Origin of the sequence: Brevibacterium sp. HMSC08F02 (genome assembly GCF_001807555.1) — a bacterium.
Taxonomy (GTDB): Bacteria; Actinomycetota; Actinomycetes; order Actinomycetales; family Brevibacteriaceae; genus Brevibacterium; species Brevibacterium ravenspurgense.
The window spans coordinates 72,594-130,264 of the sequence record NZ_KV789351.1 but is presented as its reverse complement, the minus strand read 5'-3'; the positions used below and the strand labels follow the sequence as shown (position 1 = coordinate 130,264).

Genomic DNA, 57,671 nt, shown 5'->3' with positions numbered 1-57,671 from the left:
TCTAGAAAGATGAGTGCGGACCCTTCACCGGCTGATAAGGCGTTCGGCTCAGCGGCCGCGCAAGATCTCGATCCGGTTTCTGTTTACGTCGATGAGGCGATGCGCCGTGTCTATAAATCCAAGAATCCGTTGCTGAAGCGGGCCAGCCGTAAACTGCAGCGAACTCTAGGACGCAAATGACTTGGCCGAATGGGCTATTGACCTCTGCGGTTGATCTGACCGGAAGGTGACTCTCGCCTGGTTTGGTGGGGGTAGGCAGCGATAGCTCGTGTATTTTTCGATCAGGGGTTGCCGTCTTTGGCTTCGGCCGCTGACACCATGTAGTTGCGGTTGATGTGCTTCGCTTCGCGTTCGGCAATAAGGCGTTCAACGGTTGATATGAACGCCTGCTTGGACTCGCCGACCTCGTGGTTTCCGAAGTACAGAGCTCGCGCTTCGGTGCGGGCTTCTGTATTGCCGCCGCTTGTCAGCTCTGCTTCGATCATCGTCTGGATGTCATTGACCGTTGAGTCGTCGATGATCGGCACGCTGGAAGCGATTGGGGATTCGTCGACAAGCTTGGCGCGGTTTGTACGGCGGTCCGTCAGCAGCAGCGGACTGTCTGCTTTGAGGTAGAGGAAGTCCAAACCGACACTGGAAATATCGGTGATCATGAGGTCAACATCGTCGAACATGGCCAGGATGTTGCCCTCGGTCAGAACAAGGTGCTCGCCACCCTCAGCGTTAGCTTTCTCGATCAGCTCAAGAATCATGGCGTGACCGGCCCGCATTCCCTCGTCCTGTGAATCAGCCACACGAGGGTGCGGTTTATAGATGAGACGTGTGTTCGGCGTTGCGAGAGCAGCGGCAGCGATAGCGGGGCCGAAGCAGTCGATCGATGTGTAGTTGTTGTTGTCGTTCTCGCCTTCCCACGTTGGCGCATACATGACAGTGCGTTTGTCGCTTGTGGGAAGTTCAGGTTCGTAGTCGAGGTCAAGCTGGGGCCTGCCAACTTCGATCAGTTTGGATTCGTCGAAATCGACAAGTGCCCGCTGGTGTCTGCGCAGTGCGGCGGGGCCTGCTGTGAACACGGCGTCATAGGCCTTTGCTTGGTTTGAGACCATGGACAGCTTGTCGGATTCACCGTGGTTGATGTGAACGTGTACCGCGGGCGCGTAACTCAGGAGCTGAAAGTTTGATTGACCGTTGTTGACATAGAGGATCAGCTTCGGCTGGTGTTCTTCCACATACGTCATCATGTCGTCAAAGCTCTGACGGAACACGATTGGCAGGGTAGTGGCCTCCGCTGTTTCGGTAATTGCAGAAGGGCGGCGGAGGAGTACCGCGGTGGGAACTGTTTTGTTGAGCTCCTCCAGAACCGGCAGCCACTGGTCGAGCTGGTAGAGCTTCGAGTGAGTGTCGCCAAAGTAGACAAGCGCCTTGGCGCCAGGAGCCGCGCTGTTTTCGTACTCCCGGGCTGTCAGTGTGAAGTCTCGAGTACCGCGGATCCGCTGGCTCGTGGCTTTCCACGCGCGGGATCGCAGGACTGTGAGAATGGTGTCGCGAACAAACTGGCGCACTAGCCCTCCTGGGATACAACAAGTCGAAGACATTGTAATGGCCGCGAGGAAGACTGGCGGCTGTGCGTTCTTTATCCAGGTCGCAGAAACTACAACTCGCCAAGCTGGACGCCGGTTCTGGGAGAGGGTGACGGGATAGGATAGAGGGTCAGTTCGATTGAACACAGCGTGAATATTCAATGGACAGAAGGGTTCAATGAAACAGGCAGTTCGAAAAATGCTGGGCCGCGCAGTGAAGCGCATGCCAGCAGAAACGCGGCGCAGAGTCCGTGACGGCGTTCACCCAGCTCTGCGGCAGCGGGTCGTGACACTTCTGACCGGTTCTCAGTCTGGCAAACCCAAGTTGTCGGTCATTGTGCCGGTCTACAACGTTGAGCCTTATATCGCAAAATGCCTGAACAGCCTGATTCAGCAGACTTACCGGAACTTGGAAATCATCGTTGTTGATGATGGAAGTCCTGATAACTCGGCAGCCATTGCCCGGCGATATGCGCGTTGGGACAACCGCGTCAAAGTGATCAGCAAGGTCAATGGTGGACTCGGTGCTGCGCGAAACACGGGTCTCGAATATGTGACCGGCGACTACCTGACGTTTGTCGATTCCGATGATCACATTCCCCGTGATGCCTACCAAGTCATGATGCGCACGATTCTTCGTACTGGCTCCGACATGGTCAGCGGTGGAGTCTACCGGCAGAAAGGGACAAAGGTCTGGCTCTCTGCGTGGACCAAGAAGTTCCATTCGGAAGATCGGCTCGGCATCACCATCGACGACTTTCCAGAGGTCTTTGAAGACGCTATGGCTTGCAACAAGATCTTTTCCATGGATTTCTTCCGGAGGGCTGTCGGAGAATTTCCTGTCGGCATTCGCTACGAAGACCAGGAGCCTATGGCGAAAGCGTACTTGCGGGCACGATCGTTCGACGTCCTTCGACACCCGGTCTATTACTGGCTGCTTCGTGATGACGGATCGTCCATTACCCAAGGTAAAGAGAACCTTGACGACCTTACAGACCGGCTTGCAGTACTGGAGGCCGGCACTCAACACGTATTCAACGAAGGCTCAGAAGCTGCGAGGCACGGTTGGTTCAAAAAGGTCTTGACCGGTGACCTGATCCAGTACCTGGATGTTGCGCAAAGAACCAGCCAAGAGTACTGGGACGTTTTCAGCGGCGGTTTGAAGAAAATTGTCACTCTGAGCGGAGAAGACCTATGGAATGACCTTCCGTTTTGGGTTAGGTTGCCCATGTGGCTTGCTGTCCATAAAGGGCGCAGTGAGTCATTTGCGGCGATGCTCTGGCGCAGTGAACATGGGACCGGACTCAAACTCAAGTCAAATGGCGCTGGTTTTGTGGTTGACGGGGCAGACTTCGAAAACCGCTTCGGCCCACTTCCGCAAGACATACTTGAGGTAGCGCCAGATTCAGTGTCACTCAACTGCGCCGTTGATCGGGTCGAATGGCTCACAGGGTCGCTTGTTGAGATCGCCGGACACGCATATTGCGACCACTTGATTGACGGCCGTGAAGCTACGCCCAGAATGTTGTTGATCAACAGAAACGGCGACCAGGAAATCGAACTCGATGCGGAACGTTTTGAACCGCGCTTGTTGAATCGATTCAAGTCGCAGCTCGTTTCAGCACAAAATGCTGCCTACACAGTCCGGATCAACACAGAAGACCTTGACGTCACAGAGGGCTGGCGGCTTATTGCGAGAGTCTCGGTCAACGGCATTGACATCGACCATCGTGCCGGTGCTCTCAACCAAACAGCAGCGGCTGCGGACCCTGGATTCTCGAAAGTGGAAGATGGCCGACGTTGGGTTCTTGAGCCCTCATCTGACGGTAACCTCTGGTTCAACGCCAAGAGGGCTAAGGTGCCGGCTGATATCGAGAAACTTGCCGAACGTCGATTTGCTGTCACAATACGCGGCGCGAACGTTTCCGGCTTCGACAAATTGCGGATCCATAATCGGCGATCGTCGCAGGACTTTATGGTCTCTGGTCAGAGCTCGACTGATGGCAGCCGCAGGTTTGAGTTTGTCCTACCTGCCCTCGGTGGATCTTTGGCTGAAAAGAACGCCGACAGCACCTGGACTCTGCGAGCTGTCAATGGTAAAAAACAAACCCCCCTGAAGCCTCATTGTGGTTTCAACGAGCTCCAGAATCTTCGCGATGAGGGCTCTCTCTTTGTTGGAGTCACAGTGGCCGGCAACCTCAAGATCCACGAAAATCCGTGGTTTGTTACGGCTGATTCTTATGCCATTGTTTCTGAGGGCGGTCATACGCGAATGACTTTCAACGGCCGGTTTGAACTGCCTGCCGAGTGGAAGCCCACCAGCTTGGCTTTGCGGCGCGATGGCAAGACGGTTGCAGATACCGATGTTGAATGGACTGACGGTGGATTTGCTGCGAGGGTTGACTTGACCACGGAAGACTGGTTCGGCAACACAGTGCCTTTGCCTGCCGGCGGCTACAACTTCGTAATCGAAGGCGTGAACAGTCATACGGGTGCCACAGCAAGAAAATGGGTTCGCCTTTCTGAGGAGGCGGCAAAATCGTTGCCTGAGGTGTTTGATGAAGCTGTCCCCGCTGCTATTGCCACCCGTACTGCGAAGACTCGTTCCCTTTGGCTGCGGCTCGTGCCGCCGGTGAAGTTTGCTGAGAAGGGGACATACAATCGGGCTCGAGTGATCGAGGGCGCTGTTCGCGCTCATGTTGACAAGCCACTGGACAAGGCCATTCTGTTTGAGTCCTTTTTCGGAAAACGCGCGGGGGATATTCCGGAGCCTCTTTACTTCGAACTTCGCAAGCGTCTGCCAGATTGGAAGTTCTATTGGTCGAACGCGCAAGACAGCTTCGCAAGCCCTGAAGGTACCGAAACGGTAATCACTCACTCCGCAAAGTACATCGAGGCTCTGTTCACCAGCCAAATTATCGTCAATAACTGCGAGTTCCCAAGCTATTTCCGTAAGCAGCCTGGACAGCTGTACGTGCAGACGTGGCACGGTACCCCGCTGAAAATGATCGGGGCTGACGTGCACAGCGCCGGCCTTTCGCCGGAGTACCGCGCTAAAGTGCAGCGCGAAACCCAGTATTGGGACATTCTGCTGGCACAGTCTGACTTTGCCGCTGAGAAGTTCGACTCCGCATTCTCGTCAGCGGCGCGCACTATTGTTGACGGCTATCCACGAGTGGATGTGCTTGCTAACCCCGAACAGCACCGCGAAGCACGTGCAAAAACCCGAGCCAACCTCGGGCTACGCAATGACGAGATTTTCGTCCTCTACGCGCCGACATTCCGTGATGCGTCGCAGAAAGCCGGTGTCGGCTATCACCTGGACATCGGCATTGACTTTGAGCGTTTAAAGCAGGCTCTTCCGAGCAATGTTCGCCTGGGAATTCGGGCACATTCAAACGTCAAGGCCATGGAGCTGGTCGGAGACGAGTTCGTCATCGATGTAACCGAGTTCCCCGACGCGCAAACACTGCTTGCGGCTACCGACGTGCTGATCGCTGACTATTCGTCCATCATGTTCGACTTTGCCGCCACTCGCCGGCCAATGGTCTTCTTCGCTCCTGACCTCGAGGACTACCTTGAGAACAGCCGTGGAATGTACCTGGACTACGAATCAACCGTGCCTGGCCCGATTGTGCGCACTACTGCAGAACTAGGCGACGCATTGAATATGGCTATCACGGAGGGGCTGGACGAATACAAAGACAAGTACGACGAGTTTGTCGCAAACTATCTGCCCCACGAAGACGGTCATTCCGCAGAACGAATTGCTGATGAGATCGTCCGGTTGGTTCAGCAACAAGACCACTGAGTCTTAGCTGCTCGTACAGCTGTTAAAGGGAGGCATTGACATGGCGTCAGTGCCTCCCTTCTTGGGATTCGACAAGCTAAACGGCCGCCTTCAGTGAGACACTGGTCTCATGACTGTTGACCAGGAGATCGCACGCAAAGTTCAGATTGAGCGCATCGACTCGATTGCCCAGTCGGTGGGACTCGGCGCTGACGACATCATTCCGTTCGGCCATTACAAAGCGAAAGTGCCCGCACCTGATGTTGTTCGGCGCGGTAACGGCGCCGAACAGGGCAAGCTCATCCTCGTCACCGCCATGAGCCCAACACCTGCGGGCGAAGGCAAAACCACCACGAGCATCGGCCTAGCCGACGGCATCAACCAACTGGCACAGCAGGAAAACTGGGACATCCCAGCCGGCAAACACCCAGCCGTGCTTGCCCTGCGCGAACCATCCCTGGGCCCTGTCTTCGGCATGAAAGGCGGTGCCGCCGGCGGCGGATACGCACAAGTGCTGCCCATGGAAGACATCAACCTGCACTTCACCGGCGACTTCAACGCCATCGCACTTGCCAACAACCTCGCTGCAGCCGTACTCGACAACCACCTGCAGCACGGCAACGAACTCGGCATCGACCCGCGACGCGTCGAGATCCGTCGCGTTGTCGACCTCAACGACCGCGCCCTGCGCCAAATCGCCATCGGCCTGGGCGGCTTCACCGGCGGCATGCCCCGCGAAGACGCCTTCGACATCGTTGTAGCCAGCGAAGTCATGGCCGTCTTCTGCCTGGCGACCTCCATTAAAGACCTCAAAGACCGCTTGGGCCGCATCGTCGTAGCCCGCACTTTCGACAAAGAACCCGTCACAGTCGCCGACCTCGGCGTGCAGGGCTCCATGGCGGCCCTCCTGGCCGAAGCACTCTCACCCAACCTGGTGCACTCCATCGAACACACCCCGGCGTTCGTCCACGGCGGCCCCTTCGCCAACATCGCCCACGGGTGCAACAGCGTGCTCGCCACCACCGCAGCCCTGACCCACGGCAAGTACGCCATCACAGAAGCAGGCTTCGGCGCAGACCTCGGGGCCGAAAAGTTCCTCGACATCAAATGCCGAACCGCAGGAATCTTCCCCAGCGCGGCAGTCGTCGTCGCCACCGTTCGTGCACTCAAATACCACGGGGGAGTGGCCAAAAACGACCTCGAAACCGAAAACATCGACGCTCTCACAGCGGGACTTCCCAACCTGCGCAAACACCTGGACAACCTGCGCGAGGTCTACGGCATCCCCACCGTCGTCGCCGTCAACCGCTTCCCAAGCGACACCGACGCTGAACTCGAAACGCTGAAAACAGAACTCGACGGTGCCACCACGGTCGCCATTGCCGACCACTGGGCCAAAGGTGGAGCCGGTGCGATCGATCTCGCCCAAGCTGTCATCGAAGCTGCTGAGAGCACCCAGCCGCAGCCGAAGTTCGCCTACGAACTCGACCAGCCGCTGGAGAACAAAATCGAAGCAATCGCCACACGGATCTACGGTGCCGACGGCATTGACGTGCCCGCGAAGGTCAAACGCAAACTCGACATGTTCACCGCCGACGGCTACGGAAACCTGCCGGTGTGCATCGCAAAAACCCAATACTCATTCAGCACCGACGCCGCCCAGCTGGGCGCACCAACCGGCCACACCGTCACGGTCCGCGACGTGCGCCTGTCCGCAGGAGCGGGCTTCATCGTCGCCATCTGCGGCGACATCATGACCATGCCGGGCCTGCCGAAGAAACCCGCCGCACTGTCCATCGACGTGGACGACGACGGGGTCATCTCCGGCTTGTTCTGACCCCACACACGAACGAGGCGGAGGTCCAGAACCGCGGGTCACCGCGGGACTGGACCTCCGCCTCGTCAGTTGCCAGAAAGCTCAGATCAGCGGTGGTCGACCCGGCGAGCCAGCCAGTCACCCAGACGCTGAATGATGACGACAATCGCCACCAGCAGCACAATGCAGGCGATCATGACATCGCCCTGGTAGCGCTGGTAGCCATAGGAAATCGCCAAAGCGCCCAGACCGCCACCGCCAACAGCACCGGCCATAGCCGTGTACGACACCAGGTTGACCGCCGTGACGGTGACAGCTGAAATCAAACCCGGCAGAGCTTCGGGAATCAGCACCTGACGGATGATCTGAAAGTTCGTAGCACCCATCATCTGCACAGCCTCGATCTTGCCGCCGGCAACTTCGCGCAGCGCAACCTCAACCAGGCGGGCAAAAAACGGAATAGCGCCAATGGCCAGCGGAACAACAGTCGCCTGCCACCCCAAAGCCGTGCCCACAACAAAGCGGGTGAACGGGATGATCGCAATCATCAGAATGATGAACGGAATCGAACGGCCGAAGTCGACAATCGCACTGACAACCCTCTGCACCGTCAGCTGCGGCGCCAGCGACCCCTTCGCCGTCACCCACAGCCAAATGCCCAACGGCAAGCCCAGCAGAACCGCAAACAGGGTAGAGAACACCGTCATCTGCAGCGTTTCAATCGTCGCCGGCAGGAGGTCCTTCGTGATTGCCGGGTTGTTCAGCCACCTGGGCTTGTCGGCAGCAGCAAGCACAACATCAGAAGCAAACATCAGCGTGCCTCCTTGCAGTAGATTCCGGCATCCGCCAGGGCCTTGCCCAGGCGCCCAGTGGCAGCGTCATCGGCACCGCGCACACGCAGCCTGCCGACCTCCAGACCGTCGATCGTCTCAAGAGTTCCCGCCTGCACCTCGGCAACAGGGGCGCCCGCAGATTCAGCCAGCGCAAACAGCTCCGCAGCCGACGTCCCCGCCAAGCTGACTTCCAGAGTCCTGCGCTCCTGGCCTTCCTGCGTCAAAGGCACCGATGGCAGGGGAATGAGGTCTTTCGCCAGCGGCGACGATGGGTCAGCCAGGATGTCGCGCAGACGGCCCGTCTTCATGTTCTTGCCCTCAGCCAGCAGAGTCACCGAATCACAGATCTCACGCACCACCGACATTTCGTGGGTGATGATGAGCACCGTAATGCCCAGTTCGTCACGCAGCTGGCGGATAAGGCCCAGAATCTGGGCCGTCGTGGTGGAGTCAAGTGCCGAGGTGGGCTCATCACACAGCAGGATCTGCGGGTCCGCTGCCAGGGCACGCGCAATGCCCACACGCTGACGCTGACCACCCGACAGCTGCGCGGGGTAGCTGTCCCCGCGGCCCTCCAGGCCAACGCGCTCCAGCAGCGATTCCGCTTTCGCAAAAGCTTCCTTCTTCGGCACACCGGCAACCAACAGCGGGTGGGCAATGTTCTGCAGCGCGGTCTTTGCCGACAGCAGCTCAGCGTGCTGGAACACCATGCCGATATTGCGGCGGGCCCTCCTCAGAGCGGCTCCGCGCAGCTCAGTAACATCGACCCCATCGATCTCCACCGTGCCGGACGTCGGGCGTTCCAGCCCCGTCAGGCAGCGGATGAGGGTCGACTTGCCGGCGCCTGAACGGCCGACAATGCCGTGAATGAGTCCGGCATCAACCTGTAAGTCGATGCCGCGTAAAGCCGTGGTGCCCGCGAATTCCTTCGTCAGGCCAGTCAGAGTGATCACCCGGCAGTTTCCTTTCCATGGGGATAAGCCGCTGTGCCAAGCAGGCGGGGAGTACCAGCACAGGCAGCAAAGAAAATTGTGACACCATATGACGGCCTATACCGCTCTGCTCGTCATAAAGCGTCGTGAAATCGCGCACAGAAGAAGTTCACTAAGATAAGCCCGATGGTGAGGAAGTATCGCGGCGAAATTCAAGCCCTGCGCACAATCGCAGTGCTCGCAGTCGTCGTCTACCACATCAACCCCGACTGGCTGCCCGGCGGATTCATCGGTGTGGATGTCTTCTTCGTCATCTCCGGCTACCTCATCACCGCAGGCCTTCTGCGCCGTGTAGCCGAACACGGCAGAATCTCCGCCGCCGACTTCTGGGCTAACCGAGCCCGTCGAATCCTGCCGGCGGCCACACTGACCATCATCACGGTGACAATCGCGTCGCTTTTCATACTGCCGCGCTCACAGTTTGCCACCCTGAGCCTGCAGGCTGTCGCTTCCGGCTTCTACGTGCAGAACTACGCACTGGCCCGACAATCCGTCGACTATCTAGCAGCCGACAGCGCCCCGACGCCCTTCCAGCACTTCTGGTCGCTGTCGATCGAAGAGCAGTTCTACATCTTCTGGCCCATGCTGGTGGTCGCCGCATGGCACATAGCCCAGCGCATCCGCTGGGCCAGCCCCACTGACGACATCCGGCACCGCCGCCGCGTCAGGGTGATCGCCACCGTACTGTTCTTCGCAGTGGTCGGAGGGTCGTTCGCCTACAGCGTCTATATCACCGCACAGGACCCCACCAGCGCCTACTTCTACACGCTGTCACGCGTGTGGGAACTGGGAGTCGGCGGCCTCCTTGCGGTCTACCTGGGCGACCCCGTGCGCTTTCCCCGCACCCGCAAGTGGCTGGCACTGATCGGCACCCTCACCATCATCATCTGCGCCTTCGTGTACTCCGGTGACATCCCGTTCCCCGGCCTGACCGCACTCGTCCCGGTGGCGGCAACCGCCGCCGTCATCACCGCCGGCCACACCACCGGGTGGGGCTCCCCGCAGAGGATGTTCGAGTTGTGGCCCGTACAGAGAATCGGCGACTGGTCGTACTCCATGTACCTGTGGCACTTCCCGATCATCGTGTTCTTCGAAGCGCTCGCCGGCCGCAAAGCCACCGTGCTCGAAGCCGTCATCATCGTGCTGGCCTCCATCCTCATTGCCGGATTCAGCTTCTACCTGTTCGAAAAGCCGATCCTGCACTCACCGACCATGCGCCGATCATCCCCGCTGACACTGGCCGGGGCGCTCATCGCTGTCACCGCCGCAGTCGGTATCGGCACCGTGCCGCACACGCTGGTCAAAATGGACGAGGCGAAGGTCGCCGCCGCTGAAGCTCAAGTATTTGCCCCACCAGAACTCAACACGGCTGGGGAATTCGGGCCCGGCTTCCGATCCCTGCGGACCACCATGTACGAACCGCGCTACCAAAACCAGCCCCTCAAACCGGGCCTGGGTTCGATCGGCGAAAACTATCCCACGTTCGCAGGGTGCGGAGATGTGCCCGCCCTTGGCACCTCGTCAGATACCCGGCCGTGTGTCACCGGGGACAAGAACGGAACCAAAACCCTCGTCGTGGCAGGGGATTCCCACGCTGTGCAGTGGGTGCCGGCATTCGAAGAAGCGCTGAGCCGCGACGGCTGGAAGATTGTCGTCATCGCACGCGAAAACTGTCCGCTCAACCCCGAACCGCGTGCTTTCGAAGAGCGGCGGAACGGCTTCGTGTGCTCGCAGGCTGTGCCTGAGATGCTGGGCAGCATTGAACAGCAGAAACCCGATGCGGTCGTCATCACCAACCGCCGCTACGACGACTTCGCCGGCGGGCAGTCAGCCGCCAAGCGCGGCTACGATGCGGTGTTCAAGCAGCTGACAGACAGGTTGAATGGTGCGAAGATCATCGCACTCGGCGATTCTCCCGAAGTCCCAGACGGGGAGAACATGGCCGACTGCGTGGCTGCCGCAGGTGACGACACCAGCACGTGCGACTTCCCAAGGCCCGGGGTGGCAGAAGAGAAATCCAATAAGCCGCTGCGGGCTGCAGCAGAGGCCGCAGGGGACGGGGTTGACTATGCCGACACCCTCGATGCTTTCTGCACCGAACGTACCTGTCCGGCCGTTATCGGATCACGCGCCGTCTACCGCGATTCCAACCACATCACCGTCGAATACTCGAAAACACTCGGCAGCTACATCACCCGCGATATCGTCCCGTTGATCACACCTGCCGAATAATCGCGTTTTTGGACAGCTGCCCTCACCGTGGGCAGATACCATTGCTGTGCGTACAGTCCCGTCCAATCTGTGAAGCTGAGAGTGCAAGAGAACACCCCCTTCGGTTCGCGCCGCATTGCCGCCATCGCCCCGTGCCACAACGAAGAGCTGACCGTCGGCAAAGTCGTCGCTGACCTGCGTGCTGCTCTGCCCGGTGCTGATATCTACGTCTATGCCAACAACTGCTCTGACAACACCGCCGAAGTCGCACGGGAAGCAGGCGCAATCGTGCGCTTCGAGGACCGTCCCGGCAAAGGCAATGTCATTCGTCGGGCATTCGCGGATGTTGACGCAGACATCTACCTGATCATCGACGGTGATGACACCTACGAAGCCGCAGACGCACCCGGCATGGTGCAGACCATGATCGACGGCAACTACGACCACGTGCTCGGCGTGCGCACGCCCGCCGACTCATCGGCCTACCGACCGGGACACGAACGCGGCAACCGCGCATTCAACGTGCTGACCAGCTGGATGTTCCGCGACAACGTCACCGACATGCTGTCCGGATTCCGCGTGTTCTCGCGCAGATTCGTCAAATCCTTCCCCGCGGTCAGCCGCCACTTTGAAATCGAAACCGAACTCACGGTGCACACCATGTCGCTGCGGCTGCCCAACGCCGAATACCCCGTCGGCTTCCGTGACCGCCCCGAAGGCAGCTTCTCAAAGCTGTCCACGTTCAAAGACGGCTTCAGGATCCTGTGGCTCATCACTCAGCTGACAGCCCACGAAAGGCCGCGTCTGTTCTACGGCGGACTGACAGCGCTGTTCGCACTCATTTCACTGGCCCTGGGCGTTCCCGTGGTGTGGGAGTTCTTCCAAACCGGCTACGTGCCGCGCCTGCCCACCGCGCTGCTGTCAGCCGGCTGCATGATCCTTGCGTTCCTCATGGGATCGGTGGGAATCATCATGGACGGCGTGCGTCGCGCTCGCCGCGAAACCTCACGCCTGCACTACCTGGAACTGCCGGCACCCGGAAATGAATGAGAGCCGGCGCAGCTCGCTGATAAAAGAAGCGCTGCAGTTCCTGACCGTCGGCGGTGTCAGCTACATCGTCGACGTCGGGCTGTCCAACCTTCTGGTGTACGGCCTGTGGGCAATGCCCGCACTGCTGCACGACGGTCCGATCAAAGCGAAGATCATTTCGACCATCGCATCAGTCATTGTCGCCTGGATGGGCAACAAACTGTGGACTTACGGTGATCGGGAAACAGGTTCGAACCTGCGCGGCTTTGTGCTGTTCGTCCTGGTCAACGGGGCCGGCATGATCATCACCGTGCTGCCGCTGGCCTTCACCTGGTACGTTCTCGGCCTACGTGGTCCGATCGCCTACAACATTTCAACGAACATCGTCGGCATCGCCCTGGCCATGGCGTTCCGCTTCTACGCCTACCGCACCTGGGTTTTTCGCGACACGCGTGAGGTTCTTAACGAGTCTGCGTCCTGACCGGTACACGCTGACCACCTGCTTGGGTGCGTGAGCTCGCAGCTCCGCACGCAGGGTCGGCCACGACTGAATAGAATCGCGGGTCTTCCGACCATCGAGTTCGTAGTTTTCCGAGCGGCGAGCAAGGCACGCCAGCTGTGAGGAGAGCTCCTCACTGGGCTTTTGGAAGTAGTTTGCCTCAAGCCATTCGGGGTCAGGATGACGGAACCTGCCTGCAACAAGATCATCGAAGCTGCCGATGAGGTTCGAACCGGCAAAAACCTCGTTGAGCATGCTTCGGCTGACACCGAAGTCGCCGATGATGAAAGTGCGCAGGCCTCGATCGAGGGATTCCAACGCCGCGGTTGAGGACACCGTGACGAGTGCTGCGCCGTCGGTGAGGAAATCAGCCATGGGCCCGACCTCCACCTGCAGGTCATCGGGCCCAACAGCCCCTTCGGCAATGAGCTCCGACAAGATCTCAATGTAGGTGTGCTGTTCGTGGTGGGTTTCGTGTTCACCCGGACGGCTGCGGACCTTGATGATGACAGGAACATCGAGCTGTTTACCGGCACGCGCAAGCTCCAGCAGAAGTGTGCGGCGCTGACTGCGTTCTTCGGGGACTTTGGCCTGCGGGGCAAAGACAATGCGGTTCGGCGGAGTGCCGTCAGCAAACTGCGGCTGCGGAGCACCCACAGACTTCAGCATGGGCAGGCGCCCCACCCACACATCGACCGGCAGGCCCAAACGCCGGTTGACTTTGCGGTACAGGTGGCGCTCGTGTTCAGAATGAGCGATAAAAGCATCGCCGCGGCGGCGGTAGCGCTGTCCCTTGATGGTTGCCGGCAGACCCACACCGGGGAGGCCCGACACCAAACCGGGCCGGCGCGGCAGGCGAGCAGCCGTGGAGTACACCGTCTGTACGACAGGGCCCGTCGCCGCCGCCAGCACCACGTCTGGGCTCACTGCTGACAGTTCACCCTCCAAACGCGACACGGGAATCACGGGAACTTCGGCTTCGGCCCTCGAGGTTCCGGCAACAGCGTTGGCAATCTGCTCACCGGTGGGCTGAATGGGGGATTCGACAATCCACAGGTCCGTCTCAAAACTGTCATCGAAGCCGTCGAGCATCGCGGCGGCCCACTTGAGATACGACTCGCTGTCACAGACAGCGACAAGCCGGTGGCGCCTCGTGCCCCGAGAATCGAGCATCCGACCGGGTGAGAGAGCAGACTGTGCGTTGAGTTCTCGACGCAGAGAGTCCGGAGCGGAGGTTTCCCACCAAGCGCGCGGAATCTCAGTGATGTGGATTTCGGGTGAGTCCATGACCAGAGGCAGAGTCTGCACCGCCGTTGACGGCAGTGAATACACCGCGGTCTGCGCGGGGAACGGCGCCAAACGCAATTCCAGCGGCGTACCGGACTCCACCACTGTGATGCCGGGCAGGGAATCGAGAACAGCGAGTTCGTCAGCCGTCTGACGGCGGTGGGCAAAGAACAGGGCAGGCTGCTGTGCGCCGATCTCGGCGGCCCAGTCAATGAGCGCCCGCTGGTTGATAAGGCCATCTGCGGCAAGGGCCGTTCCCACAATGACGGCGCGATCGGTGGGAGTGTCAGGGGCCGTGGCCTCCAAACACGTGCGCACCTGTGCAAAGGAATGGCGGATGAGTTTCCCGCCGGCTGCTGTAAAGCGCTGCGGCAGGGATTCATCGGGAGTGAGCGCGCTGAACCACGAAAGCCGGCCCAGCTTGATGGCGCTACGCAGCACCGCGGCGGCGGCGTGGCCCAGGGCGGTGCGGCGGACTGTCGGCTTAACGCGGGCACGAACGAGCGCCTGGCGTGTGGGGCTGAGAATCAGGCGGATCGCGCGGACCGTGGCGAAGCCGTCATCAAGAATCGTGATGTGGGGCAGCCCGCCCGGGCGGACCGCGCATTCGGCCAACAGCCGCTGAATCCTGCCGGAGAGAGGATCGCCCAGCAACAAGTGGTCAGCCTGCGCGGCCTGAGCGGGGGAGGGGAAACCCGAATGCAGCAGACAGTCATCCGGCAGCAGTCCCGCCGGCAGGTTGCCTGCGAACGCCGCCAGCGAGGGGCTGTCTTCGCGTATGCAGACCACCACGTCATTTCTGTGCTGAACAGCGTGCAGAGCTTCCAGCCCTGACAGCAGCTGCAGAGGTGATTCAGCCAGAATGTACGTTCCTGCCACGCAGTATCCTCCTAGGTGTGCGGCCCGGCGAAGACTGTGAGAAGGCCGGGGTGCGCTGTGAGACTATGGGCCCAGCGTGAATCAAACAGATGACCGGAAGGTAAACACATGGCAGTGATGGTGACCGGCGGTGCCGGCTACATCGGTTCGCACGTAGTACGACTGCTGCAGCAGCGCGGCGATGACGTGGTCATCGTTGACGACATGTCCAACGGTGTGCGTTCGCGCGTTGACGGACTTCCGATTGTCGAAGTCGATCTGGCCTCACCAGAGGCACCTGAGGTGTTGCGCGGAGTGTTTGCCGAACACCGTGTTGACTCCGTCATCCACTTTGCCGCGAAGAAGCAGGTAGGCGAGTCCGTCGAACGCCCGCTGTGGTACTACCAGCAGAACGTGGGAGGACTCACCAACCTGCTGCAGGCCATGGAAGACGCCCGCATTGAAACGCTCGTGTTCTCGTCATCGGCCGCGGTCTACGGTATGCCCGATGTCGACATGGTGCGCGAAACAACTGACTGCCACCCCATCAACCCCTACGGCCACACCAAGCTGATCGGCGAATGGCTCATTGACGCCCAAATGGCCGCCGGCCGCCTGTCTGCTGTGAAGCTTCGCTACTTCAACGTGGCGGGTACCGGATGGCCGGAACTTGCCGACACCGCGGTTATGAATCTCATTCCGATTGTTCTCAACCGTTATGACCAGGGCCAGCAGCCGGTTGTCTTCGGTGACGACTACAGCACCCCCGACGGCACATGCATCCGCGACTACATCCACGTTGCTGACCTCGCAGAAGCCCACATTTCCGCCCTCGACTACCTCAAGGGCGGCAACATCCGCGGAACATCGTTCAACGTCGGCACGGGCACTGGCGCTTCTGTCCTCGAAGTCATTGACGCTGTTGGGAAGGCACTCGGCGAAGACCTCGAGCCCATCATGGCCGATCGTCGTGCCGGCGACCCGCCGCAGCTTATTGCCGACCCCGCGGCCATCAACGCCGACCTGGCGTGGAAAGCCCAGTTCACCCTGGAGGACATCGCCCGCAGCGCGGTGGAAAGCCGCGGTCGTTGACCTCTGCGCGCACTGGTAACCCCGCCGCTGAGGCGCCCCTCAACCGCCGCCACCGTCAGATCCTCGCCGCCGCTGCGGTCATCGGCGCACTGCTGGCCTGGCTGCTGTATGCCGCGATGGCCCCCGGCGGTTTCACCAAGGACACCGTTTTTCAGCTGGAGCAGGCTAGGCGGGTTCTTCCCCTCAACGACTGGCACCCCATAGCCATGACCTGGACGTGGCAGTGGCTCATTGACCTCACTGGGACCATCAACTCGATGCTCGTCCTGCAGGTATCTGCTGCCTGGGTCTGTGCTGTGCTGACCTCCTACTACCTGCTGAAAGTGTCCCGGCGCGGCTCGAGTGCTCTGGCTGGGCTGTTCATCCTCTTCCTGCCCAACACCGTCAACCTCGTCGGAGTCGTGTGGAAAGACACCCATCTGGGTTTGGCACTGTACTTCGCGGTTATCCTCATGCTGCTGATACCGGTTGTGCCCAAGCTTCGCTGGGTATTCGCGGTGCTGGCTTTCGGAGCCCTGGTCTATGCCGGGCTGGTGCGGAAGAATTCCGCGGTGGCCGTCCTGCCGATCATTGCGGTCATAGCCGTATGGCTGCTGGTGCGTATCAAGAGCAAAAAGCGGGCGGGAGAGAAACGCGGGCTATCCAAGCGGCGCAAACTGATTGCCGCGGTCGCGGCCGTTGTCGGCTTCGGCGCGGTGCTCATGGGCGTTGACACCGGTTTGAAAGCCGCGCTCAAGCCGACCGAGAACTCGCAGTACACACAGGTGATGCTCGACGACCTCATCTTTGCCGTGCCACAGGCGGCCATTGACGACGCAGACGCCCCCGCGGCGGAGAAGACGCGGCTGGCCCAAGCAAAAGCCACGTGCGGCAATAAGAATCGCGTGCGCCATGAAGACGGCAGGCCGGAGATCATCTGGGACGGATACTGGGCCTGCTACGGCAAGGGAGCGGAAGGCGCCTACACGGAAATCGAAGACCCGGAAGCCGTCACCAGCATTTGGAAGCAGACGGTGCCAAAGCACTTGGACAGCTACGTCGCATACCGGGTGCAGACCACCACGAAATTCCTCTTCACCTCGAAACTCGAGTTCGTTCGCGACCGCAACTTCGACTACCCCGCACAGTCGCAGGCACTTCGCTCATCCCTGCGCATCTACGTTGTCGACTTCGGCGTTGCCGCTTTCCCGTGGCTCTACTTGGGTGCAACGGCACTGGGAATGTCAGCCGCCGGAATCGCTGTGGGTGCGAAGAAGAAACGCCGTTCGCTCGCCGGGCTGGCCATCTTCAGTTCTGCCGTTTTGTACCTCATGACCTACGTGCCCACCGCACCAGCTAATGACTACCGGTACGTTTTCTGGCCGTGGCTGGCCGCAATACTCGGCTGGCTCGTTCTGTGGGCCGAACGCCAGGGACGACGCCGGGTGCGATGAGATAGCTCTCACACGGGCAGGCGCCCGGGAGTTCACTGGTTTTGGAGGATCAGCCCGTACAGTTCTCCTGTGCCCAAAACCGCTGCCGAACCCCACGCTGCCCCTTTGCCCGCCGTGTCTGAACGTGCTCCTCTGAGCGCGGAGCACCGCCGGGTCATGGGCGTGCTCGCAGTCATCGGCACGGTGCTTGCCGGCCTCATCATCTTTGCCATGTACCCCGGTGGAATCAGCCCCGACGGGGTTTTCCAGGTGCGGCAGATTCGCGGCGAAGTCCCGTACAACGACTGGCAGCCGGTCTCGATGACCTGGACGTGGCACCAGCTGACAAAGGTCTTTGGCACCGTCACGGCACTGCTGTGGGCACAGGTGTTCTTCGGCTGGGTGTGCGCACTGCTCACCAGCTATGTGCTGCTGAAGATCTCACGGCGCACCTGGGTTGCAGCCCTGGGCCTGTTCATGCTGTTCATGCCGAACATGGTCAACATCCTGGGTGTGTTCTACAAGGACGTGCAGCTGGCGCTCGCCCTGTACTTGGCTGTTCTCATGATGTTCCTGGTGCTGCTCCAGCCGAAGGGCCGCTGGGTGTGGGCCGCGGTGGCGTTCGGCAGCTTGGTGTACGCGGCACTCGTGCGCAAAAACTCCGCCGTTGCAGTGCTGCCCATTGTTGCGGTGTTCGTTCTGTGGTTCCTGCGGGCCCGCGGCAGCCGCGTCCGCGGCGAACTGGCCAAAGTCGGCGTCATTTCGATCATCGCTACCGGCGTTGTCGGGGGCACTGTGCTCGCAGCAGATAAGGCGCTCGCCTCTGCAACCGGCGCCACGCAGAACTCGCAGTTCACCCAGGTGTTCATCGATGACATCGTCTTCGGCATGCCCGAAGAGGCGATCCGCAGCGCGGATGCTCCGCAGGCAGAAAAAGACCGCATCATGTTCGCCCGCGAAACGTGCAAAAAGCGCGAAGAACAAGAAGGCCGCGAAATCATCTGGGACGCCTACTGGAACTGTTACGGCCTGGGCGTCAACGGAGCGTACACAGAAGTTGAGGATCCCGACGCGGTGGTCGCCCTGTGGAAGGCAACTGTTCCACACCACCTGGGTGACTACGCCGAATACCGAGCTAAAACAACGTGGCGGTTCCTGACCAGCACCTCGTCCGTGGCATCCTCAGCCGTCCGGGGAGACCAGGTGGACCTGCCGCCCACCCACCCGAAAGCCCGGGACATCCACTCCGGCTACGTCTACGCTGCAGCCTACGGCTACATGCCGTTCATGTTTTTAGGGATAACGGCGTTCACCGCCTGCATTGCCGGTATCGTCGTCAGCCTGCGCACCCGCACCCGGTCCTTGGGAGCGTGCGCCGTGTTCACCTCGATCATTCTGTACGTGCTGACGTATTTCCCCACAGCACCGGCAGACCTGTACCGCTACAGCTACTGGCCGTTTGCCGGAGCGATGTTCGGCTGGCTGCTGATCGCCGCATCCCGCAGACACACCCGCAGGCTCCGCGCCGAAAAGAAGAACCGCGTCGCCAAGCAGAGCCGCACTGAAAAGGACATCCAGCCAGTCGCGCACGATTCCGCCGCCGACTCTTATTAGTCTTAGAGTGCGAATCACACAGACAGCCAATTGACCGCCCACAGGCCGCCAAACGAACGAGGAGCCCATGCACCGTAGGTTTCGACCGGAAATCCAGATGCTGCGCGCACTGGCCGTCGTCACCGTGGTCATCTACCACATCAACCCGGATTTCCTGCCGGGCGGATTCGTGGGCGTTGACGTTTTCTTCGTCATCTCCGGGTTCCTCATCACGGCGCACATGCTGCGCGAAGCCGAACGCACCCAAACGGTCAACCTTCTGACGTTCTGGGCCAACCGTGCCCGCCGCATCCTTCCGGCCGCGACCGTCGCCATTGTGGTCACCGCCCTGGCCTCCCTGTACTTCCTGCCGCGCAGCTCACTGTCCCAAGCGGCAATCGAAGGGCTGTCTTCGGCGTTCTACGTGCAGAACTGGGCGCTGGCCATCAACTCTGTTGACTATCTGGGTGCGCAGAATTCGCCGTCACCGTTCCAGCACTTCTGGTCGCTCTCAATTGAAGAGCAGTTCTACATCATGTGGCCGCTGGCGGTGATTCTCGCCGTATGGATTGCGGGCCGGACTGTCGCCCGCCACTCCCGAGGCGCCGTCCCCGGTGCCCTGCGCAAGATCGGCACTGGGGGTGCTCACCACGTGTCGCCCGAACAGCAGTTCCACAGGACGTTTCGGGTGGTTGTCGGCGTGCTCTTTGCCATCATCATCCTGGTGTCGTTCGTGTGGTCGGCAGTGCTGGTGGGATCGGGGGACCCCACGGCGTACTTCGTCACACAGTCCCGCATTTGGGAGCTCGGCGCCGGTGGTCTGCTGGCCGTTGTCATGGTGGACACGGAGCGGTTCCCGCGCCTGCGCACGGCGATGGCGCTTACCGGTATTGCCGCAATTCTTGTGGCCTGCATTTTCTACACCGGCACGACACCTGCATTCCCAGGTGTCTCTGCGCTTCTGCCAGTTCTGGGCACGATGGCTGTCATTGCCGCCGGCCGCACGCAGGGATTGGGGTCGCTCACCCCGATTGTTGATCTGAAAGCCGTGCAGAAGATCGGCAACTGGTCGTACTCGCTGTACCTGTGGCACTTCCCGCTGGTGGTGTTCTTCACCGCGCAGTTCGAACGTCACGCCAACACGATCGAAGGTACGGGTCTGCTGGTCTTCGCACTGGCTCTGGCCTACCTGAGCTTCAACTTTGTCGAAGAGCCGCTGCGCCGTAACGAAATGTTCAAGAAGCGCAGGTGGTTGACGGTCGAAGCCGCAGCAGTGTCCATGGTCGTTGCCGCGGCGGTGGCGCTTGTTCCGCAGTGGGCAGTCAACCGTGAATACGAACGGGTGCCCGAAGCACAGGAAAAGTACGACACTGTTGCAGACGATCAGGCCACGCAGAAACCTGAAGACGGTGAACCGCTGTTCGGTGCTCGGGCAATCAGCGATCCGCTGGAGTCGCTTGACCTGCCCATGCACGCGGAAGGACAGAAGGACTACTTCCCCAAAGCGGTCGACCTCATTGAGGACCGTCCGAAGTTCCCCGAAAAGTGCCACCCGTATCCGAATAAAAAGGAATCGGACACCATCCGCGGTTGCACTGTGCTCAACCCGGAGGGATCAAAGGAACTGGCTGTCGTGGGGGACTCCCACGCGGCCCAGTGGGTGCCGGGACTGGAAAAAGCACTCGAAGGAACAGACTGGAAACTGCAGGTGTATGCGAAAAACGCCTGCGGGCTCAACGCCACCCCGCGCAATTACAAGAACGAAGGGCTCAACTGCGTCGAGCCGGTGAAGAAGCTCGTCAAACACCTTGTGGACGAAAAACCTGACAAGGTGCTCATCGCCAATCTGGACGTTGACGACTATGACGTGGATGCAGCGCGGGAGCAGGGACTCGCCGAATCTGATGTGGTCGGCTATGACGGGTACATCGAAACGCTCACACCGCTGAAGGACGCTGGCATCGACGTCGTAGCGTTCGGCGACACTCCTGTTCCTCCATTCAACATGGCCGACTGCATGGGCCTGAACGAAGCCGATCCGGCAGAGTGCAACTTCAAGCGCGAAGACCCCAAACCAGACGGTGCTGACCTCGCACTGAAAAAGGCTGCGGAGGACCTCGACATTCGCCGTTGGGATCCCACGCCCTATTTCTGCGGACAGTCCACAACATGCCCCGCCGTCGTCGGTTCGGTGGTTGTGTACCGCGACCAGGACCATATTTCGGCATCGTATTCGGAAACCATGTCCGACTATGTGGTCAAGGCACTCAGGATTGATACGGACGAGAAGTGAACACCCGGCTCCGGTTGGGGTGGGGCAGTGAAAGCCCGCGCTGGGTAGCGCGGTAAGCCGTTTCAAACTCGGCGGGTGGGACGTGCCCGATCTCGCCGTGCAGGCGACGATTGTTGAACCAGTCGATGTAGTCCGCCGTCGCGGTCTCGACGTCGTTGATACCCGTCCAGGGCCGCGGTTGCGGATCAGCTCGGCCTTATCGAGCGAGTTCAGCGCCTCAGCCATCGCGTTGTCGTAGCTATCGCCCTTGGAGTCGACGGAAGCGACCGCGTCGCATTCGTCGAGGCGCTCCGCATAACGGATCGCTCGATACGGACCACCCCTGTCACTGTGATGGATCAGGCCGGTGTGGCCGTCGCCGGCATGCTGACGACGCCAGATACCCATCCGCAGCGCGTCGAGAGCGAGATCCCCTCCCACCAGCGTCGCTCATGAGGCGGCGGACCGTCGGCTCCGCGGCCCTCTCGCCCTGACGACGCAGCTCCGCATGTTCCTTCCGGATCAGCACCAACAGCTGCTCGTTACGAATCTCCCTCGCCGACGGCGGCCTGGACACGGCCGCATAGAACGTCGACGGGGCGACCTGCGCAGGCGTTTCCTCCAGAATTCGGCAGATCGGCGAACCCCGTGCTTGCCGCGATGCTCCGCGACGAACCGGACGCGCTCACTCATCGGGAGGGGCAGTCGAGCTCCGCCGCGAAGAAAGCCGACGCCTGCTTCACCCTGGTGCGCAGCGCCTCGGGATGGACACCGCGCTGCTCACCGACGCGCTTGTAAGCACCGGTGCGCGCCTCGGGATCTTTCCGCGCGTCGATCGCCATGCGCATCGCTCGTTCTTTGAACTCGGCGGGGTACTTGCGTGGTGCTGCCATGATGGCGGGTCCTTCCGGGTTTCGTTACCCTCCATCAAACCCGACACGATTCACTCAAACCGCTCAAGGACGCCGGCATTGACTTAACGGTCTTTGGCGACACCCCATTGCCGCCACAGAATATGGCTGACTGCTTGGTACGGAGCGAAAACAACCCTGCTGAGTGTGACTTCACGCGCAAGAAGCCGCTGCGCAATGGATTGCAGCAGGCACTGCAGAACGCCGCGCAGGAGCTCAATTTGCGCTATTGGGACCCCACTCCCTATTTCTGTTCGGAGATCGCTCAGTGTCCGGCAGTTATTGGTTCGGTTGTTGTATACCGGGAAAAACCACACCACCGCTAGCAACGCAGAAACACTCGATACCCGGACTAAGCGAGCGCTTAAGCTCTGAGCTGCTCGCCGCCTGACGCGGCACCCATAGTCGCGCCCTTCTGCACCCGGCTCATGACACCGAGCGTTTACTTTTAAGTTCCTGCTGGTTTTTCTTCGGCTGGCAGGCTCCACTCGATGTCTGCCGTTCTCGACCCCGTCCGTTCTGCCCCGCCCGCTGTTCCCTCAAAGCGGGGCAAGCCGCGGACTTTCCGCCCTGAAATTCAGCTGCTGCGTGCTATCGCGGTTCTGACGGTAGTCATTTATCACCTCAACCCATCCTGGTTGCCCGGTGGCTTTGTGGGCGTGGACGTGTTCTTTGTCATTTCCGGCTTCCTTATTACCGGGCACATGATTCGCGAGGTGGAGCGCACGGAGCGGTTGTCCCTCCTGAAGTTCTGGGTTAACCGGGCCAAACGCATTTTGCCGGCGGCAACCCTGACGATCGTGCTCACGGCTATTGCTTCTGTGTTCCTGCTGCCCGTTACGCAGCTCACGGCGGCCGCCGTGCAGGGTATGGCTTCTGCGCTCTACGTACAGAACTGGGCGCTCGCCTTTAAGTCCGTGGACTATCTGACCCAAGATTCCGCGGATTCGCCGTTTCAGCACTTCTGGTCGCTGTCCATTGAAGAACAGTTTTATCTCTTCTGGCCGCTGTTAGCCCTCGGTGCTGGTTGGATCGCGTTCCGTTGGGGTAGCCGAGGCGCCGCTCACCGCCGCTTCCGCGTTCTCCTCGCGATGGTGTTCGGGTTGGTTGTTGCGGCGTCTTTTGTCTATTCGGCAACCATCACCCTCGCGGGCGAACCAGAGGCCTACTTTGTCACCCAGTCGCGCGTGTGGGAGCTTGGTGCCGGGGGATTGCTCGCGCTTGTCATGGTGGATACCGAGCGGTTCCGCACTGTGCGTAGCGTGCTTGCATTGGGTGGCCTTGTGGCAATTGGTGTGGCTTGTATTTTCTACACGGGTGCTCAACCGCCGTTTCCTGGCGTTGCAGCTCTTCTGCCAGTTCTCGGAACGATGGCGGTTATTGCGGCGGGCCGTACCTCGGGGCCTTTGTCGCTGCACCGCGTGGTTGATCTGCAGCCAGTTCAGCTGGTGGGCAACCTGTCGTATTCGCTGTACTTGTGGCATTTCCCCCTCATCACGTTTTTCGTGGCAGCAAAGGGGCGCCATCCCGGATTGTTTGCGGGCTCAGCTCTTTTCGTGCTGGCGCTTCTTTTTGCTGCTGGCAGTTATTTCTTTGTTGAAAACCCCGTGCGCCGGTGGCGGCACTGGACAGATTTTCAGTGGAAAACAATTCTCACCGCAGGCGTATCCATGGTGACTGCAGCCGCTGTAGCCGTCCTGCCGCAGTTGGCCTTTGCCGTTGATCAGCATCAGCAAAAAGTGGCGGTGGAAACCCTGCTGCATAAGCATGCCGACGAGCTCGGCCACAATTCATTGGGCCGGCACGATTTCACGCGATTTGTGGGTCAAGAAGGCGTGACCGTTCCAAGTATCACCGACGCCCTCAACGACGAACCAGAATATGACTGTGACCAGACGCCAGCGCCGGCTGATTCCTTAACAACACCTCAGTGTGTCATTGCCAATCCCGACGGCAAGAAGACACTGGCTGTCGTTGGTGATTCTCACGCTTCGCAGTGGACACCTGCCTTGAAAAAGGCTGTCGAAGGCACTGATTGGAGGGTTGTCGTTTACCTTCACAACTCGTGTCCGTTCTCCCTGGGCGAGCGTTCCTTGGAAGCCGACGGCACAATTAAGTGCAAGCAAGCCAACAAAGAGACACTTGAGCGGCTCAAAGATCTCCGGCCGCAAAAAATAGTCGTGGCCGGTTACGCCAAGGTTGGCTTTGAGCGCATGGATAGAGAGAAACGCCCCGGCGTCACCGGATACTCCAAGATGTTCAAGCAGCTGAAGAAGACCGGCGCCACGGTGTATGCGCTGCAGGACAATCCCGTGCCTCCGGGCAATGTGCCCGACTGCTTGGCGCGGCACACTGATGACCTGGAAGCGTGCGATATTCCTCGGGCTGACAGTTCGGAAAATACCGGTGCGAATCGCGTGATGCGCACGGCAGCTCAAAACGCAGACGTGAAATTCGTGGGCACTACGTCAATGTTCTGCACAGAAGAACCACATGGCGTCTGTCCAGCGATAGTAGGTTCAACCTTGGTGTACCGGGATCACAACCACGTTACAGGTACGTACATGTGGACGCTTGCACCTTCCATCGCTAAGAAGTTGGAGCTTTGACGGTTCGCGCGGAATCTTTCAACCGGCCGAGCGTGTGGTACTTGGCCGGCGGCGCTTTTCTGTGGGCGATTGCCATGCGGATCTTCATTGCTCCGGGCCAAATTGAAAACGACATCTACGAACAAGCCAACCAGGCAACTGGACAGACTCCCATGTCGGACTGGCACCCGCCCATTATGAGTGCGCTGTGGGGTGCACTGGCTCAGCTCATGGGAACCATGGACGTATTGCTGAGCATCAATGTTTTGCTCATGGCCACGGGAATCTGGCTTCTCTGCTGGACGATTCTGCTCCGTACCGACCGCCCAGGGCTAGCGTGCCTTCCCCTGGCAGTGCTTGTCACGCCGTGGACGCTGTCGCAGCTGGTCCTTTTGTGGAAGGACACTACGATGGCCGCAGCACTTGTTTTTGGCTGCGGGGCGGTGTTCCTCGCTGCAGAGTGCCGCAAGCGGCAAGGCCGAGTTAACGTGGCGCCCATTGGACTCATGGTGCTGGCTGTCATTTCAATTGCATTTGCGGTTCTTGTGCGCAAGAACGCCGTGGCAGCCGTTGTGCCGGTGGATCTTTATGCTGCCGCTGTTTGGAGTCCCCGGCAGGCGGTGCTGGGACGGCTGCATATGACGGGTTCGTCAGTTGCACGGCGACTGCGCACTGCTGCTGGCAGTGCGGGCAGGTTTGCAGTCCGGAGCTTTGCTGTAGTGGCAGCGGTTGGCTGTGCCGGGGTCGGCATGAATCTGTGGGTGGAATCAACCCACACCATTGAACAAACGCACCAGATCGACCAGATCATTCTGGATGACGTCATGTTCTCTGTTCCCAGTGAAGAGCTGCACAAGAGTGGAGCGTCACCAGAGCTCATTACCCGCTTGGATACTGCGCGCCGCCATTGTTTGGACATTGGGTGGATTTCTGATGCCTATTGGCGCTGCTGGGGTCGCGGACTTGATGGAGAGGCCTATCAGCCAGTAGAGCACGCTGGTGAACTCAAACAGCTGTGGAAACAGCACGTGCTCACCCATCCGTTTCGCTGGTTTGACTACCGGCTGGAAAATTATTCTAGGTATTTGACGACCACTCAATTGGTAACCTTGCGAGAACATGGTCGAGGCGCTGAAATTGGAATGCCGTTTACGCCTAATCCTGTAAGTGAAACTGTCCGTGGGGTAGTGCTCGCCGCTGAACCAACTGCTGTATTCAAAGCATGGTTTTGGCTTGCCCTGAGCACATTGATGTGCCTTGCGGCTATCGTTTTCCGGCCGCAATTTGGCAGAGAAATCATTGCGCTTTCTACATCAGCACTGGTCTACATGCTTGCCTACATTCCGGTGATTCCGGCCTTTCACTTCCGCTACACGTACTGGCCAGCCGTCGCCGTGAGCTTGGCATGTGTGCTCGCTATTGCGGGAAGCGCACACGGGAACACACGTGGTCAGCGGCGGTTCTTCATAGCCGAGCGCAAGCGGCGTCGCACCATCCGGTAAGGACGCCGCAGTGGACGTGGCAGACGCTGTTCAATGCGCAGACCGCCTGGCTGCAGCTTAGCCACCTTGGGTTTCTTGGGCAGTGCTCCAGGCAAGCCAAGCTTTGTGAGCCGCCGCCGGCGGAAGTAGCCAAGATCTGCAGTGTGTTGAGCGGTCTCAAGAAACCTTTCGGCTGTCGGCCGCAGATGCGGCACGATGTTTGGCCGTGCCGCATATGCGACCGAATCGATGAGTTGTTGAATATGCGTTTGCTGAGCAGAGGTCAATGGGGTGGGATCGCCGGTCATGAGAACATCGCACAAGACTGCCGGCACACGATTGGAATTCTCAAACGGCGTAATGGCCTGCAGAACTTGTGATGTGCCGACTGCGACTGCGGGAATGGAATAGACGGTTCGTGCAACGGCGAGCGTTGTCGAAAAACAGCCCACGACCACTGTCGGTTGGAGGAAGCTGATGACGGCTTCAGCAATGATAGGGCGGGCAAAAACCGAAAAACCAACTCCAATTTCCTGCGCTGCACGGCGCAAAGGTTCAAGCGCGGCCGGGGGTGCAGCGGGGTGAGGTTTGAAGACCACGTGGCGGGCGCCTCGTGATGCGGCCTCGCGCACCATCTGCTGGTGGAGTCCAGCTTCATCGTCATCCGTAATAAGCCCCAGCTGCGCCAAGTACTGGCCCACGACGAGTGCGGTCGGCTGGCCGCGCAGCGCGCCGAGCTCAGCTTCGAGTGGACTCTTAGCAGCCTCCACGAGTTCATCAACGACCCCACGGAAATACGTGACATCCAACGGGACTGGGACTGCATCGAATTCGCTCAGTAGCCGGGGAACGACCCCTTCGACGTACGGCAGGTAATGCAGCGATGTCATTCGCTGTCCGTTGGTGAGAAGCAGCGAATTGCGGGTGGGCCCGTAACTCATAAGGCCATCGGCGTGAACGCGTTGAAGCGCGGTAGAGAATACGCGGCCGATTGCCTTTGCTGGGTTGACCTGCGGAGATTCAACGATGAGTTCGAGCTCTTCTTCTCCGAGGTCCCACATTGTGCGCAGCACGCGTTCCCACGCGGGAAGTTCAGCCTGCTGCGGGTTCCACACTGAGGGCAGAACGGGGTGGAGTGTGGCATTGAAATCGATGACTCGATCGAAGCGACTCAGGAGCGGACGCGCATCTGGCGTCATGTGCACGGGGGTGCTGAGCTCCGGGGCGTAGGAGTGATTCGACACCACAAGAATCCGTTCGCTCACGGGGTCTGATTTCTCCACGGCCCGGTCCTGCGCCGAGAGTTCACTCAAGCTGCCCAAATCCGCTCCGATGGGCACTGCGGCAAGCGCTGGAAGATGGGCTGTGTCATACGCGCCTGCATCAATACCGGCGGCGAGGGTGACGATTTGCGAAAATGTCGATGTGAAGAAGAGCTGTTTCATTTCGGTGCCTTTCCAGTCACATCGACTTCACTGGGCAAAAACCAATCCACGTGGCTTCGGCGTTCGGTGGTACTGTCAGCAACTTCGGCCAAGAGCACAGTGCGTGGAATTCGTGCAGACACCTGCTGTCCGCGGTTGCGTAGCTGTTCGATGAGCGAGTGGGGGATGTGTTGAGCGGGAGGTATTTGCTCGGCTTTTTGGGCTTCGATGCGTTGGATTGCCAATGAAACGGCATCCTCGAACTGTTGAGAATGGCGTCCAGCACTGGGATCAGCTTCGCGCCCCGAAGCTTGACTGTCATTCAGGCCGAGGATATGCATGGCTTCGGCATGCGCCGCCAGGTCAATGAATCGCTTGTGGTGGTGGTGCAGCAAAGCGAGCCAGTTGCGTGCGGCTTTGGGGTATAGCAGTTCGCGTTCGCGGTCGTTATCAATGAGATCGAAGATGAGCTCGAAAGCATCGAGGAACATGAGCTGGCGCTCATCGAAAATCTGTGTGAGCGAACTGGACAGTCCGCGGCGGTAACACACACCTGGATGGCTGACTACAGCGAATGACTCTGCATTGAGATGCAGATTCCAGATCCAGCTGCGGTCTTCTGCAGTCATGAAGTCCTTGGGGAAGCGCAGCATTCCTGTTTCGCGCAGCTTCCCGTCAAAGATTCCCGCCCATGCGTAGGGGTAGTCGACCATTGTTGACTTGTGGGACGGCAGAATCCCTACCCGCGGATTGAGGGCGCGATTGCGCAGTGCCATGGGCGCCCTGCGGATCTCGCGCTTATTGCCCAGGACCGTCGTATGGTCCGTGCGGACAAAATCAACACCCAAGCCATCGATTGCAGCAGTAAGCGTTGTGAGCAGCCCAGGGGAGAGCCAATCATCGCCGTCAAGGAATTGAATATAGCGGCCGCGTGCTTCTTCCAATCCCTGGTTCCGACCGTTCGCCAAGCCGGTGGCTTCGGGGTTGGTCAGGACCGTGAAATCGGCAAAGCGCGAACCGTACTCATTGAGGACCTCGGGCGTGTTGTCGGTTCCGCCGTCATTGATGAAGATGATCTGCAGTGCGCTGAGATCGAAGTTTCCGCCGGGTTCCGTGCCTTGGAACAGCAGCGATTCAAAAAGTGTTGGCAGGTATTCGGCGCAGTCCTTGGCCGGGATGATGAGCGATAGCAGAGGCGTACTCACACGGGTACTTTCACGTAGCGGAGGGCGGGCACAAGCAGGCGAGGCGCCGGCAGGCGAACGAGCAAGCGTCCGGCAAGCGGCGCCTCGTCAGCTGGGTGATTGGCAGTTACGAGCGTCAGCTGTGAACGCGCAGCGAAGCGATCTTGGGTTCTTCGCCCGGCATGACGCGTTTGTTGCCGTCACCGAGGGCGGTTTCGATTTCGCGGATCTGGCGTCCGAGCGAAATGAACTCAGCAGGTTCCATCGAAGCCGACTGGTCCGAACCCCACATGTTCGAATCCAGCGTGATGTGACGTTCAACGGTCACAGCACCCAGGGCCACTGCCGCGGTGGTGATGGTGGTGCCCAGTTCGTGGCCGGAGTACCCGACCGGAACGCCGTAGCGTTCGCGCAGAGCCGGGATGGCCAGCAGGTTCACTTCTTCGGCCGGCAGAGGGTAGGTCGAGGTGGCGTGCATAAGAACCAGGTTGTCGGTGCCGAGGATCTCCACGGCGCGGTCAATCTGCTCGAGAGTCGACATACCGGTGGACATGATGAGCGGCTTGCCGGTGTCGCGCAGAGCCTCAAGCAGCTTGACGTCGGTGATCGAAGCCGAAGCAACCTTGTGAGTGACAGCGTCGAACTTTTCGAGGAAGTTCACCGAGTCAACGTCCCACGGGCTGGCAAACCACTGCAGGCCCAGTTCCTTGGCGTAGCGGTCGATTTCGGTGTACTGCTCGTCTTCGAACTCAACGCGGTACTTGTATTCCAGGTAGGTCATTTCGCCCCACGGGGTGGAGCGCGGCTTGGACTTCTGGTGCTCCGGAACGGCCACTTCCGGGTTGCGCTTCTGGAACTTCACGGCCTGTGCGCCGGCAACCTTGGAAACATCCATGAGCTGCTTGGCCAGTTCGACGTCACCGTTGTGGTTGATGCCGATTTCGCCGATCAGGTAGGTGGGGTTGCCCGGTCCGACCTTGTGTTCGCCGATTGCAACGGGAGTGATGGTCTTGCCTGCACTGGTGGTGGAGTAGGGGACAGCAGTCATATCAATCCTTTCGGGTGGGAGGTTTTTAGCTCAGAGGGTGGTGGATGGCTGGGATTCCTGGACACCTGCCGAATGGCGGGTGGGCACATGGACGAGGTCGCAGACCTCGCGGACGGCACCTCGGCCGCCTTCTGATGCCAGCACGTGACGTGCGGCGGCAAGAACAGCCGGGTGAGCATCGGCAACCGCAATCGGCCAGCCGACCTCGCTGAAGGCTTCAAGGTCGTTGATGTCATTGCCGACATAGGCAACCCGGGCTGGATCCAGGCCGTGTGAAGCCATCCAGCCGGCAATCACGTGGGCTTTGTTGTCGATGCCCTGAGCAACTTCTACCCGCAGCTTCTCTGCGCGGCGGGTGACCACCGGGTTGCGTTCCTTCGACAGAATGAGGAACGGCACACCAGCCTTGACCAGGCGAGACACACCCATGCCGTCGCCGCGGTAGACCGGTACTGATTCCGTACCGTCTTCGGCAACGAACACGCGGTCATCCGTGTGCACACCGTCGAAGTCCGTGACAACAGCGTCTATGTCGAGTTCGCTCAGCTGTGAAGTCTCCTGCTGACGCTGATCAGCCAGTGCGCGAAGCAGCGTGAGGTCGGACAGTGAATCGATTTCGCGGGCATCGTCTTCCGGGACTTCCTGGATACCGATCGAACCGAAGAAACGGTGGCCCGATTCCTGGAAGCCGGCAGTGCGCATGACGTAGAACGCGCCGGTTTCGGAGTAGTGCGGTTCGCGGTCTTGGCGACGTGGACGGAATTCAGCGCTGTGGCCAACGGCTTCAGCGGTGCTGTCGGCGCCGAGCTTCCACAGGAACGAATGGTCAACAGCTGCGGAGAACACGACGTCGTGACGTCCAGCTGCGACGGCGGCTGTGGCTTCGTCGAGGTCCTGCGGGTTGATGAAAGGCGAGGTGCACTGGATGAACACCGTGATGTCAAAGGGCTTGTGGGTGCGGCTGAGCTGTGCGAGCGTGTACAGCAGAGCGGATTCGCTCGAGGCGGTGTCGCCGCTGATGTCGTCGGGACGCATAACAACTTCGGCCCCGTGAGCGCGTGCTTCTTCGGCAATGCCCTGGTGGTCAGTGGAAACGACGACAGTGTCGATTTCTGTGCTTCGCTGAGCTGCTTCGATGGCTCGCGCCAACAGGGAGCGCCCACCGATCTTCTGCAGGTTCTTCAGCGGGATGCCCTTGGAACCACCACGGGCCGGAATGATTGCCACCGCCGATGCGGATTTTTCGCTGGGTGCGTTATCTGCGGCGGGGGACGGGGGAGTGTTGGCTGAAATGGTCATAGGGGGCCATTATCAGTAGCCCCTTGCGAACGGAATCTTAAATCGAAGCTACGCGACAGATAGATTCCGATTAACCTTTGTTCGAAATCGGAGGAGGTTCCTGGGTGGGCAGGCTGCCGAGGTGAGGCTCAGCTGTGGTGCGCGGTCGTGCTGGTGTTGGGTGCTCGGTCGGTCAGATCCAGGTGGGGTTGAGCATGCGCATGCGCCAGGAATCGTAGGGAATCGTGGTGCCCGTCCAGATGGGGTAGTAGAAGGCGAACACGAGGACCGCTGCTGCGAGGATCGCAGCGACTGCCAGGCGGCGGGCCCGCAATGACCGTGCTGATGTGCTGCCGGTGGCTGTTCCCCACACAATGCCGAGCGCGTAGACGAGTGCAAGAACAATGAACGGCACCATGACGATGGTGTAGAAGGTGAAGATTGTTCGGTGCTGGTAGTTGAACCACGGCAGCCACACTGCGGCAAGCCCGGCGAGGATCGCGCCGGCCCGCCAGTCGCGGTGCAGCACCCAGGCCAGCAGAACAACGACGAGAGCCACGGTTCCCAGGCCCCACACCACGGGGTTGCCCACGGAGAGAATCGCAGCCGAGCACTTCTCAACCGTGCAGCCGTGCTCACCAAGACCGTAGGAACGGTAGTAGAAGCTGGTGGGGCGCCACTGCACAGGCCAGCCCCACGGGTTGGACATGTAGGTGTGCGGTTTGTCGAGGCCGACGTGGAAGGTGTAGGCGGTGTAGTGATAGTGCGCAAGGCTGACCATCCAGTCAGGCAGGAAATCCCACCAGCCGCTGTTCTCAGCCGCCCAGCTGCGGTCCCAGCCCTTGGGGCTGAGGATCCACCCCGTCCAGCACAGCAGGTACACGATGCCTGCCACCGGGACAAGCGACATGAACGCAGGCACGGAGTCTTTGCCGAGCGCGGCAAGCCACGGGCGGCGGATGCCTGCCGCGCGACGGTTGGCGACATCCCACAGCACAATCATGATGCCGAAAACAGCCAGCGCGTACAGGCCGTTCCATTTGACGCCGCAGGCAAGACCTAAAGCAATGCCGCCGGCCAGCCGCCACGGGCGAAGCCCCAGGGACGGGCCGAAAGAAGCCGGCATGAACCACGGTTTGGAGCCCGTGTGCTGCTTGTCGACACTAGGACCTGTGCGCTGCAGGATCTTCTGGCGGGCGTCGTCGCGGTCAATGAGCAGCAGCAAGAACGCGATGAGCACAAAGAACATGACGAAAATGTCCAGCAGGCCCGTGCGCGAATGGACAAAATGCTGCCCGTCAGCTGCCAACAGCAGGGCGGCCGCTGCACCCAGCCACACCGAACCGAACATGCGGATGGCAATGCGGGCGATGATCACAATGCTGATGGTGCCGATGAGCGCTGCCGTAAAGCGCCAGCCAAAAGGATTGGTGCCGTCGCCGAAAAGCAGCTGACCGGCCCCGAGCATCCATTTGCCCAGCGGCGGATGGACAACATACGAAGGGTCATCGGTCAGCGCCGAGAAATCGCCGGCGGCGAATTTGGGGTTGGCGTCCTCAGCCCATTTGAGTTCAACCCCGTGATGGGCAATCGAGTAGGCGTCCTTGGCGTAATAGGTTTCGTCAAAAACGAGTTCGCGCGGATGGTCCAAGCGCAGCATGCGCAGAAATCCGCCGACAGCGGCAATCAGCATCGGCCACACCCAGCCCCACACGGACGTCAGCGCAGGGTTCTGCGGCACGCAAGCGCGCAGCCCGGTTGTCCGGATGCGCTGTGCTCCGGCGCTGCTGCGCGTACCCGATGCCAATGAACTCACGGCGCCAGTCTAGATGGAGGCACTGACACGGCTGAACTGACAGCGGCGGTACCGGCGGGGCTACACTGGGCGCGTACGCACCCCGATCTTCGAGGAGCCGCAGTGTCCAGCTCGTATATTCCCCAGCCGCCTGAGGAACAGCCGCAGGGCAGTCTTCAGCCGTATTCACAGCCTGACAACAGCGGCTACCAAGGCCAGGCCTACGGCTACCAGGGTCAGTCCTACGGGCAGCCCTATGGCCAGCAGTACGGGCAGGTGTACGGCCAGCCCTACGGACAGCCGACTGGGTACTATCAGCAACCGGGCACCAACGGCATGGCAATCGGATCGCTGGTCAGTTCTCTTGTCGGATTCGTTCTCGGCTGGGCTTTCAGCCCGCTGTTCCTGGGCATGCTGGTCGGCATCGTGCTGGGACACATTTCGCTTTCCCAGATCAAGAAGACGGGCGAACAGGGCCGAGGCTTGGCCATCGGCGGACTGATCTGCGGCTACCTGGGCACTGCAATCTTTGTGCTGCTCATGCTGGGCTTCCTCGCGATCTTCGGCGTTCTCATCGGCTTCGGTGCCTTCGCAGGATCCTGACCCCCAGCTTTCGGAACCTGCCCCGCGCCGAACCGCGCTTGGGCCGCTGACCGGCGGGCACCTCAGCACCTCCCCCAACACCTCGGCACTTCCAGAACAAAAGGACACGACCGTGACTGACAGCTCAGACCGCGCTGCCCTCGTGCTCGTGGGGACGCCGTTGGGCAACCTCGGGGACGCATCGCCGCGCATGCGCGAAGAAATAGCCGCCGCCGACCTCATTGCGGCTGAAGACACCCGCCGATTTCTCGATTTAGCCGAACGGCTCGAAGTCCAGCACACAGCCAAAATCATGAGCCTGTTCGACCACAACGAACAGTCCCGCGCCGAAAGAATCGCCGACGCCGTCGATTCCGGAATGCGCGTCGTGCTGCTCACCGACGCCGGCATGCCCGGTGTTTCCGACCCCGGCTACCACGTGGTCAAAGCCGTATCCGACCGCGGACTGCCCGTAACCAGTGCACCCGGTCCCACCGCTGTGACAACCGCGCTGGCGCTGTCGGGCCTGCCCACCGACCGCTTCACCTTCGAAGGCTTCCTACCGCGCAAATCCGGCAAACGCCGCGCCCTGCTGCAGTCACTGGAACGCGAAGAGCGCACCATGGTCTTCTACGAAGCCCCGCACCGGATCGTCCAGTCGGTCGAAGCCATCGTCGAGGTGTTCGGCCACGACCGCAGAATCGCACTGTGCCGAGAACTCACCAAACTGCACGAAGAGGTCATCCGCGGTCGCGCCGCGGATGTGCTGCTCGACATTGCCGACGGCGTACGAGGTGAAATCGCCCTGGTCGTTTCCGGCACCGATGGTCCGGGTGTAGAGCCGGAGGACGTGCTGGAGAGGGTGTCTGAACTCGTCACCCAGGGCATGCGCGGCAAGGACGCAGCAGCACAGGTCGCCAAAACCGCGGGGCTGAAGACCCGCGAAGTCTACGAGGCGTACCTGCACAGGGAGTGACCCGGGGCCGGAGCCTGACCCCAGTGAAAGTCAGGTGCCGGTTCGGATGGTGGGCGGCGCCTCGTCATGTCAGTGCCCGGCCGTAGACTGTGCCACATGAGCTTCTACATGACCACGGCGATCGCCTACCCCAACGGCCAGCCGCACATCGGCCACGCCTACGAATACATCGCATCGGACACGATCGCGCGGTTCAAGCGCCTGGACGGCGAAAACACATTCTTCATGACCGGCACTGATGAACACGGTCTGAAAATGCAGCAGACAGCTCAGAAAGAGGGCATCAGCACCCGCGAACTCGCCGACCTCAACGCTGCGAAGTTCAAGAAGCTTCACGACGACCTCAACAGCAGCTACGACCGATTCATCCGCACCACGGACGAAGACCACATCAAAGCCAGCCAGTTCATCTGGCAGAAGATGGTCGACGCCGGCGACATCTACCTCGACAAGTACGCCGGCTGGTATTCCGTGCGGGACGAGGCCTACTACGCAGACGATGAAACCGCGGTGCGCGAAGACGGCACACGCGTTTCAGTGGGCACCGGCACGGAAGTCGAGTGGACAGAAGAAGAGTCCTACTTCTTCCGCCTGTCGGCCTATCAGGACAAACTGCTCAAGCTCTACGAAGAGCACCCTGAATTCGTCGGCCCGGATACGCGCCGCAACGAAGTCATCGGGTTCGTATCGCAGGGACTGCAGGACCTTTCGATTTCGCGTACCACGTTTGACTGGGGCGTGCCTGTTCCGGGCAACGACAAGCACGTCATGTACGTGTGGGTCGACGCGCTGACCAACTACCTCACCGGTGTGGGATACCCGGATGTCGAATCTGAATCGTTCCGCGAATTCTGGCCGGCCGACGTGCACATCATCGGCAAGGACATCCTGCGCTTCCACTCCGTCTACTGGCCGGCATTCCTTATGAGCGCAGGTGTTGAACTGCCCAAGCGCGTCCACGCGCACGGCTTCCTGTTCAACAAGGGCGAAAAGATGTCCAAGTCGATCGGCAACGTGGTCGACCCCTACGACCTCATCGACAGCTTCGGCCTGGACACCCTGCGTTACTTTGTGCTGCGGGAAATCTCCTACGGCCAGGACGGTTCGTACTCCGCCGAAGGCATCATTTCGCGTAAGAACGCAGACCTCGCCAACGAGTACGGCAACCTTGCGCAGCGTTCACTTTCGATGGTCGCGAAGAACCTCGGCGGTGTTGTGCCAGACGTTTCTGATGACGAATTCACTGACGACGACCGCGAGCTCCTGGATGCCGCCGCTGCTCTGCTCGAAAAGGCGCGTTCGGAAGTCGACCTGCAGGAACTGCACCGCTACGTAGGTGCCCTGTGGCGGGTTCTTGAGGCCGCCAACCGCTACTTCTCGGCACAGGAACCGTGGAAGCTGCGCAAGACCGACGAACGCCGCATGGCGGTTGTTCTCTACACAACGCTTGAAGTTCTGCGCCGCGTAACCATCCTGGTTCAGCCGATCATGCCCGAATCCGCATCCAAGGTCCTTGACCTTCTGGGTGTGGAAGCCGGAAAGGCTGAAGCGGGTGCACACAACATCGAAGCCGGCGACCCGCGCAGCTTCGCCGCTCTGGATGAACGCCTGGCAGGCGGCACCGAGCTTCCCAAACCCGAACCCGTGTTCCCCAAATACGTCGAACCGGAGGACTGATAAGCGTGGCCTCACGCGCAGCGGGAGAGTACCCGGACGTACCCGAACGATTGGCAGCGCCCGGTGTTGACTCCCACACCCACCTGGACATCTGCACCGGCGTGCGCTTGCCGCTGAAGGCCGGCGAAGTCATCGCAGAAGACGTCGTGCCCGGCGAAGACGAACAGTTTCCGCCGCTGTCGTTCTTCTACGAATCGGCCATGGCGGCCGGCATCGAACGAGTAGTCCAGATCGGATGCAACCTGCCGGCCGCCCGCTGGACAGCCGACATCGTGGCATCCGAAGCCGAGGATGGAAGGCCCTGGCTGCTGGGTGGAGTCGCTCTGCATCCCAACGAAGCTCCCACGCTTGCCCGCGCAGGGCAGCTGGACGAAGCCCTGGCCGAAATCGACGAACTCGCCGGGCGCGAACGCGTGCGGGTCGTCGGCGAAACCGGGCTCGACTACTTCCGCACCGACGCATCCGACAGCGCCGACATGGACGCGCAGAAGGAATCCTTCCGCGCGCACATCGAAATCGCCAAGCGCCGCGGCCTCGCCCTGCAGATTCACGACCGCGAAGCCCACCAGGATGTCCTCGACACCCTGGCCGAAGTCGGTGCGCCAGACGTCACCATCCTCCACTGCTTCTCCGGGGACGTTGACATGGCCGAAGAATGCGCTCGCCGCGGATACTTCATGTCCTTTGCCGGCAACATCACGTTCAAAAACGCTGCCGGGCTGCGCGAAGCCGCGGCGGTCGTGCCGGACGAACTCCTGCTGACTGAAACCGACGCACCGTTCCTCACACCCCACCCACACCGCGGCAAGCCCGGCGGGCCCTACCTCGCTGCACTCAACGCGCGCAAGCTGGCCGAAGTTCGCGGAGTATCTGAAGAGCACATCGCGAACACCACCACCGCCAACGCGCTGCGGGCCATCGGGGAGTGGGCCTGAGCTGACTTCGAATCTGGCGCGTGTATTGGCTGCCAGCTGGGCAGTCAGCGTGCCGCCAGGCGCGTTGGTTTAGCACTCCGCTTGACCGAGTGCCAGACGCGGACTACAGTCTGAATTAGCACCTGAGTGGTGCGAGTGCTAATCGCTGAACAATGAGCTGAGCACAGGGCTCAGCCGAAAACCTCAGCACACCGCACTCGTCAAGGACCGTTCCAGCCGGCACCCGCGACGACGGCAGGAAACAGACCAAAGCAGGCGGCGCATGGTCAGAAGACAGCGCCCCAGCTGTCCCCTCCGCTCAAGTTGAACACAGCAACCTTCATACAACTGATCGAAGGAGTTTCCTCCATGTCGGTGAACATCAAGCCGCTTGAAGACAGGATCGTCGTCCGTCAGGTCGAAGCCGAACAGACCACTGCCTCCGGCCTCGTCATCCCGGACACCGCCAAGGAAAAGCCGCAGGAAGGCGAAGTCGTCGCAGTCGGACCGGGTCGCGTTGCCGAAAACGGCACCCGCGTGCCCGTCGACGTCGAAGTCGGCGACAAGGTCATCTACTCCAAGTACGGCGGCACCGAAGTCAAGTACGCAGGCGCAGAGTACCTGGTGCTCTCGGCTCGCGATGTCCTCGCAGTCATCGCCTGATCACTTCCGCAACCACAGCAACCGCCGCCTGACAGGCGGCGCTTGCCGTACAGGCAACGGCTTACAGAAAGAGAAGTGAACCATGGCTAAGACCCTTCTGTTCGACGACGAAGCCCGCAAGGCACTCGAAAAGGGCGTCAACGTTCTGGCCGACACCGTCAAAGTGACGCTGGGACCCAAGGGCCGCAACGTCGTCCTCGACAAGGCGTGGGGCGCACCCACCATCACCAACGACGGTGTGACCATCGCCCGCGAAGTCGAACTCAACGACTCCTACGAAAACCTCGGCGCACAGCTGGCCAAGGAAGTCGCCACCAAGACCAACGACGTCGCAGGTGACGGCACCACCACCGCAACCGTTCTCGCACAGGCACTCGTGTCCGAAGGCCTGCGCAACGTTGCCGCCGGTGCAGCCCCCGGCCAGCTCAAGGCCGGCATCGAAGCAGCGGTCGCAGCTGTTGAAGCTCGCCTGCTCGAAATTGCTCGCGACGTTTCCGGTTCCAAGGAAATCGCACACGTCGCAGCACTGTCGGCACAGTCCGAAGAAATCGGCGAACTCATCGCCGACGCATTCGACAAGGTCGGCAAGGACGGCGTCATCACGATTGACGAATCGCAGGCCTCCGCGGTTGAACTCGAATTCACCGAAGGCATGCAGTTCGACAAGGGCTACCTGTCGCCGTACTTCATCACTGATGCAGACCGTCAGGAAGCAGTGCTTGAGGACCCCTACATCCTCATCAACCAGGGCAAGATCTCGAACATCCAGGACCTCCTGCCGGTGCTCGAAAAGGTTCAGCAGGCATCCAAGCCGCTGCTGATCATCGCCGAAGACGTCGAAGGCGAAGCCCTGTCGACGCTGGTTGTCAACAAGATGCGCGGCATCCTCAACGTTGCTGCCGTCAAGGCTCCCGGCTTCGGCGACCGCCGCAAGGCAATCCTGGAAGACCTCGCAGTCCTCACCGGCGGCGAAGTCATCACCCCGGACATGGGCATGAAGCTCGAACAGGCCACCCTGGAACAGCTCGGCACCGCACGCACCGTCACCGTGACCAAGGACAACACCACGGTCGTCAACGGCGGCGGAGCAGACGAAGCTGTTGCCGGTCGCGTCGCCCAGATTCGCGCTGAGGTCGAAAAGACCGACTCCGAATGGGACCGCGAAAAGCTGCAGGAACGCCTGGCTAAGCTGGCCGGCGGCGTTGCCGTCATCAAGGTCGGCGCAGCCACCGAAGTCGAGCTCAAGGAACGCAAGCACCGCGTCGAAGACGCAGTCGCTGCAACCCGCGCGGCCATCGAAGAAGGCATCGTCGCTGGTGGCGGTACCGCACTCGTGCACGCATCCGCTGCAGCCGAAGGCCTCGGCCTCGAAGGTGACGCAGCCACCGGTGCTGACATCGTGCGCCGCGCTGTGCGTCAGCCGCTTCGCTGGATTGCCGAAAACGCCGGACAGGACGGCTTCGTCGTTGTGTCCAAGGTCGAAGAACTCGAACTCGGCCAGGGCTACAACGCCGCAACCGGCGAATACGGCGACCTCATCGGCAAGGGCGTGATCGACCCGGTCAAGGTCACCCGTTCGGCACTGCGCAACGCAGCATCGATCGCAGCACTGGTTCTCACCACCGAATCGCTGGTTGTCGAGAAGCAGGAAGAAGACGAAGAAGACTGATCGTCTAGCTGAGGCTCGCACTTCGGTTTGAGCTCAGTGAACGAAGGGCGGATGGAGACTCTCCATCCGCCCTTCGTCGTTTTTAAGCCGAGTTGCGTGCTGGTTTTTGGGGTCGCCCACCCGTTAGCAACAGAAACTCCCATTAGCAGTCCGGCTAACGGGAGTTTCTGTTGCTAACGGGAGTTTTTGTGCCAATGGCAGGGGCAGCTCGAAAGAAGAACGAGGTGGATCTCGGCTTCCAGCTGAAGTTATCCCTCGCTGCAACCGTGCGTTCACTTTTCTGAAACTTTAAGTCGAGAGGGTGGACCAATTGGCTTTCAGCCATAACGAGAACCGAGCATGCCCGCGCATGCTGTAGACGTCGAGTAGAGATGAAAGTTCGGTGCAGTGAGTTCCACGGTGCGTGTGTCTCCGAAACTGGGTATCCCCGAACGCAGGTTTCGTCGTGAGCTTCACGGTGTCCGTGGGCTTGCGCTGTTGGGTGTTGTGCTCTTCCACCTGTTTGGCCAGGGCCGCGTTTCCGGCGGCATCGACATCTTTCTGACCGTCACCGGTTTCCTCTTTGTCGGCATGCTCCTGCGGGAGTTCGACAGCACCGGCAAGGTCAATCTGACGAAGTACTTCGGCCGACTATTCCGGCGAATATTCATACCTGCCGCGCTGGTCATCGGTGTCACGGCTGTTGCCTCGTATTTCATCCTGCCGAAAGCCGATCATCGTCAAGCTTTCACCGAGGCACGTGCGTCGCTTCTGTACTTTGAGAACTTCGAGCTCATCCGCTCACAGCTGGCTTATGGTGCTGCGGGACCCCAGACGTCGTTGTACCAGCACTTTTGGTCCTTGTCGGTGCAGGGACAGTTCTATGTAGTGTTGCCATTTTTCTTTGTGGCAGTGGCAATCATTGCCGGCACAGTTCGGGGAACGCGCTTTGTTCGGGCTATTGCCATTGCTCTGTCCAGTGTTCTGGTGGTCTCGTTGCTGTGGGCTGTTATTCAGGGCTCGTACGCTCAGGACGAGGCGTATCTGTCCACGTGGACCCGTTTGTGGGAGTTTGCCTTCGGCGGGCTTGTCGCCCTAGTGCTTGACCGCATTCACCTGAGCAATGGTTTGCGGTTCGCCGCCGGGTGGATTGGTCTTGCCATGATCGCGGCCACCGGCTTTGTCTTCGATGGCGGACAGGTTTTCCCCGGCCCTTTGGCTCTGTGGCCGCTGCTGGGGTGGCTTCTCGTTATGGTGGCTGGAGACCTCAGCGGCACACCGGTGGATAGGTTCTCGTCATCGCGATTTCTGAAGTCGTGGCCAGTGCGGTGGTTTGCTGACCGCTCCTACGGAATTTATCTGTGGCATTGGCCTGTTCTTATCTTCTATTTGAATATCAGGGACCGTTCTGCTGTCGGCATTAAAGGTGCTGCGGTTGTGTTCGCTATTGCGGTCGTGTTGGCGGCCCTGACGTATCAGGTCGTTGAGCAGCGCTTGGCCCCGCGGTCGACATCCCGCATAGGCGGAGTGTTCAAACGCAACAAGACTATGATTCCGGTAGGCGTTGCAGCCATGCTGGTGGGGGCCCTCGCCATCACGCCATTGACCCTGCCGCGGGGTGAAGTGAACACTGCTTACGAAGATCTCGACCCTAACGTGTATCCGGGCGCTCACATCGCGTTTTGGGATGAAGATCGCAAGCTCCCCGAAGCAGATGTGTTTCCTGCCCCTGAAGACGCATCCGAGTTCAGATCACCGTACATTCACCGTGGTTGCCATCAGCAGCCAGGGGACAAACCAGGGGGAGACGTCGTCAAGGTTTGTGAAGACGAGGACCCTCCCGCGCATCCAACGGCGCAGATTGTTCTGACGGGTGCTTCATTAGGAGGCCACTGGCAAGCTGCTTTCAACACACTCGCCAAGAAGTATGGCTGGGAAGTCACCGTTCTGGACAAAGGTTCGTGTCCACTTGGCTCTGAAGAAAGCATGGACACGGCCTGCGGAAGGTACAACAAAAACCTCATTAAATGGCTGGACGAACACCACGTTGATCTGGTCGTGGCTCCGGGGTCCCGAATCGACACGAAAAAAGACGAAGAATACATTCTTGACCGAGCCCCGTACTGGTGGGAGCAGATCACCGGTACGGGAACGAAGCTAATGCTCATGCGGGCCGCACCCCAGGACGATGACCACAACATCCCGCCGTGCCTTTCCGACGGTGGCACGCCGCAGGAATGCGGTTTGCCGAAGAAATGGCTGAAAGAGGACCCTCAGACAGACCTGCCTGAGGGGGCGTATTCCATGGACATGACGGAATACATCTGCCCCGCCATAAATGATCCCAGCAAGGAGAACTGCGACGCGGTTGTAGGAAACATCTTGACGACCTACGATCGCGGTCATTTCACGGCACCGTTCTCCCAGTCCCTGGCGAGCGGGCTCGAAAAGGAGATGCAGAAGGACTTTGACTGGCTGCTGAAGTAGCGCCGCTGAACGAATGGACGGCGCGCAAATATCCCAGGTGGCAACTGTTAGTTCACTTGTCTGCAACTCGCAGCCGGCAGAGTAATTGAATTGGCGTTCAGCCTTTACCAAAATCGAGTAAGTCGAGACATGCTGTAGACGTCGAGTAGAGATGAAAGTTCGCTGCTGTGAATACGCCGGTGCGAGTATCGTCAATGCTGAGTGTCCCCGAACGCAGATTCCGTCCTGAGCTTCACGGAGTCCGCGGGCTTGCGCTGCTCGGCGTTGTGCTCTTCCACCTGTTCGGCCAAGGGCGAATCTCAGGCGGCATCGACATCTTTCTGGCGATCACCGGCTTTCTCTTCGTTGGCATGCTCCTGCGGGAGCTGAACAGCACCGGCCGGATCAACCTGACAAAATACTTCGGCCGACTATTCAGACGAATATTCGTGCCCGCGGCCCTCGTCATTGGTGTGACGGCTGTTGCTGCCTTCTTCATCGTGCCGAAAACCGACCACCGGCAGATATTCGCGGAAGCGCGGGCATCGCTTCTGTACGTCGAGAACTTTGAGCTCATCCGCTCACAGCTGGCTTATGGTGCAGCGGGCCCACAGACCTCGCTGTACCAGCACTTCTGGTCCCTATCCGTACAGGGACAGTTCTATGTAGGACTCCCAATTTGCTTTGCCCTCGTGGCGATCATTGCAGGTGCCACTCGGCGCATGCGCTTCGTGAAGACAATCGCCCTAGCACTCACCGGCGTACTGGTCGCCTCATTGCTGTCGGCCATCATCCAGGGGCACTACGCGCAAGACGAAGCGTATCTGTCGACGTGGACCCGCCTGTGGGAGTTTGCCTTTGGCGGGCTTGTGGCTCTTGTTCTTGACCGCATCCAGCTGAACACCAGGTGGAGGTTTGCTGCCGGGTGGATTGGTCTTGTCATGATCGCGGCCACCGGCTTTGTCTTCGATGGCGGACAGGTGTTCCCCGGCCCGTGGGCGCTGTGGCCGCTGGTGGGATGGCTGCTCGTGATGATCGCGGGTGACCTCAGCGGCACCCCGGCAGAAAGGTTCTCGTCCTCGAGGTTCCTCACATCAGCCCCCGTGCGGTGGTTTGCCGACCGGTCCTATGGCATCTACCTGTGGCACTGGCCGGTGCTCATCTTCTACCTGAACATCATAGACCAGCCTGCCGCCGGCATCAGGGGAGCCGCGGTCGTCTGCGTCATCGCAATCGTTCTGGCTGCACTGACCTACCGGGGTGTTGAACAGCGCTTGGCCCCGCGATCAACATCCCGCATCGGCGGAGTGTTCAAACGCAACAAGACGATGATCTCCGCGGGTGCTGCGGCAATGCTGGTGGGCGCACTTGTCATCACCCCGCTGACCCAAACGAACTCGAACGTTGAAGCTCACTCTGCATACGACGACCTCGATTCGGATACATACCCCGGTGCTGACATTGCGTTTTGGGAGGACAACCGTGAGCTGCCCGAAGCAGATGTTTTCCCGGCACCTGAAGATGCTGGAGCCTTCGTGGCGCCCTACTTTCAGCAGGGCTGCGAACAGCGGTGGGGTGATGACCCGGGCACTGACGAAGTTCTGGTCTGTGAGGATGAGGAAGCTCCGTTGCAGCCGACAGCAACAATTGCTCTGGCCGGTGGGTCCTTCGCTGGCCATTGGGAGACGACATTCAAGAGTCTCGCCAAGAAGTACGGTTGGGAAGTCCTCGTACTGGACAAAGGCGGCTGCCCCTTGGGCGGTGAACCATCCCCAGACTCAATGTGCGGCAAGTACAACGAAAACCTCATCGAATGGCTCGATGACAACGACGTTGACCTTGTAGTCACATCGGGCTCCCGCACGGACGAACAGGAGGATGAAGAGTACATCCTGGACCGAGCCCCCGACTGGTGGGAGCAGATCACCGAGACCGGCGCGAAGCTGATGCTCATGCGAGCCGCACCGAAAGACGACAACCTGAACATTCCTCGGTGCATATCCGGTGGCGGCGCACCACAGGAATGCGGCATCGAAAAGAAATGGCTCGACGAAGACCCGCAGACAGACCTTCCTGAGGGTGCCTATTCCCTGGACATGAAGGAATACATCTGCCCCGCCATAGATGATCCCAGCAAGGAGAACTGCGATGCGGTGGTCGGTAACATCCTGACCAGCTACGACAACGGTCACTTCACCGTGCCGTTCGCTCAATCCCTAGCGCACGGGCTGGAAAAGGAAATGCGGGAAGACTTCGACTGGCTGCTGCAGCAACCCAGCTGACGAACCAGGCTCCAGCTAGGCAAGACTGCAGCCCAGCAAGACGGCCACTCAGACCAGGTGAATCCGGCCTTCGGCATCAACGCGGGCAGCAACTCCGGTGCGCAGCCATTCGCCGTCATGCGAATCGGCGGTCGCAATCGGATTGCGCCAAAAGTTCTTCAGCAGGCCGGGACCGCGCAGCTGCAGTTCACCACGCGCACCCTCACCATCAGCTGAACCAGCGCCAGCCGAACCAGCCGAATCCCGGCCCGGCACCTCGTCAGGAGCGACCCCGCCCATGGCGGTGCCGGTGCCTTCGGCAACTCGGACATCAATGCCGGTGCCCTGCTCAGGAGAGCCCACAGACCCGGGAGCCTTCACAATGTCCTGGGCTGTGACCAGCAGACCAACACCCGCGGCAGCACCGGGGGAGTACAGGCCGAAGAAGTGCTTAGCCCTGTAGGCGCGCGCAATCTCAGCACCCACCCGCGGGGACGACACAGCGCCGAGCACAAAAATCCGCTCAATGTCACCCGGAGCAAAACCAGCAGACGTCGCGCCGGGAAGAGAAGCAAGAAGTGCGGCCTCGGTGCCGGTGACAACCGTCGAACCGGCTTTCTGCACAAGGGCCGCTGCAGAGCCAGGCTGCGGATCAGCTGACAGCACGACCGCAGCCCCCAAGGACAGAGGCGTCAGAATCGACGTGTGCAGAACCGCTGGGTTCCACAGGGGTGAGGCGGTCTGCACAACGTCATAGCCGTCAATCCCCATGGCCTGCGCAACAGCAGGCTGCGCCTCGGCCAAGCCAGCGTGGGTGAAAACAGCACCCCGTGGAATCCCATCAACAAGATCGATGTACTGAATGAGTGCGGTCGCAGCGTCTTCGTATTCAGCTTCCGTGTACGGATCGACGGCATCAACTGCAGTTTCAAACACCGAACCGCCACGGCCAGCCCCACGGCCACCACGACCAGCGCCAGCGCCAGCGCCACCGCGCCCGGCATCGGACACAATCCACTCAATGCCCAGGTCAACGCGTTTGGCGGCTTTCCACAGTTCTGCGGAAACAAGAGCAACCTCAATGCCCGCGTGGCTGATGACCGCTTCGAGGTCATCCGAATCCATCTTCGGATCCAAAGGAACGGGAATCGCACCCAAGTACCACGCGCCGAACAGCGTGTACACAGCCGAAGCGCTGTTGAGCGTCATCACGCCAATACGATCGCCGGGAAACACCTGATGCGCGGCAAGCACAGCAGCCGCCCGTCGTGCCCTATCGTCCAGCTGCGCGTAAGTCACACGCTCTGACGGAGTGACCAGCGCGATGCGGTCCCCGTGGTCGGAAACAACGTTCTGCAGCATGGTGGTGAGCTTCACAGCTTCTCCTGTCGATAAAATCCCGGCCCGGTCGACTTTATCGTGAATACGCCGACTTCGCGCCCCCTTTTCTCATATCCGCCCGGTAAGGGTATGAATGGGGGAGGTGCCCACTGCCAAACCCGCCCCGAGCCCCCAGGAGGTTGCGATGCGAAGTCCTCTTCCGCCTCGTGAGGGGATCAGCGCAACCCGCCTGCGCGCTCCCGGTGGGAAGCAGACCTCGGCAAAAGCCCACCTGCCGGTCCCAGAAACGGTCGAGTCCTGGCTGGCCCAGGAGTTCCCCGACCATTCGCCCCAGGACCGCGCCTGGCTCACCGAACACCCGGACGGCGGCTGCCTGACCGACGAAACCGGCCGCCCCGCAGGCCCGGACGACCCCGTCATGCCCGGCGGCTTCTACTTCTTCCACCGTCCGGTCCCGCACGAAGATCCCGTCCCGTTCGCCCTCACCGTGCTCCACGAAGACCGCGACATCGTGGTGGTCGACAAACCGCACTTCCTCGCCTCGACACCCAACGGCCGTTTTGTCCGCCAATCCGCGGTGACCCGCCTGCGCATCGAACTGAACGAACCCGACCTGGTGGCCGTCCACCGGCTGGACCGCGTGACCGCCGGGCTGCTGCTGTTCTCCCGCCGGCCCGAAACCCGAGGCGCCTACCAGGTTCTCTTCCAAAACCGCCGCGTGCACAAAACCTACCGGGCGCTCGCCTGGCTGCCGGACGATTTCGACCCCCACACTCTGCCGGCCGTCCGTCGCACCCGCCTGCACAAAACCAAAGGCGATCGCCAAGTGGTTGAAATTCCCGGGGCGCCCAACACGGAAACCCGGCTGCGGTTCGAGGGAATCCGCGGGCGAGCTGCCCGCCGACTCCCGCCGGAATCGGCACCGGTCGTAGGGCCGGAAGCCTCACTCCCAAATCACGAGGCGGAGCTCACCTCAATCGGCGAGTTCGCCTTAGAGCCGGTCACTGGGAAAACCCATCAGCTGCGCGTACACCTCAACGGGCTGGGTGTGCCGATGGTGGGAGATCCCGTCTACCCGGCTGACTGGGCGCCGGACCCGTACGACTTTTCCGATCCGCTGCAGCTGGTGGCAGACGGGCTGCAGTTCACTGATCCGCTCAGCGGGAAAGCGCGGGAGTTCCAGTCGAACTTCCCACTCAGCGTGCCCACGGGGCTGGCTCGGTGAGAGCGGCGTGGTGAGCGGCGCCTCGTAAGCCGGACCGGTACCTCGTCAGCCGGCCCTGCACCTCGTCAGCCGCACGCTCACGCGACCATTGAGGAGACCATTCCGGTCAGGTAGGGCACCAGCCAGATGGCCCACACAGTCACGGAGAACTTGTGGAAGATGGCCTTGGCGCGTTCGGTGCCCTTGATCATCACAATGAGCGCCCAGAAGAAGTGCACCGCCATGAGGATCAGCGCAATCAGGCCGGTGATCGCCATGGTGATCGACAGGATCTGGGCGAGAGAACCATCGGGGGCGTTCGACATTGTCGAATTGCCTGCGGCGGCAATGCGGCGCATGACCTCGGTGCCGGAAGCATCGAATAGCAGACCCAGTCCGAACAGGGCCACGTGCGGCCAGGTGAGGGTCTTCTTCAGCCGCTCGGCACACACGCCGATCGTGTAGAAAACCAGTGCCAGTGAAATGAGGACAATCGCAAGAATCAGCATGCCTTCAGCCTCGCGCGTTCCTACTTTCTGCACATCGCGCAGAAAGCTGAACTTGGGGTCATACTTTCGGCTGATTCTGCGCGTGAGCGGCACCAAGCGCACCGCCCACATGACCATCCAACCCGCGCCGCTTACGCGTGCGCGAACCCCTTAGGATAGGTTCAGAAAAAAGCCGCGGACGGCAGGCACGTGTCAAGCACATGTCCCGCGCACATCAGGCGGCAGCGGTCCAACCGGAGGAAGGGTTCTCGTGCCAGAGGTTCACCAGCATTTCAAAGACGCAGAAGATCCGTTTTCGCTTACCGGCTTGACCTATGACGACGTCCTGCTGCTGCCGGGCGACACCGATGTCATCCCGTCGGAAGCTTCGACGAAAACCCGGCTGACGCGCGAACTCGACATCGCGGTTCCGCTGGTCTCAGCCGCTATGGACACCGTGACGGAATCCCGCATGGCAATCGCCATGGCCCGCTTCGGCGGTCTGGGCATCATTCACCGCAACCTGTCGAAAGAAGACCAGGCTGCCCAGGTCGACTACGTCAAGCGCTCCGAATCCGGCATGATCACCGACCCGGTGACGATCACCGCCGAAAAGTCGCTCGAAGAACTCGACTACATGTGTGGCCAGTACCGCATTTCCGGCCTGCCGGTGGTTGATGACGATGACACGCTGGTCGGCATCATCACCAACCGCGACCTCCGCTTTGTGCCGCGCGCTGACTTCGCCACCACCACGGTCGGCGAAATCATGACCAAGATGCCGCTCATCACCGCCCCGCATGACGTTTCGGCTGAAAAGGCCTACGAACTTCTGGCAGAACACAAGATCGAAAAGCTCCCGCTGGTTGATGAAAACAACAAGATCCAGGGCCTCATCACGGTCAAGGACTTCGTCAAGCGCGACGAATACCCCGACGCTTCGAAGGACGGCGAAGGCCGCCTGCTCGTCGGTGCCGCGGTCGGCTTCTACGGCGATGCCTTTGAGCGCGCGGGCCTGCTGGCCGAAGCCGGTGTCGACGTGCTTGTGGTCGACACCGCCAATGGCCACGCCCGCGGTGTGACGGACATGATCAAGTCGCTGAAGAAAGACCCGGCGTTCAAGAACGTGCAGGTCATCGGCGGCAATGTGGCCACCCGCGCGGGCGCTCAGGCACTCATCGACGCCGGCGCTGACGCCATCAAGGTGGGTGTGGGCCCGGGCTCCATCTGCACCACGCGCGTTGTCGCCGGTGTGGGCGTCCCGCAGGTCACCGCAATCAACCTGGCGTACCAGGCCGCCCGCGAAGCCGGAGTGCCGGTGATCGGCGACGGTGGTCTGCAGTACTCGGGTGACATCGGCAAGGCTCTTGTCGCCGGCGCTGATTCGGTCATGCTCGGCTCACTGCTGGCCGGCTGTGAGGAAAGCCCCGGCGAACTCGTCCTGGTCAACGGCAAACAGTACAAGGCTTACCGCGGTATGGGTTCGCTGGGCGCAATGGCGCCGCGCAAGGGCAAGTCATACTCGAAGGACCGCTACTTCCAGGCTGATGTCGCCACTGACACCGACCTCGTGCCGGAAGGCATTGAGGGCCGCGTGGCCTACCGCGGTCCGCTGCGCCAGGTCGCCTACCAGCTGACCGGCGGCCTGCGCCAGACCATGTTCTACGTGGGTGCCCGCTCGATTCCGGAACTGAAGGACAAGGGCCAGTTTGTGCGCCTGACCACCGCGGGTCTGAAGGAAAGCCACCCGCACGACATCCAGATCACCCAGGAAGCCCCCAACTACCACTGATCCGTCGCAGCCTGACCGGCTGCTGCTGTGAATATCGGCTGTGCGCCCGAGCCTCTGGCCGGGTGCACAGCTGTTTTTCTGGGTTTATCTCACGAGGTGGAGGTCGCGGTTCTCGGGCCTGCTGGGCTGGTCTGCTCGGCTGGTCTGCGGACCGGTCTGCGGGGGAGCGGGACTGTGCCGTGGCTCTGCGTCATGCGCTTGTGTCAGTGGTGGGTGTTAGGGTGAGCGAAGTGACACGGGGTGCCGTTATACAGCGGCTGAGATTAACCCGTTGAACCTGTGTGGTTAGGACCAGCGAAGGGATGTCATGGAACTCAAAGACTATGCGGGCACGCTGCTTGAGTCTCTGCGTGAGCGCACGCCTTTAGTGCACTGCATTGTGAACACGGTTGTTCAGCAGTTCGCCGCGAATGTGCTTTTGGCAGCGGGTGCCAGTCCCGCCATGATCGACCACGAAGCCGATGCCGCTGATTTCGCCGGCGTTGCAGATGGTCTGCTCATCAACTTCGGCACCCCAACATCGCACCAGTACCTGTCAGCCGACGCTGCCATCGACACCTTCAACCAGGCCGGTAAACCGTGGGTTCTGGACCCCGTGGGCTTTGGGATCTCCGGGCACCGCACCTCCCGGATTGTGCGCGCACTGAACAGCCGCCCGGCCGTTGTGCGCGGCAACGCATCCGAAATCATCGGTCTGGCACAGCAGTCCGGCAGTGCCCGCGGAACCGACTCAACACACTCAGTTGACGACGCCCTCGGGGCAGCCGCAAGCCTCGCCCAGACCGGCATCGTCGTCGCTGTTTCCGGGGAGTCCGACGCCATTGTCTTTGCCGACGATTCCGGCACGCACACCGTGACAATCACCGGCGGCAGCCCCTATATGCCCAGCGTCATCGGCACGGGGTGCTCGCTAGGAGCGCTCACCGCCGCCTATGCGGCAGCGGCCGCCCACACTCCGCAAACACAGGACCTCAGCCAGCAGGTAAGCACCGGCGTGGCTGCAGCGACAGCGCACCTGCACTTCACCTCGGCCGCCCAGTCAGCGCACAAAAGAGCCAATGGGCCCGGCACATTTGCCGCGCACTTCCCCGACGGCCTCTACGCTGCCCGGCCTGAAGACCTAGCCCGGATCCAGACCACGTGGACAACAGGAGGAACCGCATGAGCGCACCACTGGGCCGCCTGTCCGAATACAGCACTGACCTCTACCTGGTGACCGACACGGCGATGGCCGAAAGTGTTGGCCGCACAGTCGCCGACACCGTCGCCCAGGCAATTGCCGGGGGAGTGGGCATTGTGCAGGTGCGCGATAAGCACATTGACGACGCCGGCTTCGAAAAACTCACCGTGAGCGTGCTCGATGCTGTTCAGCAGGCCCGTGAGGAACACGGCATCGACACCGAGATCCCTGTTTTCGTCAATGATCGCGTTGATGTCGCCGCCCGTCTGCTGGAGCAAGGCCGGAAAGTCCACGTGCACGTGGGTCAGGGCGACATGTCAGCAGACGATGTTCGCCAGCACATCGGTGTGGAACCGCTGCTGGGAGTTTCAGCCCAAGAACCCGAACACTTTGAACGCGCCCGCAGTCAGGAAGTCGATCTGCTGGGCATCGGTCCGGTGTACGCAACCCAGACCAAGGAGACCGGTCGCAGCGCCATCGGCGCTGACGGTTTCCGGAAACGCGCCGAAATGGCGGGCCTGCCCGCTTTTGCCATCGGCGGCATCAAAGACCACAACGCGGCAGCCCTGCGCGGCACGGGTGCTGCGGGAATCTGCGTCGTGTCAGCCATCATGACCGCACCCGACCCAGCGGCGGCCGCGCGCAGCATCCTTACGGCTTACACAGGAGAAAACTCATGACCGCAACCGCCCCTCGTCCTCCCGTCGCCGTCACGATCGCCGGCACTGACCCGTCCGGCGGTGCGGGAATCCAGGCGGACCTCAAAACCTTCACCGCGCGCGGTGCCTACGGGGCCAGCATCATCACGGCTCTCGTCGCACAGAACACCCACGGGGTCAGCCGCATCTACGAAATCGACCACGACTTCGTGATCGATCAGTTCGATTCGGTTGTCGACGACATCTACGTTGATGCCACCAAGTCCGGCATGCTCGGCACACCCGAACTCGTGCAGACAACAGCCGACTACGCCGAGGCTGGCCGTCTGGGATTCCTTGTGGTCGACCCCGTCATGGTCGCCACATCCGGGCACCGGCTGCTGGCAGAGAACGCCATCGAGGCGGTGCGCACGGTTCTGCTGCCGCAGGCCGGGCTCATCACCCCCAACCTGCCGGAAGCAGCACTCCTGCTGGGCGACGACGAACCCGAAGCCGGCAGTCCCGCACAGATGCGCGAACAGGCTGCGCGCCTGCTGAAAATGGGGCCGAAGGCCGTGCTGCTCAAGGGCGGCCACGGGGCAGAGGACATCGTCACCGACATCCTCGCGGTTGCCGAAGGCGACGACATCGCGTGGCGCGAATTCAGCCACCCGCGCGTCTTTTCCCCCAACACCCACGGCACCGGCTGCACGCTGTCGGCGGCCATCGCAGCTGAGGTTGCCCACCGCCGGCACGCCCTGGCACAGGCGGGCGAAGACCCGTCCGGTGCCTCGACAGGGGAGCAGCTGGGCGACGCCGTTGGCGCGGCACTGGACTACCTGGCCCGCGCCATCGGCAGTGCAGCCGAGTGGCAGCTGTCGCTGAACCCCAACGGTGCGCACGGGCCCGTCGACCACATCGTCAACATCACCCGCTGACAACAGCGGCGCTGCCGGCAGCAGCGCTGCCCGCAGAACCACGCCATCCGCAATACAACAACTGAAAAACGACTGTCAGGAGACACAATGAGCGAATTCATCGCCGGCCCCCACAGCCGTGAACTTTGGGAACACGTCGAGCCCATCATCAAGGACATCGAAGCCCTGCCCTTCATCGAACAGCTCTCAGACGGCAGCCTCGATCCCAAGGTGTTCGTCCACTACCTGCTGCAGGACGAGGTCTACCTGGACGGCTACGGCCGTGCCATGGCGCAGCTGTCCGGCAAGTCCTCCCGCAACGACGACATGCAGTTCTGGGCTGGGGCAACCTCGGAAGCGGTTGTCGCCGAAAACGAACTCCACGAAGCCGTCTTCGCTGACGAGGTCTTCGCTCCGCTGGTCAAGGAAATCCAGCAGGAAACCGCGGGCACTCGCGGTCTGCGCCACGGTGAGCGCGGCTCCGACGAAGGCCGTGACGCCGAAGCTGTCATCGCCAGCCCCACGTCGCTGGGCTATGTGTCATTCCTCATGGCAACCGCAGCTCTGCGCCCTTACCAGGTTGGTGTTGCCGGTGTCCTGCCGTGCTTCTGGGTGTACGCCCACATCGGCAAGGTGCTCATGAAGAAGGCCGGATCGAACCTGGAGGGCCACCCCTTCGCATCGTGGATCACCATGTACGACAGCCCCGAATTCGACGAATCCACCCGCGGCGCGGTTGCGATCCTCGAACGCGAAATGGAACAGGCCACCCCGGCCCTGCGCGCCGAAATGAAGGCCGTGTTCGAACAGGCCAGCCTGTACGAACTGCACTTCTGGGCCAGCGCCCACGTCTACGAAGACTGGACAACCCCCATGCCCTGACGGGCTGGCTTTGAATCACGAGGCGCCGCTCACCTGGGGTCTGATACCTACCGAGGGAGCGGGCACCGTGAATGGCGCTTGGGGTTGGCCTTCGCAGAAGGCTGACAGAGTGCGGGCCGCTGTGGTTTCGACCATGGCGGCCCGCAGTCGTGTCAGTGCCCTGGGGTACCCTGGGACGCGTGAGCACAGAGTTGGAAATCGGCCGCGGAAAGCGCGGACGCAGGGCATATTCACTTGACGACGTAGCGGTTATCCCTTCGCGGCGCACCCGCGATCCTCGGGATGTTTCGCTCCAATGGCAGATCGACGCGTTCCAGTTCGACCTGCCCTATCTGGCTGCTCCCATGGACTCTGTCGTCAGCCCGGCAACAGCCATTGCGCTTGGCCGTCTGGGCATGCTCGGCGTTCTCGACCTCGAAGGTCTGTGGACCCGCTACGAAGACCCCCAGCCGCTGCTTGACGAAATCGCGGGGCTTGACGACCAGCGCGCCACCGAGCGCATGCAGGAGATCTACCGCGAACCCATCAAGGCCGAACTCATCACGGCCCGCCTGGCTGAAATCCGCGAAGCCGGTGTGACGGTCGCCGGTGCGCTCACACCGCAGCGAACCCAGGAGTTCTACCAGACGGTTGTCGACGCAGGCGTCGACCTCTTCGTCATCCGCGGGACCACGGTTTCTGCAGAGCACGTCTCCAGCACCACCGATCCGCTCAACCTCAAGCAGTTCATCTACGAACTCGACGTCCCCGTGATCGTCGGCGGCGTCAGCGCCTACACGCCCGCCCTGCACCTCATGCGCACCGGTGCTGCCGGTGTTCTGGTTGGCTTCGGCGGCGGTGCCGCGTCCACCACCCGCCACACGCTCGGCATCCAGGTGCCCATGGCCACCGCTATCGCCGACGTCCAGGCGGCCCGCCGCGACTACATGGACGAATCCGGCGGTCGCTACGTCCACGTGATCGCCGACGGCGGACTGGGCTCCACCGGTTCGATCGTCAAGGCCTTCGCCATGGGCGCGGACGCCGTCATGCTCGGTTCGGCACTGTCCCGTGCAGAAGAAGCTCCCGGCCAGGGCTACCACTGGGGCGCAGAAGCCCACCACCCGGAACTTCCACGCGGCCGTCGCGTGCACATGGGCACCGTCGCACCGCTCGAACAGCTCATCCACGGGCCGGGCCATTCAGCAGTCGGCGAAGTCAACCTCGCCGGTGCCCTCCGCCGTGCCCTGGCTACGACGGGCTACACGGACCTCAAGTCCTTCCAGCGCGTCAACGTGGTTGTCGACGCCGAAAGCTGAGGGGCTCCGTGCTTCGTCTTGCCCTGAAACCCAGATGGCTGGGATTCCTGGCGCTCGTCCTGCTGCTGGTCACCGCATTCGTCATGCTGTCCGCATGGCAGATTGACCGCGCCCAGTCCAAGAGTCAGCGGGCCGACAACCCCGAACTCGCGGTGGCGAAGCCCTTCAACGACATCATGGAAGCCCAGGGGCCCATGCCGGGCTACCTGGCCGACCAGCGAGTCACCATCAGCGGGCACTTCCTGCCGGATCAGCAGATCATCGTCGACGACCGCTACCTGAACCGCACCAAGGGTTATTGGGTCGTCACCATGTTCGCCCCGGACGACCCCGAATACGCCCAGGCCGCAGACACCGGCAACATCGATTCCAAGCCCACCGCCATTCCGGTGGTGCGCGGCTGGACAGAAGACCTCGAAACAGCCAAGGCGAGCACCGCCTCGGATAAGGATGTCACCCTTGATGCCCGCATAGCCCCCATCGAAGGGCCCCTGGACACCAAGGACCTCCCCGAAGGAGTAGTCCGGTCCGTTTCCACCTCGCAGATAGTCAACCTTTTCGACGTCTACACGTACTCCGCGTTCCTCTTCCCGCAGGAAAAGCCGGAAGTCGGCATCGGCGGTGACCAGCTGTCCTATGTTCCCTACCAGGAACCGCAAGACGAAGGCTTTGACCTCCAATCGGCGTTCTACGCGCTCGAATGGATCGTGTTCGCAGTCTTCGCCGTGTACATCTGGTTCCGCCTGCTGCGCGACGAATACAATGCACTCCGCCGGGAAGACCAAGCGCCCGTTGAATACGTGGTCGTCAAAGACGCCGGCGAAAAGCTGCCCCGCACTCCCAAGAACGGAGACCCCCAGTGAGCAACGATCCCCAACACGGCGGTGACCCCCTGGACCGCCGCCCGGACTTCAACGAGGACGACCCCAATGCGGTGTTCACCCTCAACCGCTGGCAGTCCGCCCGCAACGCACTGCGGTTCTACCGGATCATGGCGATCATCACCGGTGTCATGCTGCTGATCCTCACCATTGAGATGATCTTCAAGTACCTCATCTGGGGACTCATGATGGGCGGCAACCCGGCAGAAGCACTGACCTTCGGCAGCTTCAACGCAGCCGCGGCCGTCGCCATTGCACACGGCTGGTGCTACGTGGCCTACCTGATCGTGTGCTTCTGGCTGAACTCGCAGATGAAGTGGGGCCTGAAGAACCTCCTCGTCTTGGCGCTGGCCGGTGTTGTTCCGGTCATGTCGTTCATTGTTGAAGCGAAAATCCACCGCCGCGGCGAAAAGGAACTCGACGACGCTGTTGTCGTCGCGCCGAAATCAGCCGCCTGACCACTGCGAGTACCACCGCCTGACCACCTCCTGCATCGGCAGGATCGCCTCTGCGAACGCTTAGGATAGAAGCATGACCCAGACCCCCGAAACAGGTACGGACGCCCGCCCCGTCCTCGTCGTCGACTTCGGTGCGCAGACCGCGCAGCTGATCGCACGTCGTGTACGCGAAGCCGGGCTGTTCTCCGAAATCATTGCCCACACCGCAACCGCTGCCGAATTCGCTGCCAAAAAGCCGGTCGCCATTGTGCTCTCCGGCGGACCGTCATCGGTCAACGCGGAAGATGCCCTGTCGATCGACCCGGAAGTGTTCGACCTCGGCGTGCCCACGCTGGGCATCTGCTACGGCTTCCAGACCATGGTGCAGGCACTCGGCGGCCGCGTAGCGCGCACCGGTGCCAGCGAATACGGCTCCACGGCACTCGAAGTGACAGAAGAAGGCGCTCTGCTGGCCGGTCTGCCTGCCGCACAGACCGTCTGGATGTCTCACCGCGACTCCGCTGAAACCGCACCCGAAGGCTTTAAGGTTCTGGCCAGCACCGCCGGTGCTCCCATCGCTGCGATCGAAGACACCGAGCGCTGTTTCGCCGGTGTGCAGTGGCACCCGGAGGTCATGCACAGCGAATACGGCAAGCAGACCATCGAGAACTTCCTGTTCAAGGTCGCAGGGCTCAAGGCGGACTGGTCAGCCGATTCGATCATCGACGAACAGGTCGCGCGCATCCGCGAACAGATCGGCACCAAGAAGGTCATCTGCGCTCTGTCCGGCGGTGTTGACTCGGCCGTTGCTGCAGCTCTTGTCCACCGTGCGGTCGGCGACCAGCTCACCTGCGTCTTCGTTGACCACGGCCTGCTGCGCAAGAACGAACGCGAACAGGTCGAACAGGACTACGTGTCCGCAACCGGTGTTCGCCTGGTGACGGTCGATGCTTCCCAGAAGTTCCTGGGCGAACTCGACGGTGTCGAAGATCCCGAACAGAAGCGCAAGATCATCGGCCGCGAATTCATCCGCACCTTCGAACAGGCTGCCGCTGAACTCGTCGCGGAATCGCGGGAGGGCGAAGGCGAAAACATCGAGTTCCTGGTGCAGGGCACCCTCTACCCGGACGTTGTCGAATCCGGTGGGGGATCGGGTACCGCGAACATCAAGAGCCACCACAACGTCGGCGGTCTGCCGGACGACCTCCAGTTTGAGCTGGTTGAACCGCTGCGTGCGCTGTTCAAGGACGAAGTTCGGGCTGTCGGCCGTGAACTCGGTCTGCCCGAGGTGATTGTCGGCCGTCAGCCGTTCCCCGGCCCCGGCCTGGCCATCCGCATTGTCGGCGCGGTCAGCGAAGAGCGTCTGAGCATTCTGCGCGAAGCCGACGCCATTGCCCGCGAAGAACTCACCGCCGCAGGTCTGGATGACACCATCTGGCAGTGCCCCGTTGTGCTGCTGGCCGATGTCCGCTCCGTTGGTGTTGCCGGCGACGGCCGCACCTACGGACACCCCGTCGTGTTGCGCCCCGTGTCCAGTGAAGACGCCATGACCGCCGACTGGACCCGCGTGCCCTACGACACGCTGTCGAAGATCTCCAACCGGATCACCAACGAAGTCGACGAAATCAACCGCGTCGTCCTCGACATCACCTCGAAGCCCCCGGGCACCATCGAATGGGAGTGAGTGGGGTGTAGGCCTCGTGGGCATAAGCCGCCCGTGACCTCCCGCCAAGGCACACTGCGCCGGCAAGCAATCGCTTGTCGGCGCAGCTGCGTTTGGAGTGCGGGTGCGTTGGGTGCCAGCGCACCCGTCGACCGGCAGAAACACCCCTTAGCAACGGATCCACCCGTTAGCCGCATGCAGACTCCCTTTGGCCGGGATCTGCGCTTTAGCAACCACTGCTAAGGGGTGTTTTTGTTGCTAAAGCGTGGGGCAGTGTTGGGATGGCTGCCCCAGCAGTAGAACGAGGTGGAGGCCCGGTTCCAGCCGGGGCGGCACCTCGTGATTTTCCTGAGGTGGGGCGGTGCCCAGCCCCGCAGGTGTTGGCCCAGCCGGGCACGCTTCGTACGGTAAAAACACCGGTTAGCAACAGATCCACCCGTTAGCCGTGGGCAGACTCCCTTTGGCCGGGATCTGCGCTTTAGCAGTAGCTGCTAAGGGGTGTTTTTGTTGCTAAGGCGTGGGGCGGTGGTGGGATGGCGGCCCCAGCAGTAGAACGAGGTGTAGGCCTCGAGGGCATAAGCCGCCCGTGACCTCCCGCCTAGCCACACTGCGCCGGCAAGCAATCGCTTGTCAGCGCAGCTGCGTTTGGGCGTGGGTGCGTTGGGTGGCAGCGCAACCGTCGCCAACCAGAAAAACTCCCGTCAGCAACAAATCCACCCGTTAGCAGTGGGCAGACTCCCGTTAGCCGGGATCCACGCCTTAGCAACCACTGCTAAGGGGTGTTTTTGTTGCT

General features: G+C 61.0%; 43 protein-coding genes, 1 pseudogene and 1 riboswitch (1 of these 45 only partly in view). Of the genes and pseudogenes, 31 read left to right on the top strand and 13 right to left on the bottom strand.

Features of this window, described 5'->3' with window-relative positions; all coding sequences use genetic code 11:
* Window positions 1-180, top strand: the 3' end of a protein-coding gene (locus HMPREF3172_RS04470; RefSeq protein WP_062020460.1) for a glycosyltransferase family 32 protein. Its footprint begins 729 nt before the window's first position; only the last 180 of its 909 coding nucleotides appear in the window; the start codon falls outside the window, past its left edge; its stop codon occupies window positions 178-180.
* Window positions 181-281: 101 nt separating this feature from the next.
* Here the strand turns inward: HMPREF3172_RS04470 and HMPREF3172_RS04465 are convergent, their stop codons facing one another.
* On the bottom strand, window positions 282-1,559 hold the full coding sequence (locus HMPREF3172_RS04465; protein ID WP_256173193.1) for a CDP-glycerol glycerophosphotransferase family protein: 1,278 nt from the start codon (window positions 1,557-1,559) through the stop codon (window positions 282-284).
* 196 nt (window positions 1,560-1,755) lie between these two features.
* Here HMPREF3172_RS04465 and HMPREF3172_RS04460 point away from each other — a divergent pair, with 196 nt between their 5' ends.
* Together HMPREF3172_RS04460 and HMPREF3172_RS04455 are read left to right on the top strand one after the other, a co-directional pair.
* A complete protein-coding gene (locus HMPREF3172_RS04460) occupies window positions 1,756-5,388 on the top strand; it encodes a bifunctional glycosyltransferase/CDP-glycerol:glycerophosphate glycerophosphotransferase (RefSeq protein WP_070515746.1) in 3,633 nt (1,210 codons plus the stop codon).
* Window positions 5,389-5,497: 109 nt separating this feature from the next.
* Window positions 5,498-7,204 (top strand): formate--tetrahydrofolate ligase, encoded by a 1,707-nt coding sequence (locus tag HMPREF3172_RS04455; protein WP_070515743.1) that lies wholly within the window; start codon window positions 5,498-5,500, stop codon window positions 7,202-7,204.
* Window positions 7,205-7,290: 86 nt separating this feature from the next.
* On the opposite strand, the gene HMPREF3172_RS04450 is transcribed toward HMPREF3172_RS04455, so the two are convergent.
* The gene (locus HMPREF3172_RS04450; protein ID WP_070515742.1) at window positions 7,291-7,995 is read right to left on the bottom strand and encodes a methionine ABC transporter permease; all 705 of its coding nucleotides are present in this window, start codon (window positions 7,993-7,995) and stop codon (window positions 7,291-7,293) included.
* Entirely contained in the window at window positions 7,995-8,969 is a 975-nt protein-coding gene (locus HMPREF3172_RS04445; protein WP_070515740.1) for a methionine ABC transporter ATP-binding protein, read from the bottom strand. The genes HMPREF3172_RS04450 and HMPREF3172_RS04445 overlap by 1 nt, the downstream gene beginning before the upstream one ends.
* A gap of 165 nt (window positions 8,970-9,134) precedes the next feature.
* Between HMPREF3172_RS04445 and HMPREF3172_RS04440 the strand changes: the two genes are divergently transcribed.
* The 3 genes from HMPREF3172_RS04440 (at window position 9,135) to HMPREF3172_RS04430 (ending at window position 12,729) form a co-directional block, all read left to right on the top strand.
* On the top strand, window positions 9,135-11,240 hold the full coding sequence (locus HMPREF3172_RS04440; protein WP_070515738.1) for an acyltransferase family protein: 2,106 nt from the start codon (window positions 9,135-9,137) through the stop codon (window positions 11,238-11,240).
* A gap of 69 nt (window positions 11,241-11,309) precedes the next feature.
* The gene (locus tag HMPREF3172_RS04435) at window positions 11,310-12,269 is read left to right on the top strand and encodes a glycosyltransferase (protein WP_256173186.1); all 960 of its coding nucleotides are present in this window, start codon (window positions 11,310-11,312) and stop codon (window positions 12,267-12,269) included.
* On the top strand, window positions 12,262-12,729 hold the full coding sequence (locus tag HMPREF3172_RS04430; RefSeq protein WP_070428082.1) for a GtrA family protein: 468 nt from the start codon (window positions 12,262-12,264) through the stop codon (window positions 12,727-12,729). The genes HMPREF3172_RS04435 and HMPREF3172_RS04430 overlap by 8 nt, the downstream gene beginning before the upstream one ends.
* Here the strand turns inward: HMPREF3172_RS04430 and HMPREF3172_RS04425 are convergent.
* On the bottom strand, window positions 12,622-14,913 hold the full coding sequence (locus tag HMPREF3172_RS04425; RefSeq protein ID WP_070428081.1) for a DUF6716 putative glycosyltransferase: 2,292 nt from the start codon (window positions 14,911-14,913) through the stop codon (window positions 12,622-12,624). The genes HMPREF3172_RS04430 and HMPREF3172_RS04425 overlap by 108 nt on opposite strands.
* A 108-nt stretch (window positions 14,914-15,021) precedes the next feature.
* Between HMPREF3172_RS04425 and galE the strand changes: the two genes are divergently transcribed.
* From galE to HMPREF3172_RS04405, 4 genes are all read left to right on the top strand, one after another.
* Window positions 15,022-15,984, top strand: a complete 963-nt coding sequence (gene galE / locus HMPREF3172_RS04420; RefSeq protein ID WP_070428080.1) for a UDP-glucose 4-epimerase GalE — start codon at window positions 15,022-15,024, stop codon at window positions 15,982-15,984.
* Complete coding sequence (locus tag HMPREF3172_RS04415; RefSeq protein ID WP_070515735.1) at window positions 15,981-17,417, top strand: hypothetical protein; 1,437 nt, start codon at window positions 15,981-15,983, stop codon at window positions 17,415-17,417. Before galE ends, HMPREF3172_RS04415 begins: the two co-directional genes overlap by 4 nt.
* A 69-nt stretch (window positions 17,418-17,486) precedes the next feature.
* Window positions 17,487-19,010, top strand: a complete 1,524-nt coding sequence (locus tag HMPREF3172_RS04410; protein WP_070515733.1) for a hypothetical protein — start codon at window positions 17,487-17,489, stop codon at window positions 19,008-19,010.
* 67 nt (window positions 19,011-19,077) lie between these two features.
* Window positions 19,078-21,282, top strand: a complete 2,205-nt coding sequence (locus tag HMPREF3172_RS04405; RefSeq protein WP_083272011.1) for an acyltransferase family protein — start codon at window positions 19,078-19,080, stop codon at window positions 21,280-21,282.
* Here the strand turns inward: HMPREF3172_RS04405 and HMPREF3172_RS10765 are convergent.
* Both HMPREF3172_RS10765 and HMPREF3172_RS04400 read right to left on the bottom strand, forming a co-directional pair.
* Entirely contained in the window at window positions 21,257-21,442 is a 186-nt protein-coding gene (locus HMPREF3172_RS10765; RefSeq protein WP_083281412.1) for an IS3 family transposase, read from the bottom strand. The two genes, HMPREF3172_RS04405 and HMPREF3172_RS10765, sit on opposite strands and share 26 nt — an antisense overlap.
* Before the next feature lie 508 nt (window positions 21,443-21,950).
* Window positions 21,951-22,154 (bottom strand): helix-turn-helix domain-containing protein, encoded by a 204-nt coding sequence (locus HMPREF3172_RS04400; protein ID WP_070428076.1) that lies wholly within the window; start codon window positions 22,152-22,154, stop codon window positions 21,951-21,953.
* Between the two features lie 62 nt (window positions 22,155-22,216).
* Here HMPREF3172_RS04400 and HMPREF3172_RS10760 point away from each other — a divergent pair.
* The 3 genes and pseudogenes from HMPREF3172_RS10760 to HMPREF3172_RS04390 form a co-directional block, all read left to right on the top strand.
* Window positions 22,217-22,498, top strand: a pseudogene (locus HMPREF3172_RS10760) (SGNH hydrolase domain-containing protein); the annotation flags it as partial.
* A gap of 165 nt (window positions 22,499-22,663) precedes the next feature.
* Window positions 22,664-24,781, top strand: coding sequence for an acyltransferase family protein (locus HMPREF3172_RS04395; protein WP_083281405.1), 2,118 nt, complete (start codon window positions 22,664-22,666; stop codon window positions 24,779-24,781).
* The gene (locus HMPREF3172_RS04390) at window positions 24,778-26,262 is read left to right on the top strand and encodes a hypothetical protein (protein WP_070515731.1); all 1,485 of its coding nucleotides are present in this window, start codon (window positions 24,778-24,780) and stop codon (window positions 26,260-26,262) included. The genes HMPREF3172_RS04395 and HMPREF3172_RS04390 overlap by 4 nt, the downstream gene beginning before the upstream one ends.
* Here HMPREF3172_RS04390 and HMPREF3172_RS04385 read toward each other — a convergent pair.
* The 5 genes from HMPREF3172_RS04385 to HMPREF3172_RS04365 form a co-directional block, all read right to left on the bottom strand.
* Window positions 26,211-27,686, bottom strand: coding sequence for a polysialyltransferase family glycosyltransferase (locus HMPREF3172_RS04385; protein ID WP_083272009.1), 1,476 nt, complete (start codon window positions 27,684-27,686; stop codon window positions 26,211-26,213). The genes HMPREF3172_RS04390 and HMPREF3172_RS04385 overlap by 52 nt on opposite strands.
* Window positions 27,683-28,870, bottom strand: coding sequence for a glycosyltransferase family 2 protein (locus tag HMPREF3172_RS04380; RefSeq protein ID WP_070515729.1), 1,188 nt, complete (start codon window positions 28,868-28,870; stop codon window positions 27,683-27,685). The genes HMPREF3172_RS04385 and HMPREF3172_RS04380 overlap by 4 nt, the downstream gene beginning before the upstream one ends.
* A 115-nt stretch (window positions 28,871-28,985) precedes the next feature.
* Window positions 28,986-29,897 carry an N-acetylneuraminate synthase family protein gene (locus HMPREF3172_RS04375; protein ID WP_070515727.1) on the bottom strand — a complete coding sequence of 304 codons (912 nt, stop codon included), beginning with the start codon at window positions 29,895-29,897 and terminating at the stop codon, window positions 28,986-28,988.
* A gap of 30 nt (window positions 29,898-29,927) precedes the next feature.
* Complete coding sequence (locus tag HMPREF3172_RS04370) at window positions 29,928-31,196, bottom strand: acylneuraminate cytidylyltransferase (protein WP_070515725.1); 1,269 nt, start codon at window positions 31,194-31,196, stop codon at window positions 29,928-29,930.
* A gap of 172 nt (window positions 31,197-31,368) precedes the next feature.
* Window positions 31,369-32,991: a dolichyl-phosphate-mannose--protein mannosyltransferase gene (locus HMPREF3172_RS04365; RefSeq protein WP_256173184.1), complete on the bottom strand. Its 1,623-nt coding sequence runs from the start codon at window positions 32,989-32,991 to the stop codon at window positions 31,369-31,371.
* A gap of 102 nt (window positions 32,992-33,093) precedes the next feature.
* Here HMPREF3172_RS04365 and HMPREF3172_RS10745 point away from each other — a divergent pair, with 102 nt between their 5' ends.
* The 8 genes from HMPREF3172_RS10745 to HMPREF3172_RS04325 all read left to right on the top strand — a co-directional run bounded on the left by HMPREF3172_RS10745 (window position 33,094) and on the right by HMPREF3172_RS04325 (window position 44,178).
* Window positions 33,094-33,573 (top strand): DUF4190 domain-containing protein, encoded by a 480-nt coding sequence (locus tag HMPREF3172_RS10745; protein ID WP_070515722.1) that lies wholly within the window; start codon window positions 33,094-33,096, stop codon window positions 33,571-33,573.
* Window positions 33,574-33,685: 112 nt separating this feature from the next.
* Window positions 33,686-34,528 carry a 16S rRNA (cytidine(1402)-2'-O)-methyltransferase gene (gene rsmI / locus HMPREF3172_RS04355; RefSeq protein ID WP_062020423.1) on the top strand — a complete coding sequence of 281 codons (843 nt, stop codon included), beginning with the start codon at window positions 33,686-33,688 and terminating at the stop codon, window positions 34,526-34,528.
* Between the two features lie 96 nt (window positions 34,529-34,624).
* Window positions 34,625-36,205 (top strand): methionine--tRNA ligase, encoded by a 1,581-nt coding sequence (gene metG, locus HMPREF3172_RS04350; RefSeq protein WP_070515720.1) that lies wholly within the window; start codon window positions 34,625-34,627, stop codon window positions 36,203-36,205.
* A 5-nt stretch (window positions 36,206-36,210) separates the two neighbouring features.
* Window positions 36,211-37,140, top strand: a complete 930-nt coding sequence (locus HMPREF3172_RS04345) for a TatD family hydrolase (RefSeq protein WP_070515718.1) — start codon at window positions 36,211-36,213, stop codon at window positions 37,138-37,140.
* Window positions 37,141-37,488: 348 nt separating this feature from the next.
* Window positions 37,489-37,782: a co-chaperone GroES gene (gene groES / locus HMPREF3172_RS04340; RefSeq protein ID WP_019176058.1), complete on the top strand. Its 294-nt coding sequence runs from the start codon at window positions 37,489-37,491 to the stop codon at window positions 37,780-37,782.
* A gap of 82 nt (window positions 37,783-37,864) precedes the next feature.
* Window positions 37,865-39,451 carry a chaperonin GroEL gene (groL, locus tag HMPREF3172_RS04335; RefSeq protein WP_070515716.1) on the top strand — a complete coding sequence of 529 codons (1,587 nt, stop codon included), beginning with the start codon at window positions 37,865-37,867 and terminating at the stop codon, window positions 39,449-39,451.
* 387 nt (window positions 39,452-39,838) lie between these two features.
* Window positions 39,839-41,917: an acyltransferase family protein gene (locus tag HMPREF3172_RS04330; RefSeq protein WP_083281404.1), complete on the top strand. Its 2,079-nt coding sequence runs from the start codon at window positions 39,839-39,841 to the stop codon at window positions 41,915-41,917.
* Between the two features lie 194 nt (window positions 41,918-42,111).
* Window positions 42,112-44,178, top strand: a complete 2,067-nt coding sequence (locus tag HMPREF3172_RS04325) for an acyltransferase family protein (protein ID WP_070515712.1) — start codon at window positions 42,112-42,114, stop codon at window positions 44,176-44,178.
* Between the two features lie 48 nt (window positions 44,179-44,226).
* On the opposite strand, the gene HMPREF3172_RS04320 is transcribed toward HMPREF3172_RS04325, so the two are convergent.
* Window positions 44,227-45,534, bottom strand: a complete 1,308-nt coding sequence (locus HMPREF3172_RS04320) for an AMP-binding protein (RefSeq protein ID WP_070515710.1) — start codon at window positions 45,532-45,534, stop codon at window positions 44,227-44,229.
* Between the two features lie 148 nt (window positions 45,535-45,682).
* On the opposite strand from HMPREF3172_RS04320, the gene HMPREF3172_RS04315 reads away from it, so the two are divergent.
* On the top strand, window positions 45,683-46,723 hold the full coding sequence (locus HMPREF3172_RS04315) for a pseudouridine synthase (RefSeq protein ID WP_070515708.1): 1,041 nt from the start codon (window positions 45,683-45,685) through the stop codon (window positions 46,721-46,723).
* 77 nt (window positions 46,724-46,800) lie between these two features.
* Here the strand turns inward: HMPREF3172_RS04315 and HMPREF3172_RS04310 are convergent, their stop codons facing one another.
* A complete protein-coding gene (locus HMPREF3172_RS04310; protein ID WP_070515821.1) occupies window positions 46,801-47,211 on the bottom strand; it encodes an HsmA family protein in 411 nt (136 codons plus the stop codon).
* Window positions 47,212-47,461: 250 nt separating this feature from the next.
* Between HMPREF3172_RS04310 and guaB the strand changes: the two genes are divergently transcribed.
* The 9 genes from guaB (at window position 47,462) to guaA (ending at window position 56,899) form a co-directional block, all read left to right on the top strand.
* The gene (gene guaB / locus HMPREF3172_RS04305) at window positions 47,462-48,982 is read left to right on the top strand and encodes an IMP dehydrogenase (protein ID WP_070515706.1); all 1,521 of its coding nucleotides are present in this window, start codon (window positions 47,462-47,464) and stop codon (window positions 48,980-48,982) included.
* A 226-nt stretch (window positions 48,983-49,208) separates the two neighbouring features.
* Window positions 49,209-49,302: riboswitch (TPP riboswitch) on the top strand.
* A complete protein-coding gene (thiM, locus tag HMPREF3172_RS04300; protein ID WP_070515703.1) occupies window positions 49,290-50,147 on the top strand; it encodes a hydroxyethylthiazole kinase in 858 nt (285 codons plus the stop codon). It overlaps the preceding riboswitch by 13 nt.
* A complete protein-coding gene (thiE, locus tag HMPREF3172_RS04295) occupies window positions 50,144-50,842 on the top strand; it encodes a thiamine phosphate synthase (RefSeq protein WP_070515702.1) in 699 nt (232 codons plus the stop codon). Before thiM ends, thiE begins: the two co-directional genes overlap by 4 nt.
* Window positions 50,839-51,738, top strand: coding sequence for a bifunctional hydroxymethylpyrimidine kinase/phosphomethylpyrimidine kinase (gene thiD / locus HMPREF3172_RS04290; protein ID WP_070515699.1), 900 nt, complete (start codon window positions 50,839-50,841; stop codon window positions 51,736-51,738). The genes thiE and thiD overlap by 4 nt, the downstream gene beginning before the upstream one ends.
* 87 nt (window positions 51,739-51,825) lie before the next feature.
* A complete protein-coding gene (locus tag HMPREF3172_RS04285; RefSeq protein WP_061941898.1) occupies window positions 51,826-52,599 on the top strand; it encodes a TenA family protein in 774 nt (257 codons plus the stop codon).
* Window positions 52,600-52,778: 179 nt separating this feature from the next.
* Window positions 52,779-53,897 (top strand): GuaB3 family IMP dehydrogenase-related protein, encoded by a 1,119-nt coding sequence (locus tag HMPREF3172_RS04280; protein WP_070428057.1) that lies wholly within the window; start codon window positions 52,779-52,781, stop codon window positions 53,895-53,897.
* 8 nt (window positions 53,898-53,905) lie between these two features.
* Window positions 53,906-54,760, top strand: a complete 855-nt coding sequence (locus HMPREF3172_RS04275) for an SURF1 family protein (RefSeq protein WP_070515697.1) — start codon at window positions 53,906-53,908, stop codon at window positions 54,758-54,760.
* Window positions 54,757-55,236 (top strand): DUF3817 domain-containing protein, encoded by a 480-nt coding sequence (locus tag HMPREF3172_RS04270; RefSeq protein ID WP_062020397.1) that lies wholly within the window; start codon window positions 54,757-54,759, stop codon window positions 55,234-55,236. The genes HMPREF3172_RS04275 and HMPREF3172_RS04270 overlap by 4 nt, the downstream gene beginning before the upstream one ends.
* 73 nt (window positions 55,237-55,309) lie before the next feature.
* A complete protein-coding gene (guaA, locus tag HMPREF3172_RS04265; protein ID WP_070428055.1) occupies window positions 55,310-56,899 on the top strand; it encodes a glutamine-hydrolyzing GMP synthase in 1,590 nt (529 codons plus the stop codon).
* Window positions 56,900-57,671 lie beyond the last annotated feature (772 nt).

Coding starts and splice junctions, on each gene's coding strand:
- HMPREF3172_RS04460 (WP_070515746.1), top strand. CDS start 1,756: ATGAAACAGGCAGTTCGAAAAATGCTGGGCCGCGCAGTGAAGCGCATG.
- HMPREF3172_RS04455 (WP_070515743.1), top strand. CDS start 5,498: ATGACTGTTGACCAGGAGATCGCACGCAAAGTTCAGATTGAGCGCATC.
- HMPREF3172_RS04450 (WP_070515742.1), bottom strand. CDS start 7,995: ATGTTTGCTTCTGATGTTGTGCTTGCTGCTGCCGACAAGCCCAGGTGG.
- HMPREF3172_RS04440 (WP_070515738.1), top strand. CDS start 9,135: ATGGTGAGGAAGTATCGCGGCGAAATTCAAGCCCTGCGCACAATCGCA.
- HMPREF3172_RS04430 (WP_070428082.1), top strand. CDS start 12,262: ATGAATGAGAGCCGGCGCAGCTCGCTGATAAAAGAAGCGCTGCAGTTC.
- galE (WP_070428080.1), top strand. CDS start 15,022: ATGGCAGTGATGGTGACCGGCGGTGCCGGCTACATCGGTTCGCACGTA.
- HMPREF3172_RS04405 (WP_083272011.1), top strand. CDS start 19,078: ATGCACCGTAGGTTTCGACCGGAAATCCAGATGCTGCGCGCACTGGCC.
- HMPREF3172_RS04400 (WP_070428076.1), bottom strand. CDS start 22,154: ATGGCAGCACCACGCAAGTACCCCGCCGAGTTCAAAGAACGAGCGATG.
- HMPREF3172_RS04395 (WP_083281405.1), top strand. CDS start 22,664: ATGTCTGCCGTTCTCGACCCCGTCCGTTCTGCCCCGCCCGCTGTTCCC.
- HMPREF3172_RS04385 (WP_083272009.1), bottom strand. CDS start 27,686: ATGAAACAGCTCTTCTTCACATCGACATTTTCGCAAATCGTCACCCTC.
- HMPREF3172_RS04375 (WP_070515727.1), bottom strand. CDS start 29,897: ATGACTGCTGTCCCCTACTCCACCACCAGTGCAGGCAAGACCATCACT.
- HMPREF3172_RS04370 (WP_070515725.1), bottom strand. CDS start 31,196: ATGACCATTTCAGCCAACACTCCCCCGTCCCCCGCCGCAGATAACGCA.
- metG (WP_070515720.1), top strand. CDS start 34,625: ATGAGCTTCTACATGACCACGGCGATCGCCTACCCCAACGGCCAGCCG.
- groES (WP_019176058.1), top strand. CDS start 37,489: ATGTCGGTGAACATCAAGCCGCTTGAAGACAGGATCGTCGTCCGTCAG.
- groL (WP_070515716.1), top strand. CDS start 37,865: ATGGCTAAGACCCTTCTGTTCGACGACGAAGCCCGCAAGGCACTCGAA.
- HMPREF3172_RS04325 (WP_070515712.1), top strand. CDS start 42,112: ATGCTGAGTGTCCCCGAACGCAGATTCCGTCCTGAGCTTCACGGAGTC.
- HMPREF3172_RS04315 (WP_070515708.1), top strand. CDS start 45,683: ATGCGAAGTCCTCTTCCGCCTCGTGAGGGGATCAGCGCAACCCGCCTG.
- HMPREF3172_RS04310 (WP_070515821.1), bottom strand. CDS start 47,211: ATGCTGATTCTTGCGATTGTCCTCATTTCACTGGCACTGGTTTTCTAC.
- thiM (WP_070515703.1), top strand. CDS start 49,290: ATGGAACTCAAAGACTATGCGGGCACGCTGCTTGAGTCTCTGCGTGAG.
- thiE (WP_070515702.1), top strand. CDS start 50,144: ATGAGCGCACCACTGGGCCGCCTGTCCGAATACAGCACTGACCTCTAC.
- thiD (WP_070515699.1), top strand. CDS start 50,839: ATGACCGCAACCGCCCCTCGTCCTCCCGTCGCCGTCACGATCGCCGGC.
- HMPREF3172_RS04285 (WP_061941898.1), top strand. CDS start 51,826: ATGAGCGAATTCATCGCCGGCCCCCACAGCCGTGAACTTTGGGAACAC.
- guaA (WP_070428055.1), top strand. CDS start 55,310: ATGACCCAGACCCCCGAAACAGGTACGGACGCCCGCCCCGTCCTCGTC.